Here is a 55,845-nt window from a genome sequence, read left to right on the forward strand (position 1 = left end):
GGAAAGCCGCGATGAACCTTAATAAATGGCGCTTTTTCTTTGCACTTTTCACAATAGCCTTCTGCCCTATATAATGCTTCCGCGACAACGTCAGGGTCTCTACGATAATCCTGAACGAGCCTATAAACGACTTTCGGTTTAGTAGCTCTAGAGGCCAACCTTCTTTGACGGTTTTCTGAGCTATCATCAAGTGACTCATTTACTTCATTTTCGAAGGTCACTTTATATTCGGCTTGTGATTCTTTGATTGTTTCATTTGCTGTTGGGAACAACTTATCCTGAGCCACAAATTTGATAAATGCCTTAGCATTGATTTCATCAAACGTTTGAACCAGTCCAATATGAACATTTCTAAGTTTTTGATTCGAAGCTTTACTGATAACAAACAGTGGAATCTTGGATTCAAAGCAGTTTTTTAGCGCTTGTATTTCATTTTGATCATGACTTCCATTTCTATTTGTATTCGGAAAATCATAATCGATGCCCTTCGACGACATGTTATCACTGTAATTTTTACCGGTGTGCAAGATACTGACCGCAACTCCGCTCGATGGAGAAACTACGCCCCTTGTTACGTCTGAGTTAACCCATACCCCAGCCGCACCACCATAGATTCCCAAATCTCTCAACTTAGAAGGCTTTACATCAATGGCAATGTCTACATAGCTGATTGCATTGAAAAGTCGTTGTCTTCTTTCTATTTCTTTTATTATCAACGTAATTCCCATTTTCTTTGCTGCTGGCTAGCGCCGCGTTAAGTAGTGCGCGACACAGCCACTGAACCTAACCATACCACCTTAAACACAAAACCAAACGCAAAGTAAAAATACCATGCATTGTGAATCCCTCTGTAACAGTTTGTATGCTTACAAGCCCAATAACCACAAAATATGCATGGGAATAAATCACAACTCACTGTTTACATATACCGACATGGATATATTCACATTTGGGAGATTTGCTCTCATAAGAATAAGGAATATCATCATGGCCTTAAAACCAGGTCCAAAACCAATCGCTAAATCGACAGGTAAACCAGACCAACGTCGACGTGACAATAAAAATACTCCGGGAAATACTCCGGGGCTAAAACCTAGTAAATCGTCTAAAAAATAAAGTGCAGCGCTCAAGTAAGCTACTGCTTTGGTGGCTTACTTATTTGAAGTTATCTTCCCATTCCCGCTTTGTAAGCTAACTATTATTAAACTGCAAAATTCTTCATCTAAATACAGAATCATTCTATCTAGTTTCATATGCATCGCAATTTACCACGATTAATCACAGCAATTCAGTGACTTAAAACATAGATAAACTCATTGAATGATAAAATGCAGAATATTTCCATATAGTATAAATTCCGTAAAAAACCCGAAGCACTGGATATAAACACAGCACCAATACACATACCCCAAACACACAAAAGCCTGCCATTTATAAGAACATAAATGGCAGGCTTTATACGTTAGTTAAGCTTGTGAGTGGCTAGATTACGCGGCTTCGAATGCGAGGGCTTTCTTCTCTACTTGGCGGAAGATCAGCGTTAGTATGCCGTTTACTGCTAAGTAGAATGCGCCAGCAATACCGAACACGGTGAGTGTGTCGTAAGTTTGGCCGTTGATACGCTGAGCGTAGCCCATCAAATCCATGATGGTGATGGTGCTTGCCAGTGACGTGCCTTTGAAGACTAGAATCACTTCGTTTGAGTAAGCTGGAACGGCGCGGCGCAAAGCGTATGGCAGTAACACTTTAAGCGTTGCGATTTTGTCCATGCCAAGTGCGCGACATGCTTCCCACTGCCCTGCTGGAATTGCGTTGAATGCGCCTCTGAACAGTAGCGTGCTGTATGCTGCGGTGTTCAATGCTAATGCTAACATTGCACAGAACCAAGGTTGGCTTAACCAAGTCCACATGAAGCTTTCACGAATCCAATCGAACTGACCCGGGCCATAGTACACCAAGAAGATTTGAACCAATAATGGTGTGCCGGTGAACAACGTGATGATGCCACGCGTTAACCAGTGAATCACAGGTATTCTTAGGATTAGCGTTACCGTCATCAGCAGTGACAAGATACAACCAACCAGCAATGAAGCGCCTGTGAGTTGAAGACTTGTGGCTAAGCCTTCAAGCATTTGAGAGAGGTATTGTTGATTCATGCCATTGCCCCTTTGTTACCCAAACCTTGAATCGAGAACTTACCATCAATCACTTTTACCAACCTTTGCGTGATTAAAGTGATGACTAAGTAGATTGCTGCTGCTGTCGCGTACCAAGTGAATGCTTCGTGCGTTGCTGCTGATGTAAGTTGTGCTTGTTTCAGCAAATCCGTTACGCCAATCAACGATACTAGCGCGGTGTCTTTCAGTAACACTAACCATTGGTTGGTTAACCCTGGCAGTGCGTGTCTTACCGCTTGAGGTAACACGATACGAAAGAATGCACGAGACTGAGGAATACCAAGCGCACTTGCGGCTTCTCTCTGCCCTTTGCTTACTGCTTTTAATGCACCACGCAAGGTTTGCGAAGCGTAAGAAGCAAAAATAAGTGACAGTGCAACAACACCAGATAAGAACGGGCTCACTTCTATGAAGTCGCCAGTGATCATGAACAGAACCTGTGTCGAACCAAAGTAGATAAACAGTACGACCAGAATTTCTGGTAAACCACGAACAATCGTCACAAATGCAGTCGTTGGCCATTTGATTGCAATGCGACGAGACATCTCACCACTTGCAAACAAAACTGCTAGAACCAATCCAACCAATAGGCTTACGAACGTAAGCTGAACAGTCATCCAGCTTGCTTCGACGAGCCCTAAAGAGTAACCCGTTAATTCCATAAATTACTTACCGAAGTACTTGTTGAAGATCTTGTCGTATTCGCCGTTCGCTTTCACTGCTGCAAGTGCAACGTTAAGCTGGTCTACAAGTTCTTGGTTGCTCTTGTTTACTGCGATACCAAAGCCGTTACCGAAGTACTCTTGGTTTGTTACTTGATCGCCAACGTACGTTAGGTTGTCTTCTTTCTTGAACCATTCTGCTACAACGGCTGTGTCACCGAATACAGAATCGATACGACCGTTTTTCATGTCGATGAATGCATCTTGGTAGCTTGAGTAAGGTACCGCTGTTACGCCAGTCATTTGCTCAAGTAGGTAACTTTGGTGAGTTGAACCATTTTGAACACCAACACGTTTACCTTCTAGTGCTGCTTGGTCTGCGACTTTACCTTCGATAGAGATGAATGCTGCAGAGTTGTCGTAGTAAGCGTTAGAGAAGTTCACTTGTTGAAGACGCGCTTCAGTGATGTCCATTGCCGAGATAGCTGCATCGTAACGTTTGAATTTAAGAGCTGGGATCAGGCTATCGAACGCTTGGTTGTGGAAAGTACATGTCGCTTTCATTTCTTCACAAAGTGCGTTTGCTAGGTCTACGTCGAAACCTTGGATTTGGTTGTTCTCGTCCATGTACTCGAACGGTGCGTAAGTTGCTTCCATTGCGAATTTGATTTCTTCTTGCGCCGCTGCGTTAAAAGAAGCAAGGCCGATAAGTGAAGCTAGTAGAATCTTTTTCATTTTGTTACTCCGAATACATTGTGATAGTGGCCTGTGGCCATTCTTATAATTTGATTGTTTTAATCGATGTTGTGTTTAAATAAATCTAGTGAGTCAGCTTTCTTTAAATACGTGACTTACTTAATGAGTAAGATACTCAGCAAACTCTGGTGTCTTGGGATTAACGAATGAATCGCTGGTACCGTGTTCAACGATGTACCCTTTCTCTAGGTACAGAACGTGGCTAGCAATCTTCTTCGCGAAGTCGACTTCGTGCGTCACGACCACTTGGGTAATGCCCGTCCCGCTCAATTCTTTAATAATGCTCACGACTTGGTTGGTAATTTCAGGATCAAGCGCCGCTGTTGGTTCATCAAACAACAACACATCCGGTTTCATCATTAGTGCACGTGCAATCGCAACACGTTGTTGCTGACCACCAGACAGTTGAAGTGGCCAAGCGTCTGCTTTGTCGGCAAGTTGAAGTGTCTTTAGTACTTCTTGAGCTTGCTTAACCGCTTCTTGCTTATCCAAACCCGCAACTTTGGTTGGTGCTTCAATCAAGTTTTCCATCACCGTCATGTGTGGCCATAAGTTGTATTGCTGGAACACCATGCCGACTTTACGACGAAGTTTAAGCCCTTGCTTCTCTTGGATTTGGCTTGAAAAATCGAATTGCTCATTCGCAATGTCTAGTTCGCCGTTGTCCGCAATTTCTAGCAGGTTCAGTACACGCAGTAATGAACTCTTGCCCGCGCCGCTTGGGCCAAGCAATACCAAGGTTTCGCCACTCTCACAGTCGAAACTGATGTCGTGAAGAACTTGGGTATCACCGTATGATTTGTTGATGCTCTTTACTTGAATACTCATGCCACAATACTGCATTAATTGTCATTTGTTGGTTATTCTATTCAATCCGAAGTTTTATGCAAGAAAAATGTATAAAAAACTACTTTGTTGAATTTTTGTAACAAATAGTGCATAAAAAACAGTCGCTATAACTGGTCTAACAACCAAAAATCACAAGTCATTGATAAAGTTAATATCGAGATAAAAAGCAAACGTTTTTCTGTCAGTCTATAGAGCATTACTCGATTGCTAACTTATGAACGAACTCTTCTATTTACGCCTATTTACTTGCATAAAAATTAGGGTTAAACACCCTATCTCTCTATCGAACTGGCTCGATAAGAATGCTTAACTTTCCTTTAAGGCTGTTTCGAATTATTCACTTAGTGGTGATGAAATATTGGAAATTGAGTTTCCTAAGGAGCGTCACAGCGCAATAAATGCTTTAATGGGTTCTATTCTCAACAACAATTACTTTCCAGCAAACAACGCGCAGTACAGGCAATAAGCCATATGCAAAAAGTAATAAGCAACAAGCCATCTATTTTTAAAGCGACAACACATTAAGGCAGTCATATGCAAAACGATGTCTCTCCTACGCTCGATTCAAACCAGCGATCGACTCAACAAGCGCCAGAACCCAAACCTGAGAAAAAAAGCCTCAGTATTTTGTTTGAGCTGAGTAAATTCATTCAGCCATATAAAGGTCGTGTTATTGCTGCATTGATCGCGTTGATCTTCACAGCGAGCCTAACCCTTTCTGTCGGACACGGTATTCGCCTTCTTATCGACCAAGGTTTTAGCCAGCAATCGCTATCATACCTAGGCAGCGCGATTCAATTCATCATGGTCGTAGTCGTGTTGATCTCGATTGGTACTTTCTTCCGCTTCTATCTGGTTTCTTCTGTTGGGGAACGCGTCAGTGCAGACATTCGCTTATCGGTTTTCAATCATGTCGTGACGCTGCACCCGAGCTACTTCGAGACCAATGGCAGTGGCGACATCATGTCGCGAATCACAACGGACACCACTCTGCTTCAAAGCATCATAGGTTCGTCGTTCTCTATGGCGATGCGTAGTGCGTTGATGTGTATTGGTGCAATCATCATGCTGTTTGCGACCAACATTAAGCTGACCTTGATTGTATTGGCCTCGGTGCCGTTTATCTTGATTCCGATTCTTGTGTACGGACGGCGTGTAAGAGCCCTATCTCGACAAAGCCAAGATTCGATGTCTGATGTGGGTTCTTACGCAGGTGAAGCAATTGAGCACATTAAAACCGTGCAAAGCTATAGCCGAGAAGAGCAAGAGAAAGCGTCGTTCGCGATTGAAGTAGAAAAGGCGTATGAGATTGGCCGTCAGCGAGTAAAACAGCGCGCGATTCTTATCTCTGGTGTGATTGTAATTGTGTTCAGCGCGATTGCAGGAATGCTTTGGGTAGGCGGTAGTGATGTGATCAACGGCACCATGTCGGCTGGTGATTTAGCCGCGTTTGTGTTCTACGCAATCATGGTGGCTTCGTCATTAGGTACGATTTCGGAAGTGATGGGCGAACTTCAACGTGCGGCAGGTGCGACTGAGCGATTAATCGAGATCTTACAAGTTGAAAGCCATATCGTTGCGCCAGTTGCGGACCCAACTGCGTTATCTAATCTAAAACCAGAAGTGGCGTTTGACGATGTGACCTTCTGTTACCCTTCAAGACCGGATCAACCTGCAACAAGTAACCTCACGCTCACTGCGCATGAAGGCAAAGTGTTGGCACTGGTTGGCCCTTCTGGCGCAGGTAAAACTACTCTGTTCGAACTGCTGCAACGTTTCTACGACCCACAAGTGGGTAAAGTTACCTTAGGCGGCGTTGAATTGAATCAGTTTGACCCGAACGAGCTAAGAAAGCAGATGGCCTTGGTGCCGCAGCAACCAGCTCTGTTCAGTAATGATGTGTTCCATAACATTCGCTACGGCAACCCGCAGGCATCGGACGAGCAAGTTATCGAGGCCGCTAAGAAAGCACACGCGCACGAGTTTATTCAAAACCTACCTGATGGCTATAACAGCTTTCTTGGAGAGCGTGGTGTCAGGCTTTCTGGTGGACAACGACAACGTATCGCCATCGCACGTGCCATCTTGAAAGATCCGAATATTCTCTTGTTGGATGAAGCTACCAGTGCACTAGACAGTGAAAGTGAGCATCATGTTCAACAAGCATTGGAAGAATTAATGCGTGGCAGAACGACGATCATTATCGCCCATCGATTATCAACAATTAAACACGCCGACCAGATTGCAGTGCTCGATAAAGGGCAGCTAGTAGACATCGGCGACCACCAGTCGCTCATCAATAGCTGCGAATTGTACCAACGCTTGGTTGAGCTGCAATTCAAACACCTTAGTGCGTAATCATTGAGTGGGTGTGCAACTAAGTCACTGACATTGTGTGGTTTCAAGCTTCAAAAACTTAAATCACACGTGTTGCAGTTTTGTTAATTAAGCGGTAGGGTTTTTATTCCAATAACAACTTATCCCGATGAAGGATAAGTCGATAACGTTAATTACACAGATAAGAATAAGAGAGTTCGCATGGAAGCACTATTATCTGACTACCCAGTAGTAACAGAAATCCCTGTCGCTTGGGGAGAAATGGACGCACTCAATCACGTTAACAACGCCGTATATTTTCGCTATTTCGAAACCGCTCGCTTAGATTTTTTCAAGCACGTTGAGTTGATGGAAGAGATGGCGATTACCAAAGTTGGCCCTGTTCTTGGTGACACTTACTGTAAGTATTTCCGACCAGTCACGTATCCAGATACTTTGATGGTTGGCTCACGCGTCACCGATATCCAAGATGACCGATTCACCATGGAGTACGCAATTGTCAGTAAGGCTCAGCAGAAAGTGACGACCGTCGGCACCGCAACTATCGTGATGTTTGATTTTGCTTCAAACCAAAAAGCCCTGCTCTCACTGCGCTTAACCAACGAAATCGAAAAGATGAACACGTTGAAGAGCCCATGCTTCAAACAAGAAGCGGTGACGGAATAACGTATTCGCTGATTCAGAATACTTAGACAGTTTCAGACATTAAAAAGGCCACTCGATTGAGTGGCCTTTTATTTGATCTTCTGGGTTTATAAGCTTTTGGCTATAGACCTTGAACGCTCTCGACCTCGGAAGCTATAAACCTTGCAGCCTATAGACCTTGAACCCTATAAACCTTGGACATATTGCGCGTTAGTACGAATCTCGACGAGCTGCTCTAGGTTCTGTTGTGAACCTTCAACGCCGTTCAATAACGCTTCAAAATGCTTGATAAGCTCGGCTTTGTCTTTCACTTCTTTAGAACCTGCACCGATGTTGGTTAGGTCGATAAAGAACTCGTCGAACAGACCAGAGAAGTCAGTTACTGCGTCATGGTTTAAGAACTGCTCGTGGTTGTAAATGCTTGGGTAGCCGCCCTTCTGCTTATCAACCGCGAAAGAGATGCCTTTCACGTTGGTAATCGTGGTTGCTTTCTCACACTTCAACATACAGCCCGCTTCAATCGCCGCCTTGTTACAACCTACCGTTCTTTGGAAGAAACACTGACGGCTGGTCATCATCAAGATTGGGTGATAAATGCTGTAGAACAGTTTGAAGTTCTCTGGACGGCGAATATGACGAATCTGACCTTTGTTGATCTCATTCGAAATGAATGCACCTGAACAGTTCAGTTCTTCTTTCAACGTAACCAATGCATGAGAGTTCGTCGTGTTCATGAACGGACCTGCAACCCACTCAATGCCCATCTCGTAAGCTTTGTAAGCAATACCCGTGTTGTTAGTCAAGATACGAGCTGGCTTGATCTCTTCAAGAATACGAACCGCTTCGTCGTAATCTTTGCCGATCAATACCGCTGGGAACCAAGGAATCAAACGTGGGTTTGCTGCCAAGATGTCGATGTATTTGTTACAACGCTTCTTGAAGCTTTCAGGCAGTTTGAAGTAAACATCCGCATCAGTCACGTCACATAGGTGTAAGTCTTCTACATCCGCGATAAGCATCGACATGGTCGGTTTTTCGTTCACTTTAGGGTGCTGAGGCAGTGCTGGCACTTCAACGTGCTTAATCACTTCCACAGAGCCGTTCAGAATGAAGTCGATCTCGTCTTTCATGTCTGAAACCTCTTTTAGAGGAATCAGCAAGCCCGCATCCACTTCACTGAAGTCGTGGCTTTCTAGCGTGTGAACCGCACTCTTCACGTTTTTAAAACGCTTCTCAAGTAGCTCTTGAGTGATTGCCTTCTCTTCAACCGCTTTCAATAGCGATTTAGATTGAAGGGTAAAATTCTCTTTTGGCGTGTTGACTGTCACCGTAAATGGTTGACCCACTTTTGCGTTGAACGACAGTGCTACTGGTGTCTTGCGAATATCAAGGAACTCGATCTTTTCACGCATCTCGTTACCAAGAACGTCTTTCGCTTGGTGAAGTTCGTTGGTCACTTCTTGAATCTGTACTACCGAGATTTCGTTGTTCTGCTCCGTCGCTTTCTCAACTGCGTAGTTCATGCTGTTGTCACGCGGGTTATCGATGAACATGTCTTTCGTCAGGTTGCCCTTTAGGAAAGAGTTGGTGAAATCTCGGTTGAATACTTTGTGCAGGTTCGAATCGTCTTCGATCAACAAACCACTCTCTACAAAGCTATCAATCTGTTTGCGCCACGTATCAACCACTGTGTATACGTAGTGTGCGCCTTTAATTCGGCCTTCTACTTTCAATGAGTCAACTTTCGCGTCAACCAACTCAGGTAGGTCGTAGTAAGCTGAGTTATCTTTCAGGTTAAGTGGGAACTTGTTGCCCGCGTTGGTGATTTCGTATTCATCACGACACGCTTGGCTACAACGGCCACGGTTACCAGAGTTACCAACACTTACTGAGCTTGAGTAACATTGACCAGAGAATGCAATACACAGCGCGCCGTGTACGAAGACTTCTGTCAGTACATCGTGGTCGTGCGCCACTTCTGTCAGCATCTTAATTTCTGGAAGGTTGAGCTCACGTGACAAGTTAACGCGCGTTGCGCCAATCTTAGACAAGAACTTAATCTGGCCTTCGTTGTGCGTGGTTAACTGAGTCGACGCGTGAACGTCTAGCGATGGGAAATGCTTCTTAACCAGGTTGAACAAACCCAAGTCTTGAACAATGATGCCGTCCACTTTGGTGTTCACAAGTTGGTTCAATAGTTTGGTGATGCTCTTCGTCTCATGCTCAAGCAGCACAACGTTAAGCGTTAGGAAGATTTCACAGCCGTATTCATGAGCAAGGCGAATCACACCATTCAATTCGTCTAACGATAGGTTAGAAGCTCTGTTACGAGCGTTGAATGTGTCTAAACCACAATAAACTGCATTAGCACCCGCTACGATGGCGGCTTTTATCGCTTCTACATCGCCACCTGGGGCTAATAACTCAATTTTTCTGCTCATTTTTGAAGTCGCTCACTTACTTATAATTTTTAAGCCGCGTATTCTACCCACATCACGATCTCTTTACCACCGTACAACACTTTTCAAACTCAATGACCTCAATAATGCCGAACGAATCTGACCTACCTATCCTTTATTCTTTGCGCCGTTGCCCTTATGCAATGCGCGGACGAATGGGCATCGCACTATCACAGCAAAAAGTGTTGCTTCGAGAAATCGTTACCAAAGACAAGCCTAGCGAACTATTGGCCAGTTCGCCAAAAGGGACAGTTCCGGTATTGGTGTTACCCAATGGAGAAGTTATTGAACAGAGTTTGGATGTGATGAATTGGGCACTTCAACAAAACGATCCTCAAGATCTTCTTCGCTCAAGCAATCCAACACTTAGCCAACAAATCCAGCAGCTCATTAAAACCAACGATGATGAGTTTATTGGTCACTTAGAAAAGTATCGTGCATCGGTTCGCTACCGAAACATCGATACTGAACAGCGTCGACAAGCCTGCGAAACCTTCATTAGTCAGTTAGAAGCGCAACTCACTAATCAGTCCTACTTGTTTGGAGAAACACCAAGCTTAGCCGATTTTGCAGTGATGCCTTTTGTCAGCCAGTTTGTGCGAGTCGAAAAGAAGTGGTTTGTGAAATCTGAATATCAAAACGTTGGACGTTGGTTAAGAGCGCACCTTGAAAGTAAGCTCTACACCCAAGTAATGAAGCAATACCCTTTGTGGAATGAAACCAAGCAAGATTCTGTTTTTGGATGGAACTAAGTCGTTAATCATAGCGATAAATAGTTCTAAATAAGCTTAATTATCTCTAGATTGTTTTGAAAATCGTGACACTGAATTACAGGTGGCACCATTGATGGCATATTAAAGTTCAACGAAAATAGCGTTTCACTCAACCACAACGTTAGTTTGAAATGTGCTATGCCCAAAAACAAAGTAAACCCGTTCAACATATCTAATCACGGCCTCAAAGGCTTCTCGGAAGTTTCACTTTTGGTGGTCTTATCACTAGCCCTTTCAGGTTGTAGCGCAAAAAATAAAACCACTAATACCGGCAACTCGGGGGCGTCACAAAAGCAAGCCTACACTGCAAAAAATTTCTACAGACAAGACAACAAAGTCACTCTTATTCTCTCCTTTTCAGGCGGAGGTACACGCGCGGCTGCGCTCTCTTATGGTGTATTACAGGCACTACGTAATACTGATATAGAGATCGATGGTGAACGTATCAACCTATTAGAAGAAGTCGACATGATCAGCTCTGTATCTGGGGGCAGTTTTACCGCTGCCTACTACGGATTGTATGGCGACAAAATATTCGAAGATTACGAAGAAGCATTTCTCTATCACGAAGTGTCTGAAGACCTAATCTCTATTCTGTTATCGCCAAGTTATTGGTTCTCTTACGCTACTAGAACCGATAAAGCGACCGATTATTACGATGACAACATTTTTGGTGACAGCACATTTGCGGACATTCGACGCGAAGGTGCGCCTTACATAGTAATTAACGCAACGGATATATCGACGGGCTCTCGCTTTTCATTCACACAAGAATACTTTGACCTAATTTGTTCAGACTTAAACAGCTATTCTGTGTCGAGCTCGGTGACGGCGTCGTCTGCTGTACCTTTCGTTTTCACACCTATAGTACTTGAAAACAAAAATGACTGTGACAAATCAGATCATTTGCAGCCTTCGTTTGAAGCCAGTAGTTATCGCAATAGAAACCTCATCAAATCGCTAGAGTCCTATAGCCATAAAGACGAAGTCAATTATCTTCATCTAGTGGACGGTGGGATTACTGATAACCTTGGCTTGTTATCTGTTTATGAAATGTCCGAATATTTGCGTTTCAACGACAAAGAAGAACTGCAACAGCTACACAAAAACCAATCAACACCCCCTATCGTCGTTATCTCAGTTGATGCAGCAACCAAGCCTGAGTCTGGTATCGGAAACTCTATTAAAATGCCGACGGTGAAACAAACGGTAGACGTTATTACCGACATTCAGTTGCATCGTTACAATGACAGCACCAAAGACTTGATCGTCAACGAATTAGAGTCCTGGTCTGAGTTCACCTCAAATCACGAACATCAAGTCGTCCCATACTTTATTGAAGTGAGTTTGAACAAGGTTGCAGACGACGACAAACGCTACGAGCTTAACCAGATCCCAACCGATTTTACGATTGATAAACACAAAGTAGATTTATTGATAGCGGAAGGTAATGAACAGTTGGCTTCAGATCCCGCATTTCAAGATTTCCTATCTTTTGACGACAACAGATAGTGTTAATCTTGTTGCTTATAAATTAGACAATTACCAAACATGAAACACGTCAGGATTTTACTTATACAAGGTTCACTATGGAATTTGAAAACAACATCTTACACCTAGGTTCATTCTTTGCAGTGACCATGGGTATCGTCGTGCTATTTATTGGACGAAGGCTTAACCAAGTCATCGGTTTCTTAAGAGAGTTCAGCATTCCAGAACCAGTGTCTGGCGGTATTTTAGCCTCGCTTATCTTCGCGATGTTACATGCAACTACTTCAATTGTGGTGCAGTTTGATCTGTTTGCTCGCGATGTATTACTAGTTTATTTCTTTACAACAATCGGTATCAACTCGAGCCTAAAAGACCTATTCAAAGGTGGTAAACCATTAGTGATCCTGCTTGTTATCACTATCTTCTTTATGATAATGCAGAACATTGTTGGGGTGTCTGTTGCCACAATGTTTGGACTTGAGCCTGTCTTTGGCTTGTTAAGTGGCAGTATTTCTTTAATAGGAGGCCATGGTACAGCAATCGCTTGGGCGCCAAAGGTAGCAGAAGAATTTGGCTTAGAAAGCGCCATGGAAATTGGTATCGCCAGCGCTACATTCGGGCTGATTTTAGCTAGCTTGATGGGTGGTCCTATTGCAAAGTTTCTTATTAAACGTCACAACCTCAAGCCCAACGACGTTCAATTAGACTCAAATGACTCAAGTGACTCAAGTGCAAAAAAGAAACAACAAGCCCTGACATCATTTCAATTTCTAGATGCCGTGTTAGCTATCCATATCTGCGTTATCGTCGGCGCTTTATTGAATGAACTGATCAGCCAAACTGGTTTACAACTGCCGCTGTTCGTTTCTTGCTTGTTTGCAGGTATCGTGATTACTAACGTGATACCAGACTCTTATCCAAGAATATCAGGTGCTAAATGGCCTACGCGCTCACCTGCAATCGACCTAATTGCAGAAATATCTTTGGGTACATTCTTGGCGATGTCGTTGATGAGCATGCAACTTTGGACACTGATCGACTTGGCAGGCCCAATATTCGCCATCTTGGCAATGCAACTTCTATTAGCCGTAATCATTAATATCTTCATTGTATTCCCATCAATGGGTAAAACGTATGATGCGGCAGTAGTGTGTGCCGGCTTTGGGGGAATTTCTTTAGGTTCAACACCGACCGCAATGGCCAACATGTCGGCGGTAAGCCAAAAGTATGGTCACTCAGTGCAAGCCTTTATTATCGTGCCATTGGTGTGTGCGTTCTTTATTGATTTAGCCAACGCTCTGATCATTCCTTACTTCATGAGATTGATGTAGTTAGCCTTAATTCCGAGCAGGAGCAACCAACAAAAAAGAGCCACTTCATCAGAGAGTGGCTCTTTTATTATCATGAACCTTCTATCAATAACTTACAATTAAAAGCTTATTGAATCGCTATCGAAATCTCGACTGCCGTTTCGCCTTTGTAAAATTCAAAGTCTGTCGTGTAAGTTCGAACATGTGGGCAGTCTGCATCGTTGAAATACGCCCACACTTCACCCCATAGATCGATCACCGCTTGCGGCAATTCACCTTCAGCAGAGAACGTTAAGTACTTACCTGCTTGTATTTCGGTTTCTACAAGCGCATCTAAATTCTGATCCGTTAACGCATTAGTGCACGCGATAACATCAAACTTGCCCGTAAAGTCAGACTCGTAATTGGTGTAGACACCGTACACTTTTGAATCTGGGGTTAACTTTAGAAAAGCTTGCTCAAAAAAGCCCTGCCATAGTTGACCTATCTTGGCTTTGGTTGGGTCAACTTCATCGGTGTTGGTGGTTCTTACAGAAAAACCATACGCCTTTACGGCTTCAATCGTTTCTACTTTCATCTGTTTTATTCCTAAGCCAATAGACGCTCTAATTGTATTGAATCCAAAGTTTCGCACACTAACACGACTAATCTTCTATCTCTTTATGGCCACATTTTTCACACACAAGGTGACGAGAAAACTCATCCATTGACGCGATAAACGGACCGAGGAACCAACCTTTTATCACGCCGGCCCAAAACTCGCTTCGTTTTTGATTGGGCTTATCTGCAAACGCACTTTTCTTGCGCACCAAGATAACGACATGCTGTGTATCTTCTCGGCACGCGGTGCAATAACGTTGCTCTATCGTGTTATTCATTTGACAACCTATGACGCTTTAAATGAGACATGCTGAAAATGAGGGTTGTCGACACAGACATCTAGTGTCGCTATTTGAGTTAAAACGACAAGTTGTTGCTCATCTTGAATGCTAATTTTAATACACTCTTCGCGGCTCTCATTGCGTTGGGTATCTAATCCGACACACTCAATCTGTTCGCCAGACTTCAGCGTTAATTTGATTGGGTATCGGTGCATACACACAATCTCAATGTAATCGTAATCGTTGCAACTAATCATAATACCCCTCCAATTCATCCACCACGCTAATGCGACACGCCATACTATGCAATATGCATATAATCAATCATTTACCTGTATCACATTGATGACCTTCTACAACCTAACGGACTTTTGAATTTGGTTTAGTCAGGCTTACCCTTTCACGTTTCTTCTACTCACACATGCTTATTCTTTCATTGTTAAATAATAATCGAGAATACAACAATGAAACACATGAACCATTTACACGCGCTAGCTTTCTTGGGGTTAGTCGCTTCAATGATGGCGTTTAATGCGAGTGCCGCTTCAGAAGTGGATGCCCGCCATTTCGCCAATGGCAAAACCAAATATCGACAGCTTTGTCAGGTGTGCCATGGCGACAAAGGTCATGGTGATGGCCCAACGTCTGCGTCTTTGCCGAACAAACCCGCTAATATTCCAAATAAACTCGGCGAATTCTTTACGACTAAAAACGGCTTGGTTGATGATATTTTGGAAGGTGATATTGAGGAAGGTATGCCAGCATGGCAAGGCGTTATCACAAAACAAGATGCTCTGGATATTCTGACGTACGTAGAAGCGATTCAATGATAAACGCTGTTCCATTCGCCTTTTGAACACATATCTCGGTTAATGCTAGCTGTTCTATTGCGCTATCTATTTAATTGATTACACTCAATTTAATGGACAGTGAATAATACGGAATGTTATGACCTTTAAACCCTTGGCACTGAGTAGCCTGATACTTGCTTCATCGGCGGCACACGCCGTCAGCTTTATCGATGAAATTGATGGTCAACTGGATATGGGAGAATACCTTGCCGAAAATGCTTACGGTTTTCTTCCTGTTCCGATACTGATTACAGAACCTGCCGTCGGATACGGTGGTGGTTTCACCGGTATCTTCATGCACGAATCTGAAGAACAGAAAAACACACGTAAAGAACTGGCCGAACGCTCTATCGATGGCGGCGCGCAACTTCTCACCCCTGCAATCACTGCGGTCGGTGGTTTTGCAACCGAGAATGGCACTTGGATGGCGTTTGTTGGTCACAAGCGTAGTTGGAAGGAAGATTCCATACGCTACCTCGGCGGTTTAGGTTATGGCGATATCAACATGACCTTCTATCGACAAAGCTCTCCGAATGCATTGTCTCCGCTAGAGCCGAACGAAGGTGTTGAGCTAGGGTTAAAAGGCATCGGTGGGATACAAAAACTCCAATTTAGATTGCCAGATACTCAATGGTTACTTGGGTTTTCTCAACAATTCTTCGCACCCACTCTTTCACTCAACAATCATCCTAAAGCGCAAGAGATCTTAAACAACATCGGCAACACGTCACCGACCTCTTCTGGTTTAGGTTTGATCGCCGAATACGACAGTAAAAACAGCTTCCTAAACCCCACGCAAGGCTACAACTATGTCGCGGAATACCTTTGGTTTGGTGATGCGATTGGCAGTGATTACACTTATCAAACGTTTAATTTAGAAGGGCTGAATTATTGGGAGTTAAACAAGGAGTGGAATTTAGCATTGCGAGGTCAGTACAAATCACTGTCTACGAATGAACGCGTGCTTTCCCCTCAATATTATCCAGACATTGACCTCAGAGGTATCGCCCGAAATCGCTATCAAGGTGAACACACCATCGCGGCAGAAGTTCAAGTGAGCAAACAGTGGACACCCCGTTGGTCAACGGCTGTATTCACGGGGATTGGTTATGCGGGCGACAGCGATAAAGACATGTTTGATCAAAGCTCTCATGCTGCTTATGGCGTCGGTTTTCGTTACCTTATCGCAAGACGCTATGGTTTGATTTCAGGGATTGATATAGCGTTCAGTGAAGAAGATACCGCCCTCTACTTCCAAGTCGGTGCCGGTATCTAATTCATTAAGCTGCGCTTACACGATAACTTAAAATGGTAACCATGAGAGAACGACGGTTACTTGAACGCTTTCCAGTATTGGTAAAGGCCATCGATATCTGAAGAACACATCAACGACATGGCGCCTTTGATATGTTCTTCGCTCCATTCCCACCATTTCATTTCTAACAACTGAGCGATTTCAGTTTCATTGAAACGAAAACGGATGTGACGTGCTGGGTTTGAGCCGACAATCGAGTATGGTGCGACATCTTTTGTCACAACCGCTCTACTTGCGATGATGGCACCATCACCCACCTTAACACCACTCATGATCATGGCTTCTGTGCCAATCCATACATCGTTACCAATCACGGTATCACCAGAGCGTTCAAAGCCGTCTATCGCACCTTCAAACTTATCATCGTCTTGGTAGAAGAACGGAAATGTACTCACCCATTGGTTTTGATGGCCTTGATTGCCCGCCATCATAAATACGGCACCTGAACCAATCGAGCAGTAACTGCCAATGATCAGCTTATCGATGTCGGTTCTATCCGGGAATAGGTAACGCGCGCAGTCATCAAAGCTGTGATTGTGGTAATAACCCGAGTAGTAGCTGTGCTCACCCACAATAATGTTTGGGTTGGTCACTTGTTCTTTAAGTGATTTCCCAACAAATGGACTTTCGAAATAGTTTTTCATGTTTGTACTCTTAGTTTCGTTCTTTTAGTTAGGTACTTTTGATGCGTATTTATGGTTTAACTGTTTTCTCTTAGTGTAAAGGCTGCAACGGTTTAACGCCCACCCGCAATATCAATAAACGAGCCGGTTACATAAGAAGCTTCATCTGATAATAGCCATGCAATAGAGTTAGCGACCTCTTCTGGTGTGCCACCTCGCTGCAATGGTAATTGTGAAGCCAATCTGTCTACGCGATCAGGCTCTCCACCGTCTGCGTGCATCTCTGTGTAGATGCAACCCGGCCTTACACCATTAACTCGGATATTGCGTGATGCAAGCTCTAACGATAGGCCTTTGGTCAGAGAATCCATAGCACCTTTCGATGCTGCGTAATCGACGTATTCAAACGGTGCGCCTGTACGAGAAGCGGCAGATGATACATTCACAATCGAGCCCGCGCCATCTACTTGTTTGATAAAGGCTTTACTGCAAAGAAAGCAGCTCGACACGTTTGACTTCATCACCTTTTCAAACCGATCCAATTCAATATCTACCAATGCAGATTGGGTAAACAAGATCCCAGCATTGTTAACCAAGTGAGTCACTGGGCCGAGTTTATTACGAGCAATCTCGAACAAAGACTTCACATCCGATTCAACAGACACATCCGCACGCACACTAATCGCGGTGCCACCTTGCTCACGAATATCATTAACCAGTTCCTCAGCTCGCGACTCATTGTGTATGAAGTTAACGCATACTGCATAACCTTGTTTAGCCAATAGCTTCGACGTCGCTGCGCCGATACCTCGGCTTCCGCCTGTTACAATCACTACCTTATTCATGAAAACCCCCTATTATTTTTTTAGTCGATACAAACTGATTTTTCGCTATAAGTTAACTCTTCGCTACGAACTGATCGTTAGACACAACCTGAACCCACTGCGATCGCCACGCTGGCGCCTCAAATGGGTCTGGCCAAAACTCAGTTTGCTTTTTAATTAAACCATCAACAACTGTGTGAAAGGTAATCACTCGGTTTTTCAATACGCTGTCAGTAACCGAAACGTCCGTGACTACCGTATCGCCTTCACAGACAATTGAATTGAGCGTGAATTCCCAAACACCATTAGCTGGGTATTCAGAGTTGATTGCTGAAAAGTTAGCGCGTCCTATCGTTAATTCAGACGACTGAGGCCAAAAACCTTCAAAGTCTTCAGCGAGCCATTCACTCGCCTTAGCAAAATCATTGGTGCGCATTGCATCCCAAAATCCTAATACCACTTGTTTTGGTGTCATTTCTAATCCTATGTGTTGGCTATTAGTCTGTTTTCAAACACATTAACGGGAGATATGTAACACAGCAAATATCCGGTTCTATAAATTAACAAAACCGAGCTATGCCGCAAGATTTGAATCATGAATAATGTGGCCAATGCACTCATCTATGTTTGAAGGCGTTACTAGACAGCTCAATTTTAGAGACAGCTCTGTTGTATATACTCGCCGATCCAAACTGAATCGTTGCTATGTTTCTTTCTCATCTTTATCAATTCGAATATATACGTATAATCCCCCGCTCTATAACGCTACCCAACACCGGAATAGCGTCATCCAAATTTTAATGAGCACCCAATGTCGAAACTATTTTTCAAAGGCCGTATCGAAACAAGACAAAACCACGTTCTTGCTGGCTACAACGTAAACCGCGATGTAAAAGCGGGTACTGAAGAATCACCAATCACGGTTATGGTTCAAACTGAAGCTCGTAAAGCAGAAGTAGAAGCTCTAGCTGCTGAAAATGCTATCTTCGTTACCGTTACGGTAGACGCAGACAAAGAAGAGAACACCATCGAGCTTGATACTCTAATGAACAAGCCAAAAACGATGACGTTTGAAAAGACACCTAACCGTAACGATCCATGCTCATGCGGTAGTGGTAAGAAATACAAGAAGTGTTGCGCATAACCCTTCTCACTCAAACTGCCAATAGCACGATGAGTTAGCAATGCCTGACGGGAAGATCATTAATGATCTTCCCGTTTTTATTTGTATAAACCAAAATCAGTCTAAATTATCTGGCGTACGTAAATTAGTTCCACACTTTATACATTGATAGTCACCTGTTGCGCCGCTTGAAACTAGCGACGATAAAATCATTCCAAGCAACCCTGGTTTCTTTTCATTTTGTGGGGCTTTTTGTACTTGGTTGCTGAACATTGTGTACTTATGCAGTGTTACTTCCTTACAGTTACAGCAGAACGCTCTCGTCTTTTCACTTCCATACATAATATTTATAACCTTAGCTAGATGTACAAAATTAACATATGACAAATATGCCACACATCGTATTTAATCTACATATTTTCATGAGGTTACAAGCAATTAAGCAAGCTCAAACATTGCATGTTAAGTGACATGTTGGCAAACAAAGTTATTCAATTCACTCACGCTGCTGATAATGTGAACGTCTTTTTCTTTTGCACGTAATTCTAATCGCGCTCTAAAATCATCATTCCAAAATTTCGGGCACAGCTTTAGGGTCTTATAACTTTGTATCGTGCCTTTTATAACTGAGCTCCCATCAGGCCAGCCTTCAGGTTTCACAAATAAGCCTTTGAGCATTCGCTTAGTCACAAACCAGTAGCTAATTGGATAAGGAAGGTCGATATACACCAAAGTGTCCGCGGCTTCTAATCGTGTATTGAATGAACCTAACGGCCCAAAGCCATCAATGATCCAGCTTTCTGATTTAAGTATGCGGTCGTGAACCTGATCGAACACTTCACGTTCAACAAACTCACCATTGGCTTTATAAACAATTGAGTCCAACTGATGAAGCTCTATACCTGTGGCTAGAGCCAACGCTTTACTAATGGTGGACTTTCCGCTGCCTGGCTTACCAAAAACTGCGATCTTTTTCATATGACTTCCTCTATTCAGATAAACCCATAAGACAGATACATAAAACCCACCTTATAGGTGGGTTCGATAAATAAAGCGCATCAACTATCCCACCATTCCTATGGAATGATGATAATTCGTTGGTTAGGTTGCGCTAAATTTAATTTCATAAAGTTTCTTTTATATATTGTTGCTTAGTTGTCAATACGGCCACACTAGCCATATCACACGATTAATCTTGGGCTCAGCTATTTAGCTTTGGCCACTGTCGCTTTTGATAGCTTACTTAGTACACCCGATATTTTCTTAACGACCTCATCGCAGCCATTGATCGCATGACGCTCTACCAAGTAATTAGGATCATTGTAAGACAGCCATACTTTCTTATTAGAATCCTCAGTGACTAACACCTTCTGCGGTAAATCTATCGCGACTTCTTGAGCGCATTGCATTAATGGTGTCCCTACTTTCGGGTTACCAAAAATGATGACTTCCGTTGGTCTCAATTCCAGATCGACCTTACTCGCGTTTTTCTTATGGTCGATTCGCGCAAACAAGGTCAAACCTTTGCTCTTGGCGATATCTTCAAAGCGGTCAGCAGTCTCTTTCACTGAGTAATTACTTTGGTATTTAATCAAACCATCAGAAGCCGCAGCAGAAAATGATGCCGAGAGTAAAATAGCGCATAGTGGTAGTAATTTTTTCATCGTCACCTCTGAGATTTAACTTAATCAAACTTACATGCATAGCGCCACTTCTAAAATCAGCGACGTAGCCATGTCAGTATAGACGCGTTTCCGCTCTCAGTTTGCAGAGAGGATCACTTTTCTAATGCGTCTTATTATCATCAGTTTAAGCTAATTCGACTCCAACCATTGGCTTTGAAGCTTGAATGTCTGGTTATCAAAATCAATAGTGCCTTGCACATCAAGCTGTATTAGCCCAGTCCCTCTTCCATCCTTTAGTGAATCGAATTCTTTAAGCAAGTTGATTTCTAAGATCAGAGCCTAGAATTAGAGACTAAAATTAGGGTCACGTACAATTTTCATACCCAATTAATGCCACGACTTGGTTCCACATTTTTCACACTGGTATTCGTAATCACTGTCGACATAAAAACCGGGAACATTATTGTCATCTTTAAACAATAACGTCATCAAGTACTCCATCAGCACGCCTAACTTCCATTGTTTCTTTTCAGATGCAGCTTCCGCTTTAGATTCAGTATCGGAAGCATTAACAGCTAGGTGTGGAGTAAGTGCGTTACACTGCTCACAGTGATAAGGGTGTTTAATGTACTTATTATCAAGCATTTATATAAGCCAACTAACATTTATAAAGTTGATGCATACTAACAACTTATCACTCGTTTCTCGAACTTATTGTTACCCACTGAAGTTTTATTAGAAAGAAATGAGACACAAGATAAGTGCCATATATCTTGAATCTACTTTAGTAGCCCTTTATCAGCAGCTCCTTCAAGTTGTACTTCTAGTTCTTTCCATAGAGCACGACTGCCTTTAGAAATACGCTCACCATTAAAGGTCAGTACTTTGTCTTTGGATATGTTGTGTTTCTTCCAACTGTGGCCACCACCATGGATGTTATGAAGCAAAGGCGGTACTCTATCGATCGCCTTACCAAACCGAGCTTCAGATGACTCACCCACTTCGAACTCAAGCCATAATTCCAAATACTCGGTTCTTAAATGGCTCGGCAAAGAGTTCAGCAAGCGCTCGACGCAGTTTCTCTCTTTGAGTTTGTTTTCTTCGGTTTCACTGGCATAAATGATGGTGTCTCCAGCATCGATTTCCCCAAGGTCATGAATCAACAGCATCTTCATCACTCGCGTAATATCGATTTCTTCATTGGCATAGTCTTTCAACATGAGTGCACTCAAACAGACGTGCCAACTGTGCTCAGCGGAGTTTTCATATCGATCCAATCCAACGGGTTTTGTTTGTCGATGGACATCCTTTAATTTTTCAATTTCGACCATGAACTGCAAAATGCCTTTGATTTCTTCCACGATGAGCTTCCTTAAATTAAGTTGATGATTTAGCGGCGCGGAGGTTAGCAGAGCTAAAGAGAAGCGTTACTTCCAATGAACCGACATTTTGTAATACGCAATGCCCGATTTTTCAAATTCATTGCCTTCTACAGCCATGCCAAACTTTTGATAAAAACCTAAAGCCGTAGTACGCGCATCGCACCAAAAATATGGGATGTTTAAATCTTTGATGTTAGAGATCGCATGCTCAATCACGTTTGAACCGATTCCCTGCCCTTGGAACTCAGGCAGCGTGGCAAACTTTCTCAGCCTAGCTTCATTATCTTGGATATAGATAGACGCGACACAAACCAGTTGTTCACCAACAAACGCGCCGTAATGCGTTGCTTGTTCGTCATCTGGCACCATACAAAACGCCATCGGTTTGTCAGGCCAAAGCACTTGATGCTTAACCGGAAGTACCTCAGTCGCTGAAATCTGTTTTATTTCCATATTCTCGGTTTAAACTCCCTACTTGATTACCCTTGTTGAAATTGAAGCGCTTGTGATTGCCATGATTGTTATTACTAAGCTTATTATTACTCAGCTTGGTAGGTCATTAAGTGATAACAATCTAAACCCACTCCCTTAGTAGTCGAAATTACAAAGCCTTGCGAGCGATAAAAACCAATGGCATTTTCATTGGCAGTCAGACACTTCAATGTGAGATCAGAGTAATGTTGTTTGCAGGTATTGAGTAAAGCCGAGCCAGCCCCACTGCGTAGCGTTTGCGGGCTAACATATAAGTGATGGATGAAGCTATCAGGCTCCCAAACAGAAACAAAGCCTAAAAGCTTTTCACCAGAAACGGCAACCCATACTTGCTCACCTTCGGTATCTTGGTCGAAATCAGATAACTTAAAAGCGTCGGCATCAGCCCAATGAAAGGTGTTCTGTCTTGATTCTAGATATAGCACCTGTAAAGCGGTTAAATACTTGGGTTGGTACTTTCTGACTTCCATGTCGCTCCTCCTAATCCGTATGACTAGAATAAAGGTTTTGAACTATCTATTCGCCACAGGGTGATTTGGATCTAACTGAAGCAAATCCCACAAATTTCCATAGAGGTCTTCAAATACAGCAACAGTACCGTAAGCCTGTTCTTTAGGCTCTCGGACAAAGTTAATGCCCAAAGAAGTCATCCGCTCGTAATCACGCCAGAAATCATCGGTGTTTAGGAATAGGAACACACGTCCACCAGCTTGGTTTCCGATGAAATCGAGCTGTTCGGGCTTGGAAGCTCTCGCAAGTAACAGGCTCACGCCCGTTGAATTTGGTGGAGCAACAACAACCCAACGCTTATCCTCTTCTGGTAGATACGTATCTTCGATGAGATCAAACTTAAGCTTGTTTACATAGAAATCAAGCGCTTCATCGTAGTCTTTTACCACTAGAGCAATGTGGACAATATTCTGTTTCATAACATACCTTGTTGGGGTTTTAGCTGTGTTGAATGATGTCATGAAGCTGGCAAGGACACTAGGTTCCACATCATTAATCGTCGTATACAGTCGTTCACAGTCTAAAGATTATGCATCACCTATAACTCCCAGAAGCCAACTTCGATACCGCCTTGAATAACGATCGCACACATACCGTGCCGTGGTAATTCCATGGGTGGTACCGCTACTTCAGCGCCTAGCTTCTCGGCTGCACTCACTGCGGAGTGAATATCCTTGACTAAGGTGTAATGACGAACCGTTGGCTCTTCAGTTTCACGAAGCGGTACTCGAACACCTATTACACCACCATTAGACAGCTTTGCAGTGCGTGCCCCACCGAGGTTCACATCAGCATCACTGAACTTCACATTGTAGATCTGAGCATATGTAGCACAAACGACGTCTACTTCTGGGGTTACAATTTCAAGATACTGAACTTTCATCAAATTTCCTTTTGGTCTTATCTAAGGTTCTCAATCTACATACAGCGACTCTGTAATTTTTGATTAACGATTACCAGTTTAATATCACTAAGCGATCCGACCACGCATGATAAATTGCGGACCTGCTGCGCCACCTAAATACTGCTTAACAGAGTCTTCGAAACCGCCTTTCTTATAACAGTTAAATGCTGCAGGATTTTTGCAATTCACGGTTAAGTAAATCGAGTCATACTTTGCGTAATTGGCTTTTAAATATGGAAACAAAGCCTTCACCGCACCAGTCCCTAAACCTTTACCTTGCTGGTTTTTATCAACAGCAAAGGCTCTTAACCCAATGCTTCCTTCAGGGCAGAATTCGTAGTGCTCTGCGTAAGCAATATCCAACTTAAAGAAACCCACTACTTCGTTATCAGACTTAATCACGTGCAAGTGCGTTGTATCACTGCCGTCTAACAAAAACTCAGCGGCTGTTCCTGCAAACTTGACTTGTTCATCGGCTAGTTGGATAGCTTGGACTAACGTGACGTGTGACTCTTCAAGCTTTTCGATAATTATCATTGTTGTTCCTTTTCTATAACACCCACGAAATCCGACTAAAGCTCATCGCTAGTATCTCGAGAGTCGTAGTTTGGGAAATTGATATTAAGAAGGTTATCGTCCTCTAGTGTGAATAAAACACTTCCATTCTCTACGCCAGTTTCATTCCTGCCTGAACAACCTAGAAACAGCTCCCAATCAAACGAATATTGAAGTCGGTATTGATTCGAATTGATGTGTAGAACGTCTTTGATTTTAATACCGTTCACCACATGTGCCATATCATCGATGTATGACAGATCAGGGATTAACTTTTCTTCGAAATCACTCTTATGCTCGGTTAAGAAATTGAGCAGTTCAGAACATAACTCGGAGCCATGAACCAATGGTTTAGACAGGCTAGAAAACAACATTTCAAAATACTCCAGGATTGTTTTGATATTGGGCGGATGCCTGCGAATCTGTTACAAATTCAATCTCAGCCCACACGAATCTTTAAGGCTAAACGTTACTATTATCCGAGCTATTAAACGAGTACATTCGGACTTCATCGCGAGGAAACCAGCCCAACTTTTCGTAAAACTGTTGAGCATTGATGTTGTCGTTATAGACAAACAAGTGGGTCTTCGGGATGCCTAACCCTGCAAGTGCGTTGACCGCCTCTGCGACAAGCTTACAACCTAACTTTTGTCCTCTAAAGTTGGCCGAGACAGCTAAATGTTGTAAATACCCACGACGTCCATCCGTTCCTACTAACACAGCGCCAATGATCTCGTTGTTACTTTCAGCCACAAAACTCAGACCAGGGTTACGATCTAAATAGCTCGCAATGCTTTCTTTCGAATCGGCATCGCGAATACTCATGCCTTCTGTTTGGCACCACAACGCGATCACTGAGTCGTAGTCTGAAATTGCCATTTCCCGAATGTTGACCACTCTACTCTCCTTGTTTATGCGGGTATTTAGTTAGTCGTGTTTCTCATAAGAATTGAATAGCCAATAAGGTTTATGTGTTAAAGAATATCTTGGCAAAACCTAAAGAGATAACCGTCTGGGGTTTGAACGATGAACTGCTTCTGAGTCGCGATCGAATTCCCACATTGATAAAACTTTGACTCTAACGCTAAGTAAATAGAATGAGCGGCGAGTTCGTTTACTCTTTGATATAGAGGTTCGATGTCGATAACATCCCATTGAAAATTAATCCCGCGCCCTAAAGGTAACTCCAGATCACCTGAAAGCCATTTTCGACTTTTGCCCGCAATCCCTTCAAGCATCACATCAACACCATCAAGCGTTAAATAAGCAAACTCCTCATCAGGACGCTCGTACTTCACATCAAAACCTAACACATCGACAAAGAAGGACTTGCTCATATTAATATCGAAACAATAAAGCTCTGGAACTACTCGTAATGTCATGATTTTTCTGTCTCATTCTTTTATTACTGAGATAACTTCCCAAGGACGGTCGGATCGCTCAACAGATTTGTTAGAGGAAGAAACAAGGGCTCAGGTAACTCGTCTAACTTAAACCATTTCCATTGCTTACATTTATCAGGTTCTGTTATTTGTGGTTCGCCGCTAGCATCAGAAGCAACAACAAACAACGTTATGTAGTGTTTGTTCTCTTTCTCAAAAATATCGTTGGTAAAAGATAGCTTCTCAAATGCACTAACAACTAAGCCCGTCTCTTCGAGTGTTTCGCGTTTGGCACATTCTTCAATGCTTTCCCCCCATTCAAGGTGTCCGCCCGGCGTTGCCCAAGTATGAGCCCCATGAGAACCAATTCGTTCTCCAAGTAACACTCGCCCTTCACGTAGAATAACCGCAGCGACACCTACTCTTACTTCCTGACTCACTTAAAACTCCTTAATTCTTACTAAAAGACAAACGAACAGCTAAGTGGCTAACAATTCTGAGATTGCGTTCAAATTTACCACTAACGCAAAGCCGAGTTAAATACCAAATGTTGAGAATCATCTCGTAAAGCTCTATCGATCAATCCCAAAGGAATACTTTTACTTGCTGCCATCGGGCCTTATAACCAGCCGTCATTTTGTTGTAGTTCGCTTCTGTCATTGCTCGCTTATTCGGTTTAATCAGCATATCAAACGCATCCTCTACACCGTATGGTGAAAACACCTTGATGCCGCCTGAATCATCCAAAGTAAACCCGATAGCAAATGCAGAAAGCCAAGACTCGATACCTTGTTCAACACGATCGTATGGTTGAATGAAGCAACCGAACTTCTTAGCGTAATGCTCATGAATGGTCGCTTGGTTCTTTACGTCCACGTCGACACAATGACTTAACCGCGAACGAATGCGGTTTTTGAATTCGTCCTCAGTGAGGGCTGAAGCATTATTGAAATAGACAACATCGAAGTCTTTAACTTGGTCTAGAAGCGGTTTGTTTTCGATATCATTCCAGATGATTTGAGTGATAGCACCGCCTGCAATATAGAAGTTTGGCAAGCCCACCTCACGACATACTTTTGCTGTTTCGATTAGCTCAGGAACTTGTTGAATGAGGTTCTTTAGTTTTTTTTATTCATCGTGACCTAACTAACATCCATCTAAGGTTTGACCAACGCTACACATGAATACGCCGACCTGTCGGCATTGCTTCCAGACGCTCGCCTAATACTTCTTTCAACAAGCCATAAGCTTTCTTGCCTGTGCAGTGCCCTGTATACAGTTTATCAATGGGGTATTGAGACAACGTCAATCCAAGATCTCTAATGTCTTGCTTTGTGCCACCAATACTATTGAACAATGGTAACCCCACTAGATGGAAGCCCCCGACAACGGCTTTTATTCTCTCTCCTGGGAACAGAGTAACCGCTGTATCAATCATATTGAGAACGCCACTATGCGCACAACCAGTAAATATAACTAAACCGTCCGGCTCTTTAATCACTAACAGTAATTCATGATCGAATGAGTCCTGCTTCCATTTGTCCTGAGATTTTGTATAAAGGTACTGATTCCCTTTTGGCTTTTCGTATTTATCGCTGATATCAGTAATGATAAATACGTTACGCGTAATCTCTGTCGTCTTATTCACGAATTTCAAGCGACCATTACTATTTTTCAGTAAATCCGGATTAATACCGACATTATTTTTAAAACCATAAGCGCGGAAGTAGTAGCTACGCTCATCACTGTGTTTCAAAAATACTTTGGCTTTAGAGTTATGAGCAACAAAATCGGCAGCACCATTACAATGGTCATGGTGCCTGTGTGATATGACGGCGAGGTCTACATCTTTGATATCAATACCCAGTAATGGTGCGTTTTGACAAAACGTATCGCCACTTCCCATATCGAACAAGATCTTTAGCGATTCAGTTTCAATATGCAGTGATAGTCCGCGCTCAACGGCTAAATCTTTCCTATTATCCAGTCGAGAGTTATCAACCAGCGTCGTTATTTTCATAGTTCTCTTTTTATGTGATCACGAATCGTACATTGCCCAACGGAAATAAGGTCTTTGACCATCCATTCGCTCAACCTCTGCACCCAACCTTTTGTAGAAATCATGCGCTTTCTTATTGTGCGGACTTGCCGTCCATGAGATGTGAGAGGCGGACGATGACTTCGCTTGTGACTTTAAAGCCAACATAAGTTCACGGCCATACCCTTTTGATCTTTGATTTCCTGTAACCAATAGGTCGTCAAGCCAGATTGATGGCTCTCCACTGAAGGATGAATATCGATAGTGATACAGTGCGAAGCCAAAAGGCTCACTATTCCGTTCCAATATTAAAGCATGGGCAAATGCGTAATCACCGAATAGTGTGCGTTCGATTTTCTCTATAGTTGTCGAGATCTCACCGCTAAACCCTTTCATACTTCGGTCAAAGTCAGCTTTTTGTTCAATAAACTCTAACAAGATACTTGAATCTTCTTTCGTCGCAATCCGTACGATCACTCTCTTCTCCATGGGCTAATTTATTCGTTATTGTCTAACGCTTATTAATAGGTAAATATGCCGCGCATTACGAATCAGATTACAGTGCTCTCAGTTTTTTGTTTCGCAGACGTTATTGCTTGGGCTATTTTGGCCCTATGGTTTATTTCCCACTCAGCGAGTGTTAGTGAGGCCTCTTCTTTTGCTTTCTTTGAAGCCATTAAAAACACATCATCTTTTCTTGACTGAGGAATAACGACAATACCCTCTACATCTGCAACAATGATATCTCCCGTAGAGACCTTGGCTCCCCCGCAAATGATTGGAGTACCCAGTTCAGAATAAACCTCTTTCTTTCCTGGTACTGGATGAACACCCTTCGCAAAAACTGGAAACTTCATGTCTGAAATTTCACTCAAATCTCGAATGACACCGTCAATAATAAAACCTTTAATACCTCTGTTCTTAGCGACTGCACATACATTTCCACCTGCAACTGCATATTCGCTATCAACTCCATCCACTACAATGATGGAACCTTCTGGTGCTTCGTATATCGCAGAATGAAGCATTAAATTATCGCCAGACGTTAACTGAACAGTAAAAGCTTCACCAAAAATTCGCGGCATTCCCTGCCAAAGAGGACCAATACTAAAGTTAATAAAGTGGTCGTTATTCAATATGTTTCCGTACTCGGTTGTCGCTAGTTTAGAAAAATCTGGCTTCATATTTACTCTCCACTCTCAAAGTAGGCAAATACTTCTGCACCCGTCATATTTTGTGTTTCATTTTTAAATTCGTAGTATTCAGGTTTTTCATCGATGAATATCTGATGAGTTAGCTTGTAGTCATCCTCTGACATCAATAACCCGATAGGAAGGTGGTATTGATTATTTGGCACCAAATAGTAGAACAAATGAGTGCCACATTTGCCGCAGAAGCCTCTTTCCGCCCAATCTGATGACTTATATCTCACTACATTTGACTCACCTGATATTTTAACTGAATCAGCGCAATCAATGACTAACATCGGACCGCCAGACCAATTTCTACACATACTACAATGACAAGCCCCCAATTCATTACTGGCGTATTCTACTTCCAACTCAACCGAGCCACATAGACACTTTCCTTTACCTTTCATGAGTCCTCCAATCTTTGCAATGTGTGTAAAATTAATAGTGGATAACGCTTTGTATACCGATGACTGAACAAGAAAAGACTATTTATTGTTGCTCTTCTCCGACAGATACGCGGCATACTTTTTAGAGATCCATTGATGAATATGAAGCCCTGTTTTTCGAAAAAGATACCAATCTATTGCAGCGAGTATCACCAGCCCGATTACAGTTCCCATTATAAAACCTCCATGCTCATTGAACCGTCACTCTACCAAATTGATCAAGCGATTGCATAACAATGGCTTATGTCATAGCTAATTTCAGCTATGAGGAAAATCGCTTACTTTAGCTCATCTGGAATGCGGCGATCTTTGTGGTAATACTCTCGGTCGCGTTCGTTGATTTCGCGAACCACACGACAGGGATTACCAACTGCAACGACATTGGCTGGGATGTCTTTGGTGACAATGCTACCAGCGCCAATTACTGAGTTTTCACCAATGGTGACACCAGGTAGCACAACTGTGTGCGCGCCTAGCCAAACATTATTGCCAATACGAACAGGAACATTGAACTGAGCTGCTTTTAGCCTGAGTTCAGGGCTAATAGGATGTGTGCCTGCTGCAATAGTTACATTAGGTGCAATCATCACGTTGTCGCCGATGAACACATCAGTATCATCCACAAGCGTTAGGTTGAAGTTAGCGTATACATTATTACCGAGGTGCGTGTGACGCCCCCAGTTCGCGTGCAGTGGTGGTTCGATGTAACAGCCCTCTCCAACTTCGGCGAACAGCTGCTTCATGATTTGTTGACGTTTATCGCCTTGGCTCGGACGGGTGTGGTTAAAATCGTATAGCACTTCTAAGCATTGAGTTTGCTCAGCAACCAAATCAACATCGTCACAGTAGTAAACGTCTTGGCTGTGCATTTTCGCCTTTATATCCATGTTTGAACCTATTTGATCATTGCCTTAGTCGGCATAAATAAAGAAACAGATGGATAATTTGAAGTGTTCACTGGCCTTAATGCAAGTTAGATGAACTAGCGCGGCCTGATGTTTTCAGCCACACGCCACAGCACACCACTTGGGTCAGTGATACAAAACTCAAGCATTCCCCAAGGTTGCTCAACAACCTCGGAAACGGTAACTTCAAATTCCGACACTACATTAAAGTTTTGGATGTGTTGATACCAACTTTTTACGTCTTCAACCAGCAAGTGCATCATGTAATTGTGACAGTGCGCAGGTTCGTAAAAATTTTGCAGAAGGAACGCACAACCACCGTGACGTAGATAAGCGATATCGTGAAATTCAGACATCAATTCAAAGCCGATTGACTGGTAAAAACGCTTGGATAAATTGAAGTCTTTCGCGGGTACGAAAGACTTAATTTCTGAGACTTTTAGGTTTGCCATCCTATATCCTTATAGTGTTGATGTTCTGCTGCTAGCTCGCTTTAAGCGATTAATACATTTATTCAGAGCCCTGCTGAAATGAGTCGACTTCGGCTTTGGTTAAATAACGCCACTGACCCGCTTCAACATCTAAACGAACCTCTCCAATCTGTTCACGGTGAAGACCAACAACTCGGTTTCCTACCGCAGCAAACATTCGTTTTACTTGATGAAACTTACCTTCTGTAATGGTCAACAGCACTTCTTTACTGGTAATCACTTCGAGCTCTGCCGGACGCGTCAGTTTTTGTTCGCCTTGCAATTGAATGCCCGCTTTGAACTTGTCTGCGACATCATCTTTGATATCTCGTGACAATGTCACGCGATACACCTTCTTACATGACTTGTTTGGCAACGTGATATTGAATGACCAATGCCCATCGTCGGTAATCAAAACTAAACCTGTGGTATCGGCATCTAAGCGCCCTGCTATGTGTAGTTCTGATGCTTTGTCTATCTCGATGTAGTTAAACAGCGAGGGATAAACTTCGTCGATATTGGAGCAGATCGTACCCGAAGGCTTGTGCATTAGGAGGTATCGAAATTCACGTAACTTAAGCGGTGTGCCATTCAGCAAGATGGTGTTGCTCTCATGAACCTGAGTCGATTCATCGGTCACTGTCTCATTGTTTACGTTCACCTTGCCATCATGGATACGTTCAATCGCTTCAGGCTTGGTTAGGTCAGTGCTTTTACATAGGTATTTATCAAGGCGCATTAATCGTCGGCACCACATTTCGCACAAGGTTTGTAAGTTCGTTCACCTTGCTCGATAACCACATAGTCACCAACGCACTTGTCACATAAGGCGAGCTTTGGATAAGCTTCTTTTTGTTTCTTTGCGTTGATGTCGCCTTCAGTGGTGTATACGGTTCTCATTTTAATGCCTTTGTTTGAATAACGTGAGAGGCGCAAATTGTATCACTTTTTACAACCTTGATTGGAGTGCTGGCACATAGATAAATCGATTTTAGGTACTGTACCTCCAAGTCCCATCCCCGTAACAACTCAATCATGAACAACAAAGTCAACGTGCTACACCTATCAGTGGTAAAATGATAAAAGCTCACCAATTTATGAAGTCGATAATGAAAGATTGTAATCAATGCGGAAAATGCTGCATCAAATACGGAGATGGCGACCTTGCCGCGACTCAAGAAGAGATCGATTTGTGGGAGCTGTTCAACCCAGATATCTTTGAGTATGTCCGAGGAAGCGAGATATGGTTTGACCCTAAATCTGGCGAACGTTTAACTCGCTGCCCGTTTCTGGAGTTGGTTCCGACAAAAGATGCCAAGGCTCAAGCCAAGTACACATGTAGCATTTACTTAGACCGACCAGAAGATTGCCGACACTACCCAAGCCTGATTAATGAGATGGTACGAGACGAGTGTGAAATGATTGAAGTGGTGGATTTACAAGACACGAAGAAAGCTCAAAGGAAACTCGACCTATTGATGAAAGACAGCCGCCCTTCAAGCTATTCGTAAACGATGATCTTTTGAAGATCAATTTTCAGCATTAGCTAATAAGCACTAATACAGCTAATAACAACTGAAACCTTAAGCCAAATACTGGTTCGTTTCTAACCAATCAAGCGCAACCAATGCTGCCAATGAACATACGGCTCTGTCGTTGCCATCAACAAATTTAAGCTCTTCGATTTCAGCATCTGGAGACAGTTCGCCAGTATAATCAGCAAGGTAACAAGTCAATTGTACAGATACGCCTTCTGCTTTACCGTCAGCTTGGCCTGTAAAGGTCTCAACGTATTTGATGGAGTCTGGCACTAAATCTACCGAGATCTCTTCTTTGATTTCGCGAATCAGTGCTTGCTCATCACTTTCCCCTGCTTCACGTTTACCACCCGGTAGGTAGAACAGTTCCTTACCTTTTGATCTCACCATCAACAGCTTGCCGTCTTTAATGAAAATCCAAGCCAGCTTATCAATTACCTTATGCATGTCGTTAGACCTTATTTCTGTTTTAGTTCTCGTTATGACTGGGTTTGGCAGCGATATTACATGCGACCAAACAAAGCCAACGTATGTTACACGCTGAAATGAATATACTCTATTGAATCGCTTGGGAAATTGATAACCAAAACGAAAAATGACAGCCTGTGAGCACCATGCTCGTCAACTGTCATTACTGTTGTTTACGGATTGTTCGTTAACCGCGTATGAATAGTATCAATCGACCAACCACTCAAGTGCAGAGTCGTGGTCTTCGAATGACTTAATCTCACCAGACACGAACCAGCTCGCTACTTTTGAAGCAAATTCTTGCCAGCTTTTGTCACCATAAATCGCGATTTTGTCTATCTTTGAATTGAGCTCTAATCCTAGTTTGAAATCATCCCAAGCAGCACGTAACTCCCAACCCGTTAAGGTGGAGATATCGACCAGCATCTTGAGTTTAGATGAATCGAGTTCTTCTAGCGTGGTTTTTAGAATTGGCATCATTGCTTGATAGTCATCGTGTGTGAGTTTGCCTTTCGCTTTGAACACAACAATGGTTTCACCGCTAACACGTTCAATTCCAACCGATATTCCGTGACGTTCGATACTCATAACCTAGCCCTCATAGTGGAAACTAGAGATAGCTTAGAGGATTAGACAGCAAAGAGATGAGAGGTTGGCGTCAAAACAGACACGCACACAAACGAGTTTTAATGACTAAAGTTTTAACGACGCTTAATCGCAACCACCGAATAAGTGTGCCAATGCTTCATCCTACCCCACGACGTGAGTGATCACCCATGACTTTTCTCCAACAGTTCGCTTAGGCTTTGAACTTGCACGACATTCAAATTCTCTGACTTAAGATCAGTACCTTCCGTGTTCAACCACACCGCTTGTATACCCGTTTCAAGTGATGGATAAATGTCTTTCTCTAGAGTGTCACCCACCATGGTGATGTATTGTGGCTCAACACCGAGCTTAGAAATGATGGCAGGATAAAACTCCGGCTCGAACTTAGAGAAGCCAATGCTCGACTTACAAAAATAATCCAAGATGTATTCAGACAAGCCAACACGCTCGAAGGCTCGAATGATATCGTCTTTACTTGAATCACCGGCATTGGTGGCAACATAGACCTGATGAGTTTTGGAGAGTTCGGCAAGCAATGCACGGGCACCGCTCACCTCTTGTACGGTTTCCCAGTCGCACATCTTCCCTTGTGCATCTGGGAAATCGACCATCAGCGTATTGCCCCAGTCGAATAAGACTATTTCTGTTAATTCGATTAGCTTTGTCATCTTGCCTCCTGCATTAGCCATCGCGCCTTTATAAGCCATCCCTTTGATAGGAAAGAATGTTATCGAAAGCGATATCGAAGTAGAGTTCGTAGCTATTTTGTTCAACATAGCCCAAGTGTGGGGTCGCAGTGACGTTAGTTAGAGATAGTAACGGTTCTGTGTTCTCTGTTGCCGGCTCACAATCGAACACATCAACGGCGGCGTGCTTAGTCGGAACTTCACGTAATTCACGGTATAGAGCTTGTGGTTCAACTAATTCTGAACGGCTGATGTTCACAAATAGCGAGTCTAATTTCATTAGCTGAAGGTCGTTTGCAGTAACACACCCTTTCGTCGCATCGTTCAAACGTAAGTGCAAAGAGAGCACATCAACATCTCGAAAGAAGTCTTCTTTGGTTGCTGATGCTTCAAATCCATCTGCTTGCGCTTGATCGCGTGAAGCTTGGCTTCCCCACACTACGACAGACATCCCAAATGCTTGGGCATATTGTGCAATGCATTTACCGATTTTTCCGTAACCCCAAATGCCCAGCAATAGCCCTTTCAAAGTTCGACCTAACCCTAACGAGCCTGAATCTTGCCATTGGTTTTGCTTGAGGTTCGAAGCGTAAGTTGGAATGTGGCGAGACGCCGCCATGATAAGCGCCCAACACAGCTCAGACGGTGCGACAGGTGAACCGCGCCCTTCTAATACTTTCACGCCAAAACGCTCACACATTTGAACGTCAATATGATTACTGGCTTTGCCCGTTTGGCTAATCAGTTTTAAGTTTGGAAGCTTTGAAAGCAGTGACTCTGTAATGTCCGTTCGCTCACGAATAAGTACCAAAGCAGCAAACTCGCGCAGTTTTAACGCCAATTCATCTTCAGGATAAGTTTCTGTGAATACCGTAACATCATGCTGTTCTAACTTGCTATAACACTCAAGACTTTCTACTGCGTTCTGATAATCATCCAGTATCGCTATTTTCACTACACACTCCTTGTTGTATCGCTTAACCGCTTTGCACACTTTTATGTGTCACGAGTTAAGATTCAATTAGTCCTTGGACACTTGTCAAACTCACAGTTTATTGATGAACCACTTTGAAACGCTCAAGTACCAGCATCATGTCTTCACTTGGGTTTATATTGAGTTCTTCACATTCGCGAGAGAAGAAGTTCCAGTGTGCTTCTCGCCACCATTCTAGTGTTTTGTCACCCTCGCCTTCAGCGGCAGCAAACTCAGCCGTCACTTCGTTGTATTTGCACGACGACACCGACGTAACCTCAACAATACAGACGGGCTTACCATCCCAATCGGTGACAACTTGCAAGTGACCAATTACTGGTCTCGTCTCGCCTTTGAGGGTATACCAGTGTTCAAGGCCGCAGGAAGCCTGTTTTTCACCTTTCAGAATCAACTGCGCGCACAAGTTGGCATTGTATTCATCTGCGCAGTAATAATCGGCACTAAAAGAGGTGTATTGTGAGGCAACGTCTGCTGGCAATGTGTTGAGGTAACTATCAAGATAAGCTTTACTTCTTTCTTCCATGATCTTTCCAAACTCAATATTAGGTTGAGCCGATAAACACTTATAGATTAAGCATCTGGCTGCATTGGGAGTAACCTATCAAGCCAGGTTATTACTGTAAACCTGTGAAAGGTCAAAATGTGGGGATACAAGTAGCAAGATTGTGGGTAGGACTATTTGGGAATGGACGCTTAAATAAACAGAAGCAGGATATACCTGCCTCTGTTGTTATTTATAGATGTGATTCAGTAAATACACTACTGAGCTAGCGCTTCTTTCTCTCGTTCGAGATCTTTTTGTTTATGGTGCGCACGCTCACCTAAGAAGGCGTAAAGCAGACAGATGATTGAAGCCACACAAGCGCCGACCAAAATAATGAAGCCGCCATCCCAACCGTAATGGTCAACCATAAAGCCGAGTATTGCGTTCGCAGCAACCGCGCCACCTAAGTAACCAAACAAACCAGTTAGACCAGCAGCTGTACCTGCTGCTTTCTTAGGTGCAAGTTCCAGTGCATACAAGCCGATCAGCATTACAGGGCCATAGATAAGGAAACCAATCGCAACCAATGCCAACATATCAACCGTTGGGTTACCCGCTGGATTTAACCAATATACCAACACAGCGACTGTCACTAGAACCATGAACAAGATTCCTGCAGGTGCGCGTCGACCTTTGAATAATTTATCTGAAATCCAACCACACAATAAGGTGCCCGGAATACCCGCCCACTCATACAAGAAGTAAGCCCAAGATGATTTATCTACTGTGAAGTCTTTTGCTTCTTTCAAGTAAACCGGAGCCCAATCAAGCACGCCATAACGGATCAGGTAAACAAACGCATTAGCGATTGCGATAGACCACAACAACTTGTTAGAGAAAACGTACTTAAAGAAAATCTCTTTTGCCGTCATTTCTTTCTCATGAGAGGTGTCATAGTCGTCTGGGTAATCGTTTTTGTGCTCTTCAATCGGCGGTAAACCACAAGATTGAGGTGTGTCTCTTACGGTAAACCAGACAAAGATAGCAACAAGAGTGGCAAAAAATGCAGGAACATAAAAAGCGGTTCGCCAATCATCGTTAAAAGCCCACAGACCCAATAGGAACATTGGACCAATCAAACCGCCACCCACGTTGTGAGCAACGTTCCATACCGATACTATCTCGCCGCGTTCTTTGCGTGACCACCAGTGAACCATGGTTCGTCCACAAGCCGGCCAACCCATACCTTGGAACCAACCATTTAAGAACAGCAGGATAAACATCGCAGTAATGCTTCCTGTTGCCCATGGCATGAAGCCGAAGCAGAACATCACCAGTGCCGACATTAACAAGCCACCGCTGAGGAAGTAACGAGGATTGGAACGGTCAGAAACACTGCCCATTAAGAACTTAGATAAGCCGTAAGCGATAGATACCGCTGCTAATGCAACCCCTAGTTCTCCGCGACTAAAACCTTGTTCAATGAGATAAGGCATCGCCAAGCTAAAGTTTTTACGGACCAAGTAGTACCCCGCATAGCCAACGAAGATGCCAAGAAACAGCTGCCATCGTAATCGTGTGTAGGTGCTATCGATCTTATCTGATGACAAGCGATCGATATGCGCCATTGGTTTGAATATTCCAAACATAGGAACCTCATATTATTGGGCGAAGGAAGAAATAAAATGCTCGAACGAAAAAATTTAGCGCTCATTCGAAATCAAGGGAATTGTATGTGCTTCAGGATTAATTTCTGTGATGCATATGGCTATTAACAATGAATTTGTTTAAATACAGCGAATTAGTTTCATTTAATTAGACTGTGCTTCATGTTTTTGTTTGTAGCTGCTTAATTAAACACCAGAATTATCGAGTGTAAACAAACCAGAAAGAGCGAGCGAACATAAATCAGCCAACAACAACTTTGTTATTCTTGTGAATGCATAGTGAATAACGACAATTTTGGTTAAATCTGTGGAGTTATGAGGGTGATTTAGGCTATTGATTAAATAAGTTCGCCGACATCAACGTAAACAAAAAGGGTCTAGATTTCTCTAGACCCTTTTAGGTAATAACGCTTGGTGGTTTTGTGTTGGCTAATTAGACAAACATTAGCTAATGACACGAGGTATTAGCAAACCACACGAAGTGATTACTGTTCAATATAAAAAGCTTCTACAGTGCCTTTTAGAGTAATAAGCATTGGCTGGCCGAAGCGATCTAGCGCTTTAGGTGAAGGGATCTTAACCCAACCTTCGCTGATGCAGTATTCTTCAACATCAGTACGCTCTTTACCATTTAGACGAATGCCGATTGGGTATTCGAAACACTCAGCCACGTGGTGTGGGCTGCGTGGGTTGCCTGCAAGATGATCTGGTAAAGCTGGTCTTGAATTAGTATCGCTCATGTTCATTACCTGTATGTACGTAAATAAAAAAAGTGCGTCATTCTAGTCAATATAGGCTTTGTGCTCAACACCTGCTGCAATAAATCGTCGTGATCGTTTTAATCGACAGCGAGTTGTTTGATTTAAAGGCGATATATGCATAATTTCAAACGAAAATTTAACAGAGTTATGAGGTGTGGATACAGCGAGCACTTCATTACTTGAAAAGCAGATACCACACAAGTAGGTTTTCATTGTGAGCCTATCGTTTGAGCTCAATACTCATCACTTTATGGTTTGGCTCTGATTCGATGTCAACAACTGACCAACCTAGCCCTTGATAGAGTCCCGTGATATTGGTGTACGCGTAGAGTTGAGTTTGCACAGTAGAAGATACTTGTCTGACACCACGATTAATCAATTCACTCGCAATTCCTTGACCGCGCCATTTTTCATCGACATAAACCGCGTTAATCCACACCACGTCCTCCACTTGATGAGGCTCCTGAAAGTACGAATACGCCAAGCCACCAATGACCACATTGTCGCGCAGCACTACGATAACAGGGGGAAGTTGTGTGTTTTGTTTGTAGGTATCTTTAAATTGGAAATCAGACCATTCGCTTTGAAATAATCCCTCTAAATCACCCCAATAGGGCGAGCGTTCATCACAATTTCTAAAGATTACCTTCTGCATTTTTCCATCCTTTGAAAGGGAATAATTTAGCTGTCCTAGCCTTGTTTCATCTGAGTATAAGCAAAGCTACTCTTCTTCGTCGTAATCGTCCGCTGGGTCTTGATTAATCTCTTCACCGCATCCTAGGCATTCACCTTGTAGCTCCGTCGGCATCACAATAATTAAACCACAATGAGGGCATAGATCGCCTTGTTGATACATATGATTGGTCCCTTTACTTCATGGCTATTGCTTAGGATACTTTTGCTTGCTCGCTTCTAACCAGTCGTGAATGACTTGTCGAGCAGATTCCGATGGTGGTGCATTTCTTTTTCCGCAGATTTGATCAATCTCAAACGGAAACGCTTTACTAGGAACACGACGCAAACCGATAGTTAAGCGCTGAGGTTTCATCATTCGAAACACCACGTAACGGTCACTCATGATTCGGTTGTGATACACGCCAATACAGTGCTTCTGCTCGATGCCTTCATGCTCAAGATCGTAATAATCCGTGAGAGGATGAATGTTATCGTTGCCCAGCAAAGGAACCGGATAAGGAATGTCTTTATCCATTGGGCGATTACCCTCCAAACGACGCAATTGGCGTTGCTCCGTCCAGCGGTCATGAAGTTGTTCAAACATCGCGAATGAGTTCTGACTGGTAATAGCGCGCAGTGGATCATCCATCTCCAAATCTTGGCCTAGTAATATCGCATCTTGGAACATCGCCATCTTAGACGGCGCATTAAGTCTGCCCTCTTCCACCATTGCAATTCCTAATCGACTGCCGGTTAGAAATGGATGAACTTGGTCCAAACGCAGTGCTGTGTAACCGACTTTTGGGTAATGTTTAAATTTCAGGACACGTCTTTGCAGCGGTTCGAGAATACGAACAATGTGGTCAAGCTCATCACCAACGTTGTAGTGCAATTCTAGCTTGTCGATGAATTTAAGTGTTGCCTTGCTGCTATCTAAACCCAATTTGGCAAGGATCTTCTTTTGTCCTAAGCGGCTTAACGCTAATGCCTTCTTGTTATCCACGCTGTATTTCATACAGATCAAAGCCAAAATAACAGGCCTTAACTCAAGCAATTGCTCGGCTTCATAAGTGTTCGCGGCAAGCCATAGCATCTGGTATTGATACTCTGGAAAATCATCGGTGATTTCACGATAACGCGCAGGTAATGAATCTAACCAACGACCATTCACATCAAACTGTTCTACGAGGTTTAGACTCAAGCCAATTCCCCCATCGAGCGGACGTCGACCATCTTCAAACACGTGAAAGCCGACAAGCTTTTGAGACCAATCTCGGATCTCAATATCGTAGTCGAAACCTAGTGTTCGAGTGGGAATGGTGAGTAATGCTGTCATTGATGCCTCTTCATTATTGGCGCATTGAACTATCAAGCCTATCTAGTCGCGTAAACTAGCGCTTCGAACACTATAACAACCTTTTGTAAATTTCTTATCAATCAAAGCGATATAAATACAACAGTGCTTAGAAGAACTTTGAATGATGATTTTACGCAATATGAGATCTCTTCGATATCATTTGCTCTAACAAAAACTATGCTTGTTACACAACTCACAACAAAAGGCTTTAATTATGGAATACCGACATATTCTGGTCGCAATAGAACTGTCTGACGACACCAAAATTCTCATTGATAGAGCGACCTTCTTCGCCGACAAGTTAGAGGCTGGCATTTCGTTTGTTTATATTGATGGCACACATGGAGAGATCTACCCAGAACTGGTTGATATTCAAGGAAATAACAGTGATTTACCCATCAATGAAGATGCCATTAAACATTTGAAAGAGTTTGAGGCCTACGCCAAGCATCCAATCAAGCACATCTTTGTGGGAACGGGTGACTTGAACGATAAGCTAAAAAATACCATCGAAGCAAACAACGTTGACCTATTACTATGTGGCCATCACCATGATTTTTGGCATAAGCTGATCTCACATTCCAAACAGATCATCGACACTTCTCCTATCGATATTCTGGTTGTCCCTATGGAATAAACGCTTCATTTCGAAGCCTAAAAGTAGCCTACATTGCCAACCTCTATCGGTATTATTGGTTGGCTTAATCCTCTATTCATCACCCTTTATTGTTCACTTGATAATCTAATGTGGATACAGCGCAACCATTTGTGATCTTGGCAGCTTATCAACTCGTAAGCGTTTAATAATTAACAAATCATCGAGTGCAAGCAATGAAAAAGATTGGTCTTTATCTCTTCACAAACGACTTAAGAATCAACGACAACGCGTTACTTTATCAATCGAGTCAAACTGTCGATGAGCTCGTTTGTGTCGCTGTCGAACCGAGCTTGTCTCACTATTCAGCACACTTCGCTCAAGAGCAACACTATGGTACACACCGCGAAGCTTTCGTTTCTCAATCGCTAAGCGATCTTAAGGTGAATCTCGAAAATCTAGGGCAATCACTGATCATACTCAAACAAGACCTGAATAAGGCAGTTAGCAGTAAACAACTGTTGATTAAAATGATTGATGACTTAAACGTGACTCACTTTTTCTCCAACACACACTGTGGTTACGATGAACGACAGCTAGTGCGGTCAACGTTGTCTGAATACCCAAGCGTAACGGCGATTCAATCTCACAACTCAACGTTGTTTGAACTCGATGACTTCCCTTTCACGCTAGACAAATTGCCCCGCTCATTCACTAAATTCAGAAAACTTATTGAGCATTTGGCTATCGATACCCAAAGCTTATTCATAACGAATTTGCCACCAGCTCCAGCCCTCCCTAATACGTCACACTGTCACTCAAACGAGCTTATTCTAAAGCCCGACCCTATGTTTGAGCAAAGCTTCAAAGGCGGAGAAACGTCTGGACTGGCACATCTCAATCAATACTTTTCACACGATTACGCGAGTAACTATAAGCAGACAAGGAACGCATTAGATGGCATCGAAAACTCGACCAAGTTTTCACCTTGGCTAGCACTGGGTTGTATTTCGCCAAAGACCATCTGCCTACACCTCAAACACTTTGAATCTGAACATGAGGCGAATGATTCTACTTATTGGATCTATTTCGAGCTCTTGTGGCGAGAGTATTTTTATTGGAAGAGCCTATCGCTGCGGGCGTCATTGTTCGCAAGTTCATCCAAAGATAACGTTGTGAACGCAGAGCTCACTCAATCGACAAGCCTTAATTTTACCAAATGGAAAAGCGGCAACACCAACTACCCGATTGTCGACGCATGTATGCGCCAATTGAAGGCCACAGGTTACATGTCCAACCGAGGCCGCCAGCTCGCTGCAAGCTGTTTAATTTATGAGTTAGGAATCGACTGGCGACACGGCGCAGCCTATTTTGAAAGCCAACTTGTTGACTATGACGTGGCATCTAACTGGGGAAATTGGGCGTATATCGCCGGCGACCTCAATCAACCAGCCCATAACAATCAAAGTAAAAACCAAACACAACCTAAATCTCGCCATTTTGATTTGGCTAAGCAAACTGAAATGTACGATCCAGACCGTGCCTTCATCAATCAATGGACTGGTCTTCACTCAGCAATAAAAGCCTCACAAAGCAGGAAGCATTATGAAATTTAAAACGGTACGACTTGTATTAGGTGACCAACTCAATATTGAGCATTCATGGTTTCGACAGGTTGACGATGACGTAATTTACATCATCGCTGAGCTCAAACAAGAAACAGACTATGTTGCCTCTCATATCCAAAAAGTGGCGGCTTTTTTCTGTGCAATGAGTTACTTCGCTGAAGAACTAAAACAGCAAGGCCATCAAGTACTTCACCTCACCTTGGATGACACAACGCAATTTGAAAACCTAGATACATTGCTAAAGCATTACGTACACGAATTCGGCTCTGAGAAGTTCGAATTCCAAAGGCCTGATGAATACCGGCTCTTAGAACAACTGAACAAACTCAGACTCACTAACGCCACCAAAGGTTGTAATGATACTGAACACTTCCTGTTTCCATTCGAAGAGATAGAACAACAGTTTCCGAAAGACAAACACATTATGATGGAGCACTTCTATCGCCGAATGAGAAAGCGTTTCGACATTTTGTTGGATGACGGAAAGCCAGTTGGCGGCAAATGGAATTACGATGCGAACAACCGAAAGAAACTCAAGAAACAGGACATCGAAAACCTGCCTCAACCACTGATGTTTACCAATGACATTACCGATATTTTACAGCGTATTGAGCGCCACCAGGTGCAAACCATAGGTCAAGTCGGTAACCAGTTACTGTGGCCAGTGAACCGCGCGCAAAGCTTGTCTCTGCTCGCTCATTTCTGCCAAGTCTGCTTGCCATTATTCGGCCAATTTCAAGACGCAATGACCACCGAACACGACTCTAAGTGGAGTTTGTACCATAGTCGCATTTCGTTCTCGTTAAACAGTAAACTGCTGAGCCCTAAAGAAGTGATCGATGCAGCACTGTCAGCCTATCAAGCGTCTAACTCTCAAGATAAACAAAGCATCGATATTGCCCAGGTGGAAGGGTTTGTACGCCAAATACTGGGGTGGCGAGAGTACATACGCGCTGTCTATTGGGCGAATATGCCTGCTTACGCCAACAAAAACCACTATGCAGCGAACAACAATCTGCCCCACTACTTTTGGGACGGAAAAACCAAAATGAACTGCATGAAGCATGCGATTGACCAGTCCCTTGAGTTTGCTTATGCGCACCACATTCAAAGATTGATGGTCACTGGTAACTTTTGTTTGATTACCGGTATAGACCCCGACCAAGTCGACAGTTGGTACCTTGGCATTTACGTCGACGCGATTGAGTGGGTTGAAATGCCAAATACGCGAGGTATGGCACTGTTTGCGGATGGCGGGATCGTCGGAACCAAACCATACTCTGCCAGCGGTTCGTATATCAACCGCATGAGCGACTACTGCAAAAGTTGTCACTACAAGATAAAAGAACGTAGCGGCGAGCAATCTTGCCCTTTCAACAGCTTGTACTGGCGCTTTATGAATCAACATCGCGATGCTTTAAACCGTAACCCTCGTATGGGCATGTTATATCGCTCTTGGGACAACATGGACGAGCAAGATCAACAAGCGATACTCGATACCGCAGAACAACGAATTACAAACTTGGAGAACTTATAATGGTGGAGCAACTCAGATTACACATATTGGTGGTCGGTGGGAGCGGCGGTATTGGTATCGCTGTGGTCAAGCACTTATTATCTGAGCTGTCTCGGTTTGATTTTCTTGATGTGCATGTAGACGCGACTTACCACTCTCAACAGCCTGATCTAGAAAATAGACGCTTGAATTGGCATAAAGTCGACGCTTCCAATGAAGTGGATATCAAACGTTTGAGCTCTGAGTTCGACCAGCTTGATTGGTTGATCAACTGCGTGGGCATGCTTCATACACCTGAACTCGGTCCAGAGAAGAATCTGTCCTCTATCGACCCTGAATTTTTCCTCAAAAACATCTCTATAAATACCCTACCCAGCTTACTGTTAGCTAAGTATTTCACACCGATACTTAAAACAAGCGACAATCCGAAATTTGCGGTGGTATCCGCAAAGGTCGGCAGCATTTCAGACAACAGATTGGGCGGTTGGTACAGCTATCGCTCGTCGAAAGCAGCGCTAAACATGTTCATCAAAACGATGTCGATTGAGTGGCAGCGCACCTTAAAGAAAGGCACTGTGTTAGCTTTGCATCCAGGCACAACAGACACGGCACTGTCTAAGCCTTTTCAGACCAATGTCCCTGAAGGGAAGTTATTTGAGTCGAGTTATGTCGCCCATCAATTAGTCGATATCATTCGCACTGCCACACCAGACAAAAGTGGGCATTTCTATGCGTACGATGGTGAGCAGCTAAGCTGGTAGTAGTCTGGCGCCAATAAAAAACCCAACAGAGCTTGGGCTCTGTTGGGTTCATTTTTAAAGCAGTGTGGCGACTATCAAACACCAGCTAAAGATCAAAACGAATAAACACGATTATTCAGCCCAATTGAACTTACTATTATCGACGCCGTCTTTTTCTTCTTTAGCACGCTCGCGTCGGTTTTGCTCTTCAATTCGTGCAGCATCTATCTCTTGCATGATGGCTTCGATATCTGCCAAATCATCGCTTTCTGTAAACTCACCAGTGAGCTTGCTGTCTGGCTTTAAGTCGCCTTTCTCGTAAAGCGCCCACATTTCCTTGGCATACTCTGTTTTCGCCAATTCAGGAGCAAACTGAGCGTAGTAGTCGCGAATGTTATTGACGTCACGAGCCAGCATCCATTCAGCATTGTTGTTCGCCGAAGCATCAACGGCTTGAGGTAAATCGATAATCACTGGGCCGTATTCATCCACCAATACGTTGAACTCAGACAAGTCACCATGGATAAGACCAACACACAACATTTTAACCACGTAGGTCATCATCACCGCATGATCTTCGATCGCTTGCTCTGCTGACATCACCACATCGTTCAAACGTGGCGCAACATAGCCTTCGTCATCAGTAACCAGCTCCATAAGCAGCACGCCATCGAAGCAACCATAAGGAACAGGCACTCGAACGCCCGCTTCTGCTAGTTTATACAAGGCGTCTACTTCGGCACTTTGCCAAACCTTTTCTTGTTGCTCGCGACCAAAACCTGAGCCTTTTTCCATCGCTCGAGCACGGCGACTATTTCGAACTTTTCTGCCTTCACGATACGCGGTCGCTTTTTTGAAACTGCGTTGGCTAATTTCCTTATATACCTTGGCACAACGGATCGTATCGCCGCAGCGCACAATGTACACCGATGCTTCTTTGCCACTCATGAGTTGGCTTGTCACCTCGTCGACTAAACCATCGTCAACTAAAGGCTGTATTCTTTTAGGTATCTTCATGCCGCCTTTATACATCAGATATGTTTCAGAGAGAAATATTAACTTGAGAAATGAATGACGAAACGATTAAAGGATCATCAAAAGGAAAGAATATGGGGACTTGGGGGTTTAGATCATGAGAAACGACCTAGGATAAAATGAAGTCTAAGATTTGTTACGACGACAACGTTCTGAACAGTAGATGACATCGTCCCAACAACGCTGCCACTTTTTACGCCATGCAAAAGGCTTTTGGCATACAGGACATGTCTTGGTTGGTAGATGAGGTTTCTTATGCATGACCGTTTCCTTTTCGATGAATCCACTTCCTGCGTTTACTAGAGATTCCCTATTACGCTCGTCCCTCGCTTTAGGGAATTACGATAATTATTATGTTCGTTCCATGTGTTAGGGATTACGAAGGACGATTGACCACAACCCCCGCTCCGTCATCCCCGAGTAGGAGGAACGACTGAGTCGGGGATCTGCTGTATCAATGACAAAGCTAGATTCCCTATTACGTTCGTTCCTCACTTTAGGGAATGACGACAATTATTACTTATGACTACCGCTAAAATCTAAGCCACAATCTTGTACTGCTTCTCCATTTCGCTCACGCCAAGGCCAGAGTGTTTCGTGACTTTAAGCTGAACTGGCACTCGCTCTTTCAGTGCTTCTACGTGGCTAATCACACCAATCATCTTGCCTGACGCATTCAAGTTATCGAGTGCGTTAAGAGCAATGTCTAATGTGTCACTGTCTAACGTGCCGAAACCTTCATCCAGGAACAAAGAGTCAATACTGGTTTTGTAACTCACAAGATCAGAAAGCGCTAAAGCCAATGCCAAACTCACCAAGAAGCTTTCGCCACCGGATAAGGTCTTGGTATCACGCATCACATCGCCCTGCCATGTATCGAGCACTTGCAGTTCTAAACCATCATCGGCTTTACGTTTTAGCTCATAACGACCATGCAAACGCTGCAGCTGTTTGTTCGCCAAATACACTAAGTTTTCCAGTGTTAAGCCTTGAGCAAATTTACGGAACTTGTCGCCGTTCTTAGAGCCAATCAGCGAGTTAAGACGTGAAATATCATCAAATTCGACTTGTTGCTCGTCGATCTGCTTGAACAGACCTTGCTGATTGCTGCGGTTTTGGCTATCCGTTTCAAGGTTGGCAGAAATCGCGCCAATCTTTGTCGCATGGCTTTGTTGAGCGTTTTGACATTCCGTTGCCGCAAGTTCAACTTGTTGTTGGTCTTGCTCTTGCCATGTTTTCGCATTCTCGTAGTTTTGTAACTCCACTTGAGTCGCTTTGGCAGTGTTCAACCTTGCTTGCGCACTAACCATCGCTTCGTCTAAAGACTTCTTCAGGCTTTGAAGTTGAGTTCTAACCTCTTCATCTAGCAACGCCGCTTCAAAATCAGCCTCACTTTCAAATGGGCTAGTTTTCATAGATTCTAACCAAGCATCCTGAGCTTGCGTATGAGCTGATTGCTTGCTCACCAACTCTTCAGAGAAACTTGTGTGTTTGGTTTGCTCAGTTCGATGTTCAAGTTCGCAACGGTTAAGCTCCAACTGCGCGGCATCGAACACATTTACCGCTTCAGCAACTTTTTGCTTCATCGCATTACTGGTAGCTTGAATGTTTTTATCACCAAACAATTCTGCTCTTTCAGCCGTTACACGAGTGAGCTCTGACACTAAAGACTCGCTCTCTTGCGTCAGTGTCGCGAGCTCTTTCTTAAGGCTGCTTAACTTGTCATCTAGCGTTTTCAATTCAGCATTTTGAGTAAGCAATTGCTTCTCAATATCGGCCTGTTGCTGTTTAGTTTGCTGCCATGTGTTTGATGCTTGCGATTTCGCGTTAAACCAATCATCAATATGCTCAAGTTCAGGTGCTTCAATAGAAGTTTGAACAATGCTCTCTTTCAGAGCGTTCCATTGCTGCTCTTTCGCTTGAGCTATCTGAGCCACTTGCTCGTTTATGCTGTGGTTCTGCTTATTCAAATCAGCTAAGCGTTGCTCGGCCAACTCAAGGTTAGATTGCGCCTTGTCTGCCATAACACTTACAGACAGGCGTTGTTTCTCAGCTTCGGCATAATGCATTTTTGCATCACCCAGCGCTTTGAGTTGCTGCGAGATCTGACTCAGTTGAAGTTCACACTGCTGAGCGAAAGTCACGACTGAAGCTTCATTGCCTAAATCGCTCACCGTTAACAACGCTAATTCTGGAGCCGTGCCAACGAAATCCGATAAGCTCTGATGAAGCTTGCCAATAATGCCCTGCCAGTTAAGTTGAGCTTGCTGAATATCCGCTTGTGTACGTTGAATGTCATCGTTAAGCGCTGCAATCATAGGGGCTAGAGAATCTAACTGCTGACGGTGCTCTTGACCGTCTTTCTTGATAATCACTAACTCATGCTTTTCACGTTCTTGTTGAGTAACTAAGTTAGCAATATCTTGTGACTGCTCAATCGAATGGTCTTTTGAACCACACAGTGGACACTCAGACCCAGATTCGAGAGCGGCGCGGTATTTTGCCAATTCGCCTTCTTGATCAATCAAGCGCGTTAGTCGCTCAAGCGAAGTCTCTTTTTCTTTGTATCGCTCCACCAGCACTTCACGTTCTTTCGAAAGCTTATCGACCAACTGAGTGTTAGTTTGATGTGCCTGAGTTTTAGCCTGCAGCTGTTGCTGGGCACTTAAGAAACCACGATTGATCTCGAGTAAAGAGTGCGTATTGCGATTCCAGAACTCCAACAGATCTTTTTGCGCATTCAACACCTGCTCGCTGGTGTTGCCTTGCAATGCTTCCCATTGTTGCTTTGCATTGTTTTCCAGTACAACCAGTTCAGCGAGTGCTTTGTCTTGCGATGCTTTTGCTTCTTGGGCTGACTTGATCACTGATTGCTGAATATCAACCGCAGACAAAGCTTGCTTCGCTGAGTTCAACTGTTCTGAATGCTGACGCTCTAGGGTTCGAACTTGCTCAACTTTGGCTTGCCACTGACCTAAGTATTTTTCTAGATGTTGGTCAGCTTGATGAGTATTTAGGTACTCAGTGCTGAGTTGCTCTTGTTGTTTCAGTTCATCCGTTTTTTGAACTAAAACGAGCTGTTGATTATGCTGCTGCGTATGTTGCTCATTTAGCGTGTTCGCTGCGTTAACGGCCGCTGTTTGTTTATCTTTGAGCACTGCAATTTGGTTATCGAGTGGGCGAACTTGCTCAATGATCTTCTCTTGATCTTGCTGCTCAGTTTTTACCTGTTCGACAATCACACTGCTTTGAGTCAGTTTAGTCTGTGCGTCTTGCTTTTCTGCATCACGGACAGCAAGCAACTTGGTACTGTTGTCTAAGTTAACTTGAGTAGTCTTCACCTCTTGCTCGCAACGCTTTAAATCTTTGTGCATTGGGCGCAGTTTTTCAGCAGGTTCACTTTTTGCTAAACGGACCAATGATGGTTGGTTACGCTCTAGTTCATCTTGAGCCGTTTTAAGATCCTGCTCACTGGTCGCGATAGTTTGCTCAGCTTTGGTCACTTCTTTCCACCAACTGAGATGTGCTTGCCACTCTTTGAGCTGATCGGCTAAACGCTTCTGTTCAGCTTCAAGAGCCTCTCGTTCGTTCGTCAGTTCTTGGATTTGCTCCTCAGACAGTAAACTCACACCTTCTGCTTTCGCTTTAAGGTGATTAAGTGACTCTTCGCTCGACTTAAAGTGATCGTAGATGCGCTCTGAAATCAGGCTATAAACTTCTGTCCCCGTCAGCTCTTCCAGTAGCTCAGCACGGTCGTTAGCATTAGCATTTAAGAACGCTGCAAACTCACCCTGAGACAACATGATCGATTTAGTGAAGCGTGAAAAATCGAGACCTGTTACCTGCTCGACCAACTTTGTTTTCTTGGTCAGCATCGTCTCTAAGACTTTGTCGGTGTCAGCGTCAGCAAATTCACACGTTGGAGTCTGCAATGCACCATCGTGTTTTCCGCGCGCTCGCTTTTGATGGAAGTTAGAACGGTACGTTTTGCCCTGCACTTCAAATTCAAGCTCAGCGAAACATTCGCCCGTGCCACGCGTCATCAATTCATTGTTGCCTTTGGCAATGCTTTTCAAGCGTGGTGTACGGTGGAACAACGCCAAACAAATCGCATCAAGAATGGTGGTTTTACCCGCCCCTGTAGGGCCAGTAATCGCGAATAGGCCGCTCTCTGCAAACGGTGATTGGGTAAAATCGAGCTTCCAGCGCCCTTTCAAAGAGTTCAGGTTTTCAAATTCTAGACTTAAAATCTTCATACTGGTTACTCTTCTACTTTGTTTGGCGCTTGAGCGCTTTCAGACACTTCAATCATCACTTGTTTAAACTTCACAGTCATGCGCTCTAAACGCGCTTTTTCAGAGTCGGTTTCAAACTCTTCTAATGCAATACGCTTAGTAAACACATCCATTGGGCTGAGTTCAGACAAAGTTTCTGCTGACTCTTGTTCTAAAGCTTGATTGCGACGCTCTCTTGCGCGGCGCAATTGCAATACTTCAACATTCAAACCTTCAGTCAATGCACGCATACGTTCTTGTAGATCTGACAGGTAATCTTGAGCTTGTACTTCTATCGATAGCCACACGCTTTGTTCGCTATCTAAACCTATGTATTGGTTCAGCTGAGATTCAATCTCGCTCAAGTCACCTTTGATTTCAGCAAGCGGTTGGAATGTTGGAACTGGCAATTGAGAAATGGTGCGCTCACCTTCAACAAACTCAACCACACACACCTGTTTCTGAGATTTAAGTTCATCAAAGCTTAATGGGATTGGAGAGCCTGAATAACGAATGTATTCACGCTTTGCCACCACTTGTGGGCGGTGGATATGACCAAGTGCAATATAGTCTGCGTCTGGGAAGCCATCTGCGGCAAAGCCATCTAGGTTACCGACATAGATATCACGCACAGAATCCGACTGTTGAACGCCCATCGCCGTTAAGTGACCCGTGGCGATAATCGGCATGTGTTCGCTGTTTTCAAACGTCGCTCGTTTTTCTACCGCGGCGTCATAAACACTTTGGTAATGCTGTTTGATTGCATCGCCAAGTTGTTTCTGACGCTCTACACCCGTAACACCCGCCTGACTGGTCAACACATCGCGTGGGCGAATAAAAGGAATGGCACAAACCAACGCTTCTACATCGCCGTTCTTGCCCTTTAATTCGACGACCTGAGTCGCATGATCTTCGTTGGTGTTAGGAATCACGTCTGCGCCCATGTATTTAAGCAGTTGTTGCGTTTCTTTTAATACAGAAACAGAATCGTGGTTTCCACCTAACAGCACCAATTGGCAACCGATCTTGTTTGAGTCGACCACAAACTTGTTGTACATCTCACGAGCGTAACTCGGCGGTGTGCTGGTATCGAAAATGTCGCCAGCAACAATGATCGCGTCGATGTCGTGCTCTGTAACTTGCTCAAGTAACCATTGTAAAAACCGTTCATGTTCATTCTTACGGCTTTTATTGTAGAAGTTTTGGCCAAGGTGCCAATCGGACGTGTGAAGAATCTTCATTGTTGCTCACTGGAAGTCGGTAATACCCATAATCTACCAAAATCGCTCGTACAATTCCCTTTTATAAGCTTGTGAAAAGCAACTAATTTTACGCATTAACATCCCACAGGTTTTAGGTATGAAAAAGCCGCTCATAATCCGAGCGGCTTTGTTATCAAATGTACTTAAATTTCTGTCGTAGACGTGTCTTAGAAATTGTAAGAAGCACCCAGTGTTACTGTGCTAAATGCGACGTCTCGACTGCTTGTGCGCAGTTTGTTGCCATTTGAGGTATATGTATAAGTTTCAATATTCACAGCGTCCGCTTGAGAAATTAAGCGAAGTGTTAGGTTCTCTACTGGCGTGTATTCTACACCAACACCAAAGTGGAACCCTGCACCTGAGTCATCGCCGTAGAAAGCGCCGTTGCTTGAATTAAGATCAACGTAGCTTAAGCCTGCCAATACAAATGGGCGGATTGAATTATCGAAGGTGTAACCAACATTTGCTGCAACTGAAAGAGATGTTGGTGAAAGAAGCTTAGTGCCGAGCTTTTCGTAGTCAGCGTAATCCGTGTAGCCAAGTTCGATACCTACGATTCGGTTGAATTGATACCCGCCGTAAAGGTTATAACCCATGCCGTCAGCATCTAAATTAACGCCACCGTCCGTGTCTGAATCTTGATATACACCAAGGCCAGCACCAATGTATGGACCACCTTCAATACCAGCAGCAAATGTAGGAAGTGAAACTAAGCCAACTAGGCCCAATAGAAATGTTGATTTAAGCATGAAAATACCCTTTTTAGTTTGTTCCACAGTACCGTTCATCAACTATCAATAGGTTTCCGACACTATTCCAACGGTTGCGATACTGCTTAAAATAAATTATTCAAGCGACTCCTAATAAACAATAAAACACCGTTCATTTGCGAAGTGATAGGGAAATTAACACGACACCTTTCATTCACCAAGCGAATAATTGAATAAATTAGCACCGTCTTATTTATGAGACACAATAAGAAATACGGATAGAAAACGAAGTGGACATATAATATAAAGACTATAAAAACCAAAAAATAAAATTAATAAAATCAGACATTTAAATTCCAACTCTCATTCAGATTAGCGCTTGGGCACACCAGCTATATCTTCCCCTTAAATACAAGAAAGTCACGCTGTCGATGAATAAAGTGATTTTTATTTTTTTAAAGATAATTATTTAGAACGGCCTGCTATTAAAATATATTTCAATTTATTCTATATTATTAAGAGGCTCAATGAGACATGCAAAATAGTATTTGTTAAATAGAGGCTACTGAACTTCTCAGTAAAGTCAGCAGCAACGGTTTTTTTCGAAGGTATTTTTGTCTTCTCTGCCCTAAGCGGCTAAAGGATCAAAGATAGTGCGATAGACGCCATGATCACGCCAACGACAAATTCCAACACCTTCCACGCTCTCGGGTTCTTAAACATTGGAGCCAAAAAGCGAGCGCCATAGCCAAGTGAAAAGAAGAACACGAATGAAGCCGATACGGAACCTGCGCCAAACAACATTTGATTAGGTTGATATTGAGTTGAGATAGAACCCAGCAATACCACGGTGTCCAAATACACATGCGGATTTAGCCAAGTGAACGCCAAACACATCGCAACCGCTTTGGTTAGCGAGTCTTTCGTTTCAGAAGTGGCTTCTAAAGCGTGGTTTTCAGTGAATGCTGAGCGGAAACTCAAGAATGAATAGACACACAAAAAGATCGCCCCACCATAACGGGCGAATTGCTCAATTTGTGGAAACTGTTTAACGATGGCACCAAAACCCGTCACGCCAAAACTAATTAGCAATGCATCCGAAATTGCACATACCGCACAAATTGCCAATACATGTTGATTCTTAAGCCCTTGCTTTAAAACAAACGCATTTTGAGAGCCAATCGCGAGAATCAACGAAAGGCCCAGGGAAAAACCTGCAAAGTAAGTCGTCATCGAAGGCTAGTCTCTTAACGTAACTCAATACTCATAAACTGGCTGTGCGGGTCTAACACATAATCAGCAAAGGGATCGCAATAATCAAAGCCAAATTTTTCATACAGGTTACGTGCTGCCTTAAAGTAATCTTCTGAGCCAGTCTCTAAACTGATGGTTTGATATTGACGAACGGTTGCGGTATCCAATACATGCTGTAAAAGTTGACTCGCAACACCTGACTTTCGAGCAAACTGCGAGGTTCTCATCGACTTGAGTTCTGCGTGTTGTTCATTTAGCTCTTTAATGGCAACACACCCAAGCAGTTGACTGTCTTTCCAAGCGCTGAAAAAAGTAATCTCAGGTGACTTGAGCCCGTCCAGATCCAATGCGTGCACACTTTCGGCTGGTGAAGTTGCATACGTATCAGCGAGATGCTCTTCGAGTAACTTAATGACCTCCCCGCCCGACAAGTCGTCTGTCTTTATTTCGATCGCTTTTCTTGCATTCATCATCTCTTGTGTACCTTCTGATTCCTTTATTGTCATTGCTGCTTAACTCCTTTTAGAACACGCTAATAACCGCAATATTACTGCATACTTACCGTTATATTAATGTCACACTTTTTCTAACTAGATATCATAATTTGCTCTTGGAGTCTTGCTGTATAGGCTCAGCCCTCCCTCTACAAACCAATGACCTTGAGCCATTCATGTAAACACTCATGTTTCTGTATAACGAATAAATCACTAGGTCGATATGAACATTCAACTAGATTTAACCACAACAAACCCTTGTCAGAATTTCGATGCTATTCAGGGAATAATGATCTTACAAGATCATCGCGTTTTGGATGTCGACCAAGATATCGCCAGAATATTCGGATACAACACCCGAGAAGAACTGCTTAACCACATCGACTTCGTTTATGCTCTTGTCCCGAAAAACTATCAAAAATTGGCAAAAAAGCACTACTTAGATGCGATTAAAGGTCAGCTTAACAAAGGGAAACTGTATTCAGACATCCCGACCAAAGCTGGCAATATTTCAGTTTTCAGTCTTGCTCATATCATCGAACTGAACCACAAACCTGCGCTCCAAGTCACCATCATTGATATTACCTCTGTGGTAGAAGCTGAGCGAAAACGTCATGAAAATGACCGCATGTACCTCGAGCTGCTAAGAACCTCTAAGCAAGGGATTATCATCCATAGAAACTTCAAACCGCTTCTGGTGAATCAATCGTGGGTGGAATTGACTGGCGCAGAATCCATCGAACAAGTGCTCAACATGGACTCCATCTTATCAATAGTGCCTGAATCTCAACGTGAAAGTGCAATTAAGCGCTGCAAAAGCATCACAGAAGGAAGCCCGCCCAGTTTCAGCTCAGTGATATTCAACCATTGTTTTGATGGCAGCAAAAAGTACTTCAATGCTTACGACAATGTGATCAACTGGGAGGGGCAAAAAGCGATTCAAGTGACCCTTGAAGACATCACTGACAAAGTACTCCTTGAGAAAGAACTTCTGCATCGAGCAATGCATGACGATTTGACTCAATTACTCAACCGTAGAGCGATTTACGACTGGCTTAAGAAGCCGATAAACAACCAACTCGAAATGTCTTGCTTATTGTTCGACATCGATAACTTCAAAGCCATTAACGACAAATATGGTCACAGTGTTGGTGACAAGGTCATTAAACAGCTTTCAACTACAATTCAAGCACATGTGAAACAAGCAAATGGTGTTGTCGGACGCTGGGGAGGTGAAGAGTTCATCGCCTTTATACCAGAGGTTGAGTCTTCACAGGCTAAGTCGATTGCCGAACAGGTTTGCTACGACTTTAATCAACGCATTTTCATCGGCTTTAACCGTAACAAATTCAAAGCAAGTGTCAGCGTTGGCGTGACAAATCAATGTACTTGTTACTCTTCAGATTCGATAAATACCCTTATCCGAGTAACTGATGACGCGCTATACAACGCAAAAGTTAGTGGCAAAAACCAAGTGGTCGTCAATCCTGACTTCGTATGTGTACAAACCATCGCTTAATTGCGGTTGAGCCATAGTTTGCTTGAAGTTATGGTGAGGTTTGACACCCACATTTGAAGTACTGGAATGTGAGCATCTGATTAAGAATAAAAGCGTATAAATATATCGAATATTTGATTGCGATTTCCAAATTTCGGTATATGATGCGCCACCCTAATTTTTCAGCTTATGCTGCAGGCAAACATGTCCGCCAACGCACTCTATACCGACCTATCCGGTTACTATGATTTAATGTGTGTAGATATTGACTACCAAGCGCAAAGTAACTGCGTACGTAGACTCCATCAAATCTTTGGAAATGAAGGAAAAACACACCTCGACTTAGCTTGTGGCACTGGCCCACACGTTCGTCATTTTATTGATTTTGGTTACCAAAGCGGTGGCCTGGATCTTAATAAACCGATGTTAGACATCGCAGAAGTTCGCTGCCCAGAAGCCAAGTTCTCAGTACAGAATATGAGTAACTTTGAGGTAACTGAACCACTCGACCTGATCACTTGCTTCCTGTATTCCATCCATTACAACGATGGCCTTGAGAAGCTTAAAGAGTGTATTGAAAGTGTACATCGCGCGTTAAAGCCAGAAGGTATTTTCTGTTTTA

67 protein-coding genes and 1 pseudogene (1 of these 68 only partly in view) are annotated in these 55,845 nt (G+C 43.3%); 16 read left to right on the top strand and 52 right to left on the bottom strand.

Features of this window, described 5'->3' with window-relative positions; translation table 11 throughout:
• A pseudogene (locus BCT34_RS22815) lies at positions 1 to 728 on the bottom strand (hypothetical protein); the annotation flags it as partial.
• 259 nt (positions 729 to 987) lie between these two features.
• On the opposite strand from BCT34_RS22815, the gene BCT34_RS24785 reads away from it, so the two are divergent.
• Positions 988 to 1,116: a hypothetical protein gene (locus BCT34_RS24785; protein ID WP_257971478.1), complete on the top strand. Its 129-nt coding sequence runs from the start codon at positions 988 to 990 to the stop codon at positions 1,114 to 1,116.
• Between the two features lie 371 nt (positions 1,117 to 1,487).
• On the opposite strand, the gene artM is transcribed toward BCT34_RS24785, so the two are convergent.
• From artM to artP, 4 genes are all read right to left on the bottom strand, one after another.
• On the bottom strand, positions 1,488 to 2,156 hold the full coding sequence (artM, locus tag BCT34_RS22825; RefSeq protein WP_076650925.1) for an arginine ABC transporter permease ArtM: 669 nt from the start codon (positions 2,154 to 2,156) through the stop codon (positions 1,488 to 1,490).
• Positions 2,153 to 2,839, bottom strand: a complete 687-nt coding sequence (gene artQ, locus BCT34_RS22830; RefSeq protein ID WP_076650924.1) for an arginine ABC transporter permease ArtQ — start codon at positions 2,837 to 2,839, stop codon at positions 2,153 to 2,155. The genes artM and artQ overlap by 4 nt, the downstream gene beginning before the upstream one ends.
• A 3-nt stretch (positions 2,840 to 2,842) precedes the next feature.
• Positions 2,843 to 3,574 carry an arginine ABC transporter substrate-binding protein gene (locus BCT34_RS22835; RefSeq protein ID WP_076650923.1) on the bottom strand — a complete coding sequence of 244 codons (732 nt, stop codon included), beginning with the start codon at positions 3,572 to 3,574 and terminating at the stop codon, positions 2,843 to 2,845.
• Positions 3,575 to 3,694: 120 nt separating this feature from the next.
• Positions 3,695 to 4,423 (bottom strand): arginine ABC transporter ATP-binding protein ArtP, encoded by a 729-nt coding sequence (gene artP / locus BCT34_RS22840; RefSeq protein WP_076650929.1) that lies wholly within the window; start codon positions 4,421 to 4,423, stop codon positions 3,695 to 3,697.
• A gap of 555 nt (positions 4,424 to 4,978) precedes the next feature.
• Here artP and BCT34_RS22845 point away from each other — a divergent pair.
• On the top strand, positions 4,979 to 6,802 hold the full coding sequence (locus BCT34_RS22845) for an ABC transporter ATP-binding protein/permease (RefSeq protein ID WP_076650922.1): 1,824 nt from the start codon (positions 4,979 to 4,981) through the stop codon (positions 6,800 to 6,802).
• Positions 6,803 to 6,982: 180 nt separating this feature from the next.
• Positions 6,983 to 7,447, top strand: coding sequence for an acyl-CoA thioesterase (locus BCT34_RS22850; protein ID WP_048615837.1), 465 nt, complete (start codon positions 6,983 to 6,985; stop codon positions 7,445 to 7,447).
• A 164-nt stretch (positions 7,448 to 7,611) separates the two neighbouring features.
• On the opposite strand, the gene BCT34_RS22855 is transcribed toward BCT34_RS22850, so the two are convergent.
• Positions 7,612 to 9,867, bottom strand: a complete 2,256-nt coding sequence (locus tag BCT34_RS22855; RefSeq protein WP_076650921.1) for a peptidase U32 family protein — start codon at positions 9,865 to 9,867, stop codon at positions 7,612 to 7,614.
• A 104-nt stretch (positions 9,868 to 9,971) separates the two neighbouring features.
• Between BCT34_RS22855 and BCT34_RS22860 the strand changes: the two genes are divergently transcribed.
• The 3 genes from BCT34_RS22860 to gltS all read left to right on the top strand — a co-directional run bounded on the left by BCT34_RS22860 (position 9,972) and on the right by gltS (position 13,480).
• On the top strand, positions 9,972 to 10,637 hold the full coding sequence (locus tag BCT34_RS22860) for a glutathione S-transferase (protein WP_076650920.1): 666 nt from the start codon (positions 9,972 to 9,974) through the stop codon (positions 10,635 to 10,637).
• 159 nt (positions 10,638 to 10,796) lie between these two features.
• Positions 10,797 to 12,170 carry a patatin-like phospholipase family protein gene (locus tag BCT34_RS22865; RefSeq protein ID WP_076650919.1) on the top strand — a complete coding sequence of 458 codons (1,374 nt, stop codon included), beginning with the start codon at positions 10,797 to 10,799 and terminating at the stop codon, positions 12,168 to 12,170.
• A gap of 77 nt (positions 12,171 to 12,247) precedes the next feature.
• Positions 12,248 to 13,480, top strand: a complete 1,233-nt coding sequence (gltS, locus tag BCT34_RS22870; protein ID WP_076650918.1) for a sodium/glutamate symporter — start codon at positions 12,248 to 12,250, stop codon at positions 13,478 to 13,480.
• A 106-nt stretch (positions 13,481 to 13,586) separates the two neighbouring features.
• Here the strand turns inward: gltS and BCT34_RS22875 are convergent, their stop codons facing one another.
• From BCT34_RS22875 to BCT34_RS22885, 3 genes are all read right to left on the bottom strand, one after another.
• Positions 13,587 to 14,036, bottom strand: coding sequence for a GyrI-like domain-containing protein (locus tag BCT34_RS22875; RefSeq protein WP_076650917.1), 450 nt, complete (start codon positions 14,034 to 14,036; stop codon positions 13,587 to 13,589).
• A 67-nt stretch (positions 14,037 to 14,103) separates the two neighbouring features.
• Positions 14,104 to 14,337 carry a hypothetical protein gene (locus BCT34_RS22880; protein WP_076650916.1) on the bottom strand — a complete coding sequence of 78 codons (234 nt, stop codon included), beginning with the start codon at positions 14,335 to 14,337 and terminating at the stop codon, positions 14,104 to 14,106.
• 8 nt (positions 14,338 to 14,345) lie between these two features.
• Positions 14,346 to 14,597 (bottom strand): Rho-binding antiterminator, encoded by a 252-nt coding sequence (locus BCT34_RS22885; protein ID WP_076650915.1) that lies wholly within the window; start codon positions 14,595 to 14,597, stop codon positions 14,346 to 14,348.
• 207 nt (positions 14,598 to 14,804) lie between these two features.
• Here BCT34_RS22885 and BCT34_RS22890 point away from each other — a divergent pair, with 207 nt between their 5' ends.
• Together BCT34_RS22890 and BCT34_RS22895 are read left to right on the top strand one after the other, a co-directional pair.
• A complete protein-coding gene (locus tag BCT34_RS22890) occupies positions 14,805 to 15,170 on the top strand; it encodes a cytochrome c (RefSeq protein ID WP_076650914.1) in 366 nt (121 codons plus the stop codon).
• Positions 15,171 to 15,288: 118 nt separating this feature from the next.
• Positions 15,289 to 16,467 (top strand): BamA/TamA family outer membrane protein, encoded by a 1,179-nt coding sequence (locus BCT34_RS22895; protein ID WP_076650913.1) that lies wholly within the window; start codon positions 15,289 to 15,291, stop codon positions 16,465 to 16,467.
• Positions 16,468 to 16,523: 56 nt separating this feature from the next.
• Here BCT34_RS22895 and catB read toward each other — a convergent pair whose 3' ends face one another.
• The 3 genes from catB to BCT34_RS22910 form a co-directional block, all read right to left on the bottom strand.
• Positions 16,524 to 17,150: a type B chloramphenicol O-acetyltransferase gene (catB, locus tag BCT34_RS22900; RefSeq protein ID WP_076650912.1), complete on the bottom strand. Its 627-nt coding sequence runs from the start codon at positions 17,148 to 17,150 to the stop codon at positions 16,524 to 16,526.
• 92 nt (positions 17,151 to 17,242) lie between these two features.
• Positions 17,243 to 17,974: a glucose 1-dehydrogenase gene (locus tag BCT34_RS22905; protein WP_076650911.1), complete on the bottom strand. Its 732-nt coding sequence runs from the start codon at positions 17,972 to 17,974 to the stop codon at positions 17,243 to 17,245.
• Between the two features lie 52 nt (positions 17,975 to 18,026).
• Complete coding sequence (locus tag BCT34_RS22910) at positions 18,027 to 18,428, bottom strand: nuclear transport factor 2 family protein (RefSeq protein ID WP_076650910.1); 402 nt, start codon at positions 18,426 to 18,428, stop codon at positions 18,027 to 18,029.
• Between the two features lie 336 nt (positions 18,429 to 18,764).
• Between BCT34_RS22910 and BCT34_RS22915 the strand changes: the two genes are divergently transcribed.
• Positions 18,765 to 19,097: a PBPRA1643 family SWIM/SEC-C metal-binding motif protein gene (locus BCT34_RS22915; protein WP_076650909.1), complete on the top strand. Its 333-nt coding sequence runs from the start codon at positions 18,765 to 18,767 to the stop codon at positions 19,095 to 19,097.
• Positions 19,098 to 19,193: 96 nt separating this feature from the next.
• Here BCT34_RS22915 and BCT34_RS24710 read toward each other — a convergent pair whose 3' ends face one another.
• The 23 genes from BCT34_RS24710 to BCT34_RS24530 all read right to left on the bottom strand — a co-directional run bounded on the left by BCT34_RS24710 (position 19,194) and on the right by BCT34_RS24530 (position 31,878).
• Positions 19,194 to 19,418, bottom strand: coding sequence for a hypothetical protein (locus BCT34_RS24710; protein WP_076650908.1), 225 nt, complete (start codon positions 19,416 to 19,418; stop codon positions 19,194 to 19,196).
• Positions 19,419 to 19,538: 120 nt separating this feature from the next.
• Positions 19,539 to 20,054 (bottom strand): adenylate kinase, encoded by a 516-nt coding sequence (locus tag BCT34_RS22925; RefSeq protein ID WP_076650907.1) that lies wholly within the window; start codon positions 20,052 to 20,054, stop codon positions 19,539 to 19,541.
• Between the two features lie 227 nt (positions 20,055 to 20,281).
• Positions 20,282 to 20,740 carry a DUF302 domain-containing protein gene (locus BCT34_RS22930; RefSeq protein ID WP_076650906.1) on the bottom strand — a complete coding sequence of 153 codons (459 nt, stop codon included), beginning with the start codon at positions 20,738 to 20,740 and terminating at the stop codon, positions 20,282 to 20,284.
• 348 nt (positions 20,741 to 21,088) lie between these two features.
• Positions 21,089 to 21,346, bottom strand: coding sequence for a hypothetical protein (locus tag BCT34_RS22940; protein ID WP_076650905.1), 258 nt, complete (start codon positions 21,344 to 21,346; stop codon positions 21,089 to 21,091).
• A 134-nt stretch (positions 21,347 to 21,480) separates the two neighbouring features.
• Entirely contained in the window at positions 21,481 to 22,062 is a 582-nt protein-coding gene (locus BCT34_RS22945; RefSeq protein ID WP_076650904.1) for an HD domain-containing protein, read from the bottom strand.
• A 66-nt stretch (positions 22,063 to 22,128) separates the two neighbouring features.
• Entirely contained in the window at positions 22,129 to 22,536 is a 408-nt protein-coding gene (locus BCT34_RS22950) for a GNAT family N-acetyltransferase (RefSeq protein ID WP_076650903.1), read from the bottom strand.
• 86 nt (positions 22,537 to 22,622) lie between these two features.
• On the bottom strand, positions 22,623 to 23,045 hold the full coding sequence (locus BCT34_RS22955) for a GNAT family N-acetyltransferase (RefSeq protein ID WP_076650902.1): 423 nt from the start codon (positions 23,043 to 23,045) through the stop codon (positions 22,623 to 22,625).
• A 42-nt stretch (positions 23,046 to 23,087) separates the two neighbouring features.
• On the bottom strand, positions 23,088 to 23,504 hold the full coding sequence (locus BCT34_RS22960; RefSeq protein WP_076650901.1) for a VOC family protein: 417 nt from the start codon (positions 23,502 to 23,504) through the stop codon (positions 23,088 to 23,090).
• 119 nt (positions 23,505 to 23,623) lie between these two features.
• Entirely contained in the window at positions 23,624 to 23,968 is a 345-nt protein-coding gene (locus BCT34_RS22965) for a hydroxylase (protein ID WP_076650900.1), read from the bottom strand.
• A gap of 87 nt (positions 23,969 to 24,055) precedes the next feature.
• Positions 24,056 to 24,526 carry a GNAT family N-acetyltransferase gene (locus BCT34_RS22970; protein WP_076650899.1) on the bottom strand — a complete coding sequence of 157 codons (471 nt, stop codon included), beginning with the start codon at positions 24,524 to 24,526 and terminating at the stop codon, positions 24,056 to 24,058.
• Between the two features lie 35 nt (positions 24,527 to 24,561).
• The gene (locus BCT34_RS22975; protein ID WP_076650898.1) at positions 24,562 to 24,918 is read right to left on the bottom strand and encodes a hypothetical protein; all 357 of its coding nucleotides are present in this window, start codon (positions 24,916 to 24,918) and stop codon (positions 24,562 to 24,564) included.
• An 88-nt stretch (positions 24,919 to 25,006) separates the two neighbouring features.
• Positions 25,007 to 25,441, bottom strand: a complete 435-nt coding sequence (locus tag BCT34_RS22980; RefSeq protein ID WP_017078753.1) for a GNAT family N-acetyltransferase — start codon at positions 25,439 to 25,441, stop codon at positions 25,007 to 25,009.
• 77 nt (positions 25,442 to 25,518) lie between these two features.
• Entirely contained in the window at positions 25,519 to 25,926 is a 408-nt protein-coding gene (locus BCT34_RS22985; RefSeq protein ID WP_076650897.1) for a VOC family protein, read from the bottom strand.
• A 23-nt stretch (positions 25,927 to 25,949) separates the two neighbouring features.
• Positions 25,950 to 26,366, bottom strand: a complete 417-nt coding sequence (locus BCT34_RS22990; protein ID WP_076650896.1) for an NUDIX hydrolase — start codon at positions 26,364 to 26,366, stop codon at positions 25,950 to 25,952.
• A gap of 139 nt (positions 26,367 to 26,505) precedes the next feature.
• Entirely contained in the window at positions 26,506 to 27,015 is a 510-nt protein-coding gene (locus tag BCT34_RS22995) for a nucleotidyltransferase family protein (RefSeq protein ID WP_198593467.1), read from the bottom strand.
• Positions 27,016 to 27,100: 85 nt separating this feature from the next.
• The gene (locus tag BCT34_RS23000; RefSeq protein WP_076650894.1) at positions 27,101 to 27,946 is read right to left on the bottom strand and encodes an MBL fold metallo-hydrolase; all 846 of its coding nucleotides are present in this window, start codon (positions 27,944 to 27,946) and stop codon (positions 27,101 to 27,103) included.
• Between the two features lie 18 nt (positions 27,947 to 27,964).
• Complete coding sequence (locus tag BCT34_RS23005; RefSeq protein ID WP_083702743.1) at positions 27,965 to 28,453, bottom strand: GNAT family N-acetyltransferase; 489 nt, start codon at positions 28,451 to 28,453, stop codon at positions 27,965 to 27,967.
• Positions 28,454 to 28,515: 62 nt separating this feature from the next.
• Positions 28,516 to 29,148, bottom strand: coding sequence for an RraA family protein (locus BCT34_RS23010; protein ID WP_076650892.1), 633 nt, complete (start codon positions 29,146 to 29,148; stop codon positions 28,516 to 28,518).
• A 2-nt stretch (positions 29,149 to 29,150) separates the two neighbouring features.
• On the bottom strand, positions 29,151 to 29,564 hold the full coding sequence (locus BCT34_RS23015) for a GFA family protein (protein ID WP_076650891.1): 414 nt from the start codon (positions 29,562 to 29,564) through the stop codon (positions 29,151 to 29,153).
• A 317-nt stretch (positions 29,565 to 29,881) separates the two neighbouring features.
• Positions 29,882 to 30,490, bottom strand: a complete 609-nt coding sequence (locus BCT34_RS23025; RefSeq protein WP_076650890.1) for a sugar O-acetyltransferase — start codon at positions 30,488 to 30,490, stop codon at positions 29,882 to 29,884.
• Between the two features lie 95 nt (positions 30,491 to 30,585).
• A complete protein-coding gene (locus tag BCT34_RS23030; RefSeq protein WP_076650889.1) occupies positions 30,586 to 30,960 on the bottom strand; it encodes a VOC family protein in 375 nt (124 codons plus the stop codon).
• 58 nt (positions 30,961 to 31,018) lie between these two features.
• Positions 31,019 to 31,717, bottom strand: coding sequence for a pseudouridine synthase (locus BCT34_RS23035; protein WP_076650888.1), 699 nt, complete (start codon positions 31,715 to 31,717; stop codon positions 31,019 to 31,021).
• Positions 31,717 to 31,878 (bottom strand): hypothetical protein, encoded by a 162-nt coding sequence (locus tag BCT34_RS24530; protein ID WP_165690279.1) that lies wholly within the window; start codon positions 31,876 to 31,878, stop codon positions 31,717 to 31,719. The genes BCT34_RS23035 and BCT34_RS24530 overlap by 1 nt, the downstream gene beginning before the upstream one ends.
• 209 nt (positions 31,879 to 32,087) lie before the next feature.
• Here BCT34_RS24530 and BCT34_RS23040 point away from each other — a divergent pair, with 209 nt between their 5' ends.
• Positions 32,088 to 32,489, top strand: a complete 402-nt coding sequence (locus BCT34_RS23040) for a YkgJ family cysteine cluster protein (protein WP_076650887.1) — start codon at positions 32,088 to 32,090, stop codon at positions 32,487 to 32,489.
• Positions 32,490 to 32,561: 72 nt separating this feature from the next.
• On the opposite strand, the gene BCT34_RS23045 is transcribed toward BCT34_RS23040, so the two are convergent.
• The 10 genes from BCT34_RS23045 to BCT34_RS23090 all read right to left on the bottom strand — a co-directional run bounded on the left by BCT34_RS23045 (position 32,562) and on the right by BCT34_RS23090 (position 40,196).
• Positions 32,562 to 32,963 (bottom strand): NUDIX domain-containing protein, encoded by a 402-nt coding sequence (locus BCT34_RS23045; protein WP_076650886.1) that lies wholly within the window; start codon positions 32,961 to 32,963, stop codon positions 32,562 to 32,564.
• A 228-nt stretch (positions 32,964 to 33,191) separates the two neighbouring features.
• The gene (locus tag BCT34_RS23050) at positions 33,192 to 33,572 is read right to left on the bottom strand and encodes an STAS/SEC14 domain-containing protein (RefSeq protein ID WP_076650885.1); all 381 of its coding nucleotides are present in this window, start codon (positions 33,570 to 33,572) and stop codon (positions 33,192 to 33,194) included.
• 182 nt (positions 33,573 to 33,754) lie between these two features.
• A complete protein-coding gene (locus tag BCT34_RS23060) occupies positions 33,755 to 34,261 on the bottom strand; it encodes an HAD family hydrolase (protein WP_076650928.1) in 507 nt (168 codons plus the stop codon).
• A 28-nt stretch (positions 34,262 to 34,289) separates the two neighbouring features.
• Complete coding sequence (locus BCT34_RS23065; protein ID WP_076650884.1) at positions 34,290 to 35,234, bottom strand: D-2-hydroxyacid dehydrogenase family protein; 945 nt, start codon at positions 35,232 to 35,234, stop codon at positions 34,290 to 34,292.
• 97 nt (positions 35,235 to 35,331) lie between these two features.
• A complete protein-coding gene (locus BCT34_RS23070) occupies positions 35,332 to 35,796 on the bottom strand; it encodes an ASCH domain-containing protein (RefSeq protein WP_076650883.1) in 465 nt (154 codons plus the stop codon).
• Positions 35,797 to 36,032: 236 nt separating this feature from the next.
• Positions 36,033 to 37,406, bottom strand: coding sequence for a glycerol-3-phosphate transporter (gene glpT, locus BCT34_RS23075; RefSeq protein ID WP_102300645.1), 1,374 nt, complete (start codon positions 37,404 to 37,406; stop codon positions 36,033 to 36,035).
• Positions 37,407 to 37,909: 503 nt separating this feature from the next.
• Positions 37,910 to 38,164: a DUF3297 family protein gene (locus BCT34_RS23080; RefSeq protein ID WP_174571124.1), complete on the bottom strand. Its 255-nt coding sequence runs from the start codon at positions 38,162 to 38,164 to the stop codon at positions 37,910 to 37,912.
• 241 nt (positions 38,165 to 38,405) lie between these two features.
• Positions 38,406 to 38,840 (bottom strand): GNAT family N-acetyltransferase, encoded by a 435-nt coding sequence (locus BCT34_RS23085; RefSeq protein ID WP_076650881.1) that lies wholly within the window; start codon positions 38,838 to 38,840, stop codon positions 38,406 to 38,408.
• Between the two features lie 66 nt (positions 38,841 to 38,906).
• A complete protein-coding gene (locus BCT34_RS24790; RefSeq protein WP_260810909.1) occupies positions 38,907 to 39,041 on the bottom strand; it encodes a hypothetical protein in 135 nt (44 codons plus the stop codon).
• Positions 39,042 to 39,065: 24 nt separating this feature from the next.
• The gene (locus BCT34_RS23090) at positions 39,066 to 40,196 is read right to left on the bottom strand and encodes a PcfJ domain-containing protein (protein ID WP_076650880.1); all 1,131 of its coding nucleotides are present in this window, start codon (positions 40,194 to 40,196) and stop codon (positions 39,066 to 39,068) included.
• Positions 40,197 to 40,431: 235 nt separating this feature from the next.
• Here BCT34_RS23090 and BCT34_RS23095 point away from each other — a divergent pair, with 235 nt between their 5' ends.
• From BCT34_RS23095 to BCT34_RS23110, 4 genes are all read left to right on the top strand, one after another.
• Complete coding sequence (locus BCT34_RS23095) at positions 40,432 to 40,854, top strand: universal stress protein (protein WP_076650879.1); 423 nt, start codon at positions 40,432 to 40,434, stop codon at positions 40,852 to 40,854.
• Positions 40,855 to 41,048: 194 nt separating this feature from the next.
• Positions 41,049 to 42,428 carry a DASH family cryptochrome gene (locus BCT34_RS23100; RefSeq protein ID WP_076650878.1) on the top strand — a complete coding sequence of 460 codons (1,380 nt, stop codon included), beginning with the start codon at positions 41,049 to 41,051 and terminating at the stop codon, positions 42,426 to 42,428.
• Complete coding sequence (locus BCT34_RS23105; RefSeq protein WP_076650877.1) at positions 42,418 to 43,977, top strand: cryptochrome/photolyase family protein; 1,560 nt, start codon at positions 42,418 to 42,420, stop codon at positions 43,975 to 43,977. The genes BCT34_RS23100 and BCT34_RS23105 overlap by 11 nt, the downstream gene beginning before the upstream one ends.
• The gene (locus tag BCT34_RS23110) at positions 43,977 to 44,717 is read left to right on the top strand and encodes an SDR family oxidoreductase (protein ID WP_076650876.1); all 741 of its coding nucleotides are present in this window, start codon (positions 43,977 to 43,979) and stop codon (positions 44,715 to 44,717) included. The genes BCT34_RS23105 and BCT34_RS23110 overlap by 1 nt, the downstream gene beginning before the upstream one ends.
• Before the next feature lie 111 nt (positions 44,718 to 44,828).
• Here the strand turns inward: BCT34_RS23110 and BCT34_RS23115 are convergent, their stop codons facing one another.
• From BCT34_RS23115 to BCT34_RS23145, 7 genes are all read right to left on the bottom strand, one after another.
• Positions 44,829 to 45,713, bottom strand: a complete 885-nt coding sequence (locus BCT34_RS23115) for a PA4780 family RIO1-like protein kinase (RefSeq protein WP_083702747.1) — start codon at positions 45,711 to 45,713, stop codon at positions 44,829 to 44,831.
• A gap of 144 nt (positions 45,714 to 45,857) precedes the next feature.
• Positions 45,858 to 45,992, bottom strand: a complete 135-nt coding sequence (locus tag BCT34_RS23120; protein ID WP_019823450.1) for a DUF2256 domain-containing protein — start codon at positions 45,990 to 45,992, stop codon at positions 45,858 to 45,860.
• A gap of 278 nt (positions 45,993 to 46,270) precedes the next feature.
• Positions 46,271 to 49,987, bottom strand: a complete 3,717-nt coding sequence (locus BCT34_RS23125) for an AAA family ATPase (protein ID WP_076650875.1) — start codon at positions 49,985 to 49,987, stop codon at positions 46,271 to 46,273.
• A gap of 5 nt (positions 49,988 to 49,992) precedes the next feature.
• Positions 49,993 to 51,246 carry an exonuclease subunit SbcD gene (gene sbcD, locus BCT34_RS23130; RefSeq protein ID WP_076650874.1) on the bottom strand — a complete coding sequence of 418 codons (1,254 nt, stop codon included), beginning with the start codon at positions 51,244 to 51,246 and terminating at the stop codon, positions 49,993 to 49,995.
• A gap of 188 nt (positions 51,247 to 51,434) precedes the next feature.
• Positions 51,435 to 52,016, bottom strand: coding sequence for a porin family protein (locus tag BCT34_RS23135; protein ID WP_076650926.1), 582 nt, complete (start codon positions 52,014 to 52,016; stop codon positions 51,435 to 51,437).
• A gap of 597 nt (positions 52,017 to 52,613) precedes the next feature.
• Positions 52,614 to 53,210: a LysE/ArgO family amino acid transporter gene (locus BCT34_RS23140; protein WP_076657151.1), complete on the bottom strand. Its 597-nt coding sequence runs from the start codon at positions 53,208 to 53,210 to the stop codon at positions 52,614 to 52,616.
• Positions 53,211 to 53,224: 14 nt separating this feature from the next.
• Positions 53,225 to 53,737 carry a GNAT family N-acetyltransferase gene (locus BCT34_RS23145; protein ID WP_241902818.1) on the bottom strand — a complete coding sequence of 171 codons (513 nt, stop codon included), beginning with the start codon at positions 53,735 to 53,737 and terminating at the stop codon, positions 53,225 to 53,227.
• Positions 53,738 to 53,948: 211 nt separating this feature from the next.
• Between BCT34_RS23145 and BCT34_RS23150 the strand changes: the two genes are divergently transcribed.
• Together BCT34_RS23150 and BCT34_RS23155 are read left to right on the top strand one after the other, a co-directional pair.
• Positions 53,949 to 55,244, top strand: a complete 1,296-nt coding sequence (locus tag BCT34_RS23150; protein ID WP_076657150.1) for a sensor domain-containing diguanylate cyclase — start codon at positions 53,949 to 53,951, stop codon at positions 55,242 to 55,244.
• Between the two features lie 183 nt (positions 55,245 to 55,427).
• Positions 55,428 to 55,845, top strand: partial view of a class I SAM-dependent methyltransferase gene (locus BCT34_RS23155; protein WP_076657155.1) — the 5' portion only. It continues 326 nt past the right edge of the window; 418 of the gene's 744 nt are visible here — the first part of the coding sequence; the start codon lies at positions 55,428 to 55,430; its stop codon lies off the right edge, out of view.

This window comes from Vibrio sp. 10N.261.45.E2 (assembly GCF_002875705.1).
Lineage (GTDB): Bacteria > Pseudomonadota > Gammaproteobacteria > Enterobacterales > Vibrionaceae > Vibrio.

Coding starts and splice junctions, on each gene's coding strand:
- BCT34_RS23005 (WP_083702743.1), bottom strand. CDS start 28,453: ATGGAGAAGAGAGTGATCGTACGGATTGCGACGAAAGAAGATTCAAGT.
- BCT34_RS23045 (WP_076650886.1), bottom strand. CDS start 32,963: ATGCATAAGGTAATTGATAAGCTGGCTTGGATTTTCATTAAAGACGGC.
- BCT34_RS22955 (WP_076650902.1), bottom strand. CDS start 23,045: ATGGAAGTCAGAAAGTACCAACCCAAGTATTTAACCGCTTTACAGGTG.
- BCT34_RS22950 (WP_076650903.1), bottom strand. CDS start 22,536: ATGGAAATAAAACAGATTTCAGCGACTGAGGTACTTCCGGTTAAGCAT.
- BCT34_RS23120 (WP_019823450.1), bottom strand. CDS start 45,992: ATGCATAAGAAACCTCATCTACCAACCAAGACATGTCCTGTATGCCAA.
- BCT34_RS23035 (WP_076650888.1), bottom strand. CDS start 31,717: ATGCGCCTTGATAAATACCTATGTAAAAGCACTGACCTAACCAAGCCT.
- BCT34_RS22910 (WP_076650910.1), bottom strand. CDS start 18,428: ATGACACCAAAACAAGTGGTATTAGGATTTTGGGATGCAATGCGCACC.
- artM (WP_076650925.1), bottom strand. CDS start 2,156: ATGAATCAACAATACCTCTCTCAAATGCTTGAAGGCTTAGCCACAAGT.
- BCT34_RS24785 (WP_257971478.1), top strand. CDS start 988: ATGGCCTTAAAACCAGGTCCAAAACCAATCGCTAAATCGACAGGTAAA.
- BCT34_RS23135 (WP_076650926.1), bottom strand. CDS start 52,016: ATGCTTAAATCAACATTTCTATTGGGCCTAGTTGGCTTAGTTTCACTT.
- BCT34_RS24530 (WP_165690279.1), bottom strand. CDS start 31,878: ATGAGAACCGTATACACCACTGAAGGCGACATCAACGCAAAGAAACAA.
- artQ (WP_076650924.1), bottom strand. CDS start 2,839: ATGGAATTAACGGGTTACTCTTTAGGGCTCGTCGAAGCAAGCTGGATG.
- BCT34_RS23115 (WP_083702747.1), bottom strand. CDS start 45,713: ATGAAGATACCTAAAAGAATACAGCCTTTAGTTGACGATGGTTTAGTC.
- BCT34_RS22970 (WP_076650899.1), bottom strand. CDS start 24,526: ATGATAATTATCGAAAAGCTTGAAGAGTCACACGTCACGTTAGTCCAA.
- BCT34_RS22850 (WP_048615837.1), top strand. CDS start 6,983: ATGGAAGCACTATTATCTGACTACCCAGTAGTAACAGAAATCCCTGTC.
- catB (WP_076650912.1), bottom strand. CDS start 17,150: ATGAAAAACTATTTCGAAAGTCCATTTGTTGGGAAATCACTTAAAGAA.
- BCT34_RS23010 (WP_076650892.1), bottom strand. CDS start 29,148: ATGAAGCCAGATTTTTCTAAACTAGCGACAACCGAGTACGGAAACATA.
- BCT34_RS23070 (WP_076650883.1), bottom strand. CDS start 35,796: ATGGAAGAAAGAAGTAAAGCTTATCTTGATAGTTACCTCAACACATTG.
- BCT34_RS22845 (WP_076650922.1), top strand. CDS start 4,979: ATGCAAAACGATGTCTCTCCTACGCTCGATTCAAACCAGCGATCGACT.
- BCT34_RS23040 (WP_076650887.1), top strand. CDS start 32,088: ATGAAAGATTGTAATCAATGCGGAAAATGCTGCATCAAATACGGAGAT.
- BCT34_RS23100 (WP_076650878.1), top strand. CDS start 41,049: ATGAAAAAGATTGGTCTTTATCTCTTCACAAACGACTTAAGAATCAAC.
- BCT34_RS23110 (WP_076650876.1), top strand. CDS start 43,977: ATGGTGGAGCAACTCAGATTACACATATTGGTGGTCGGTGGGAGCGGC.
- BCT34_RS22915 (WP_076650909.1), top strand. CDS start 18,765: ATGTCGAAACTATTTTTCAAAGGCCGTATCGAAACAAGACAAAACCAC.
- gltS (WP_076650918.1), top strand. CDS start 12,248: ATGGAATTTGAAAACAACATCTTACACCTAGGTTCATTCTTTGCAGTG.
- BCT34_RS22860 (WP_076650920.1), top strand. CDS start 9,972: ATGCCGAACGAATCTGACCTACCTATCCTTTATTCTTTGCGCCGTTGC.
- BCT34_RS22930 (WP_076650906.1), bottom strand. CDS start 20,740: ATGAAAAAATTACTACCACTATGCGCTATTTTACTCTCGGCATCATTT.
- artP (WP_076650929.1), bottom strand. CDS start 4,423: ATGAGTATTCAAGTAAAGAGCATCAACAAATCATACGGTGATACCCAA.
- BCT34_RS22985 (WP_076650897.1), bottom strand. CDS start 25,926: ATGACATTACGAGTAGTTCCAGAGCTTTATTGTTTCGATATTAATATG.
- BCT34_RS22865 (WP_076650919.1), top strand. CDS start 10,797: ATGCCCAAAAACAAAGTAAACCCGTTCAACATATCTAATCACGGCCTC.
- BCT34_RS23090 (WP_076650880.1), bottom strand. CDS start 40,196: ATGACAGCATTACTCACCATTCCCACTCGAACACTAGGTTTCGACTAC.
- BCT34_RS23025 (WP_076650890.1), bottom strand. CDS start 30,490: ATGGATATAAAGGCGAAAATGCACAGCCAAGACGTTTACTACTGTGAC.
- BCT34_RS22835 (WP_076650923.1), bottom strand. CDS start 3,574: ATGAAAAAGATTCTACTAGCTTCACTTATCGGCCTTGCTTCTTTTAAC.
- BCT34_RS22925 (WP_076650907.1), bottom strand. CDS start 20,054: ATGAAAAAGATCGCAGTTTTTGGTAAGCCAGGCAGCGGAAAGTCCACC.
- BCT34_RS22885 (WP_076650915.1), bottom strand. CDS start 14,597: ATGATTAGTTGCAACGATTACGATTACATTGAGATTGTGTGTATGCAC.
- BCT34_RS22895 (WP_076650913.1), top strand. CDS start 15,289: ATGACCTTTAAACCCTTGGCACTGAGTAGCCTGATACTTGCTTCATCG.
- BCT34_RS22905 (WP_076650911.1), bottom strand. CDS start 17,974: ATGAATAAGGTAGTGATTGTAACAGGCGGAAGCCGAGGTATCGGCGCA.
- BCT34_RS23085 (WP_076650881.1), bottom strand. CDS start 38,840: ATGCAGAAGGTAATCTTTAGAAATTGTGATGAACGCTCGCCCTATTGG.
- BCT34_RS23140 (WP_076657151.1), bottom strand. CDS start 53,210: ATGACGACTTACTTTGCAGGTTTTTCCCTGGGCCTTTCGTTGATTCTC.
- BCT34_RS22965 (WP_076650900.1), bottom strand. CDS start 23,968: ATGAAAGTTCAGTATCTTGAAATTGTAACCCCAGAAGTAGACGTCGTT.
- BCT34_RS23060 (WP_076650928.1), bottom strand. CDS start 34,261: ATGACAAAGCTAATCGAATTAACAGAAATAGTCTTATTCGACTGGGGC.
- BCT34_RS23125 (WP_076650875.1), bottom strand. CDS start 49,987: ATGAAGATTTTAAGTCTAGAATTTGAAAACCTGAACTCTTTGAAAGGG.
- BCT34_RS23105 (WP_076650877.1), top strand. CDS start 42,418: ATGAAATTTAAAACGGTACGACTTGTATTAGGTGACCAACTCAATATT.
- BCT34_RS22890 (WP_076650914.1), top strand. CDS start 14,805: ATGAAACACATGAACCATTTACACGCGCTAGCTTTCTTGGGGTTAGTC.
- BCT34_RS22940 (WP_076650905.1), bottom strand. CDS start 21,346: ATGCTTGATAATAAGTACATTAAACACCCTTATCACTGTGAGCAGTGT.
- BCT34_RS23080 (WP_174571124.1), bottom strand. CDS start 38,164: ATGAGCGATACTAATTCAAGACCAGCTTTACCAGATCATCTTGCAGGC.
- BCT34_RS22880 (WP_076650916.1), bottom strand. CDS start 14,337: ATGAATAACACGATAGAGCAACGTTATTGCACCGCGTGCCGAGAAGAT.
- glpT (WP_102300645.1), bottom strand. CDS start 37,406: ATGTTTGGAATATTCAAACCAATGGCGCATATCGATCGCTTGTCATCA.
- BCT34_RS23000 (WP_076650894.1), bottom strand. CDS start 27,946: ATGAAAATAACGACGCTGGTTGATAACTCTCGACTGGATAATAGGAAA.
- BCT34_RS23095 (WP_076650879.1), top strand. CDS start 40,432: ATGGAATACCGACATATTCTGGTCGCAATAGAACTGTCTGACGACACC.
- sbcD (WP_076650874.1), bottom strand. CDS start 51,246: ATGAAGATTCTTCACACGTCCGATTGGCACCTTGGCCAAAACTTCTAC.
- BCT34_RS23145 (WP_241902818.1), bottom strand. CDS start 53,737: ATGACAATAAAGGAATCAGAAGGTACACAAGAGATGATGAATGCAAGA.
- BCT34_RS23150 (WP_076657150.1), top strand. CDS start 53,949: ATGAACATTCAACTAGATTTAACCACAACAAACCCTTGTCAGAATTTC.
- BCT34_RS24790 (WP_260810909.1), bottom strand. CDS start 39,041: ATGTATCAACAAGGCGATCTATGCCCTCATTGTGGTTTAATTATTGTG.
- BCT34_RS23050 (WP_076650885.1), bottom strand. CDS start 33,572: ATGAGTATCGAACGTCACGGAATATCGGTTGGAATTGAACGTGTTAGC.
- BCT34_RS22975 (WP_076650898.1), bottom strand. CDS start 24,918: ATGTTGTTTTCTAGCCTGTCTAAACCATTGGTTCATGGCTCCGAGTTA.
- BCT34_RS24710 (WP_076650908.1), bottom strand. CDS start 19,418: ATGTATGGAAGTGAAAAGACGAGAGCGTTCTGCTGTAACTGTAAGGAA.
- BCT34_RS23030 (WP_076650889.1), bottom strand. CDS start 30,960: ATGGCAAACCTAAAAGTCTCAGAAATTAAGTCTTTCGTACCCGCGAAA.
- BCT34_RS22855 (WP_076650921.1), bottom strand. CDS start 9,867: ATGAGCAGAAAAATTGAGTTATTAGCCCCAGGTGGCGATGTAGAAGCG.
- BCT34_RS22875 (WP_076650917.1), bottom strand. CDS start 14,036: ATGAAAGTAGAAACGATTGAAGCCGTAAAGGCGTATGGTTTTTCTGTA.
- BCT34_RS22960 (WP_076650901.1), bottom strand. CDS start 23,504: ATGAAACAGAATATTGTCCACATTGCTCTAGTGGTAAAAGACTACGAT.
- BCT34_RS23015 (WP_076650891.1), bottom strand. CDS start 29,564: ATGAAAGGTAAAGGAAAGTGTCTATGTGGCTCGGTTGAGTTGGAAGTA.